Below are 55600 nucleotides of genomic sequence, written 5' to 3'. Positions count from 1 at the left end.
GCTACCAGGCCGAGCGCGACAAGGCGGCCGCGAAGGCCCGGCAGGCCGGACCGCTCGCCGAAGCCGGCGCCCGGCAGGAGGTCGTCGTCCAGGAGACGCGGGTGGCGGAGCTGGAAGCGCACCGGCGCGAGCAGCAACTCCAGGCGGACGTGCGCAAACCCGCCGACGCGGCGGCCTACGAGACGCGCACCCTGGCCGAGGCCGACCGCGACGCGCGGATCTCGTCGGCCCAGGCGCAGGCGAAGGAGACGGAACTGGCGGCGGCGGCCGAGGCGACCCGGGTCAAGACGGCCGCGGGCGCCGAGGCCGAGGCCACCAAGGCCCGGGGCGAGGCGGCCGCGCAGGCGACCCGCGCCACCGGTGAGGCCGAGGCCGCGGCGGCGCAGGCCAAGGGTCTCGCCGAAGCCGAGGCGGCCCGGGCGAAGGGCCTCGCGGAGGCTGAGGCCATCAAGGCCCGTGCCGCCGCCCTTGCGGAGAACCAGGAGGCCGTCGTCGCCCAGCAACTCGCCGAGAACTGGCCGGAGATCGTGAAGGCCGGCGCGTCCGCGTTCGGCAACGTCGACAACATGGTGCTGCTGAACGGCGCCGACGGCATGGCCGACATGTTCGCCAAGGCGCTGACCATGGGCGGCACGGGGCTGGGCCTCGCCCGTCAGCTGCTCGCGTCGATGGACCGCAACGGGCAGGCGCCGCAAGACGTCTCCGCCCTCAACGGGCACGCCCAGAAGGTGCCGGTGGACGACAAGTGAACCCGGGCTGCAGCACCTCTGCCCCGTAACGGGCAGAGCCGGAAGGTGCCGTCGGGCGCGAAGTGACCCCGGGGCGGTGCGCACACGGGGGCAGCCTCTAGGGTGCCCCCGTGACTCCGTTCAGCGATGAGAACGTCCCGGGCCGCCACGGCCCCTCCGCCACCGTCCAGGCCGACCCGCGCGAGGTGGGCCCGGTGCGCACGGAGTACTCCCCCGCGCACGACGGCGACCCGGATCCCGGGGAGATCGTCTGGACGTGGGTGCCCTACGAGGAGAACGACGGCCGAGGCAAGGACCGCCCGGTGCTGGTGGTCGCGCGTGAGGCCGGCGGCACCTTCCTGGCCGTGCAGTTGTCCAGCAAGGAGCATGACGGCGACCGGGAGTGGGTGGGGATCGGCAGCGGGCCGTGGGACCGGTCGGGGCGGTTCTCGTGGGTCTCCGTGGAGCGGGTCCTGCGCCTGCACGAGGACGGCATGCGCCGGGAGGCCTGCGCCCTGGACCGCATGCGGTTCAACCGCGTCAGGCGCCGCCTGCAGGAACGCTACGGCTGGAGCTGAACGCCCCCTCGAAGGCGCCGAGCACCGCACGGTCCCGCGTCCGGTCCAGGATCGCGAACACCACGTGTTCGAAGGCCCCCGCGAACCGGCCGCCGGGCCCCAGCAGCGCTCGGAAGGCCTCCGCCACCTGCGCGGGGTCGTTGCGGAACACCCCGCAGCCCCAGGCGCCCAGGACGAGCCGGCCGTATCCGTGGGCGGCTGCGGTCTCCAGGACGCGTTCGGCCCGGACCGCGAGGGCCCGCGGCAGTTCGTGCGCCCGTTCGGGTGCTGAGCGGAGCACCACGCCCGCATTGGGCGCCGGCGAGGTCAGGAAGCCCACGGTGTACGGCTCGGCCAGCAGGCCGCCCCGGTCGTCACGGAAGACGGGTACGGCGGGTGAGTGGATGACACGGTCCGTGTAGAACGGATCGCGGTGGGCGCGGTGGTGGTCGTAGAAGGCGCGGGCCTCCAGGAGGCAGGTGTACAGCGCGGAGGCCCGGCACAGGGCCTCTTCCTGGGCCTGGGCGCCGTTGAGATAGCCGCCGCCGGGGTTTCGGGCCGAGGCGAAGTTCAGCACGGCCAGGGGCCCGCCCAGCCGGTGGGCCGCTTCCAGGCTGCTCTCGCCCGTGACCTCCACCAGCGCGTTCCGCGCGTCCGTCACCCGATCGGCCGACACCGGCACCGGTTCCGGCCCGTACAGGCGGGTGCCCTCGCGCGCCGCCCGCACCTCCGCCGCGATCGAGACCTCGCGCCCGTCCGGCGCACGGTAGGCCCCGGCTGCGACGATCTGCTCGGTCTCCCTCGCGATACCGCGCAGACGCGCGCTCACGGCGCGACCCCCGTACGCGCCGCGAGCGCGCACCGTGCGTGTCGCCTTGTCGTGCTCACGCAGGCATCGTGCGTGATGTCCGATCCCCGCTGCAACAGAGTTTTCGCCTCGGGAGAACGTCGGGGAAAGTCCCTGGAAACGCCGGGCCGGGCCGTATGACCGCCCGGGAACGCCCCGCTCGGCCCCCTTGTGCCGAGCGGCGTGAGCGTCTTGGGTGGACGGGTGATCCCGGCCCGGGCCGCCGAAGAGCCCGGACCGGTGGCATGGTGGAATCTCAGGAGGATCCCGACATGTCCGATTCGGTAAGTGGCTGTATCCGGCCACGTACGTCGTTGTCCGAAGCCGAGGTCGAGGCTCGCGTCCGCGGCATCTGTTTCAAGACCGGCCCACCACGCCGCCTCGGTGTCGAGGTGGAATGGCTCGTCCACGAGCTGCGCGCACCGCAGCTCCCCGTCACACCCGAACGACTGGAAGCGGCCTACGCCGCACTGCGTACGGTTCCCCTGAAGTCGGCGCTCACCGTGGAACCCGGCGGCCAGCTGGAGCTGAGCTCGCTCCCCGCCGCCTCGCTGACGGAAGTCATCGGTACCGTCTCCGCCGACCTCGACGCCGTCCGCGCGGTGTTGCGCGACGACGGCCTCGCCCTCGTCGGCCTCGGCCAGGATCCCTGGCACGAACCCCGCCGCTTCCTGCGGGAACCGCGCTACGACGCCATGGAGGCGTGCCTGGACCGTACGGGTCCCGCCGGCCGCTCCATGATGTGCACGTCCGCCTCCGTGCAGGTGTGCGTGGACGCCGGCCACGAGGAGCCCGGGCCGCTCGGCCTGGTGCGGCGCTGGTGGCTGGCCCACCATCTGGGCGCGGTCCTGGTGGCCGCGTTCGCCAACTCTCCGCTCGCCGGCAACCGGCCGACCGGCTGGCTGTCGACCCGGCAGCTGACGTGGACCCGGATCGGCGCCGGCCGGGCGGGCGGACCACGGCTGGACACCGACCCGCGCGGCGCCTGGGCCCGGCACGTCCTGGACTCCCCCGTGATGTGCGTACGGCGGGAGAGCGGCCCCTGGGACGTCCCCGAGGGGCTGACCTTCCGGGACTGGATCCGCACGGGCGCGCCCCGGCCGCTCACCTGGGAGGATCTCGACTACCACGTCACGACACTGTTCCCTCCGGTCAGGCCGCGCGGCCATCTCGAGCTGCGCATGATCGACGCGCAGCCCGGGGACGACGGCTGGATCGTGCCGCTGGCCGTGACGGCGGCGCTGTTCGACGACCCGGAGGCCGCCGAGACCGCCTACCGGGCCGTGAAGCCACTGACCGAGCGGACGCTGGGGCTGCCGGCGCCGCACAATCCGCTGTGGCTCGACGCGGCCCGCGGCGGTCTGGCCGACGCGGAACTGCGCGAGGTGGCCGTCACGTGCTTCACGACCGCGCTGGACGCCCTGCCCCGGCTCGGCGCCGCCCCCGAGGTCATCGAGGCCGTCACGGCCTATCTGGACCGCTACGTCGTCCTGGGCCGCTGCCCCGCCGACGACCTGCTCGACCGACAGCGCGGCGCGGACGGTCGCGCCCACGGGAAGGACCTTCGCCCATGACCGACACCGATTCCGCTGTCGACGCCCACGCCGTCGACCCCGAGGTGCTCCGTGAGCGGGCGGTCGCCTCCCTGATCGTGGCCCGCGACCGCACCACCCTGCTGACGAGCTGCGTGGAGGATCCCGACCTGACCGCACAGCACTCGCCGCTGATGTCGCCGCTGGTGTGGGACCTCGCACACATCGGCAACCAGGAGGAGCAGTGGCTGCTGCGGGCCGTCGCCGGGCACGAGGCGATACGGCCCGAGATAGACGGCCTCTACGACGCCTTCGAGCACCCCCGCGCCGAGCGGCCCAGGCTGCCCCTGCTCTCACCGGCCGAGGCCCGCACCTACGCGGCCGACGTGCGCGCGAGGGCGCTGGACGTGCTGGAGCGGCACGCGTTCCACGGGACGCGGCTGACGGAGGCCGGGTTCGCCTTCGGGATGATCGCGCAGCACGAACAGCAGCACGACGAGACGATGCTGATCACCCATCAGCTGCGCACCGGCCCGCCGGCCCTGACGGCCCCCGACCCGGAGCCGGCGCCGTTGTTCACCGGCCCGTCCGAAGTCCTGGTTCCCGGCGGCCCGTTCACGATGGGCACCTCGGGCGAGCCGTGGGCCCTGGACAACGAACGCCCCGCGCACCGGCGCGAGGTGGCACCCTTCCACATCGACACCACGCCGGTGACCAACGGCGCCTACCAGGCGTTCATCGAGGACGGCGGCTACGACAACCGGCGGTGGTGGACGGCCGACGGCTGGGCGCACATCCGTGAGTACGGGATCCACGCGCCGCTGTTCTGGCGGCGCGACGGGAAGCAGTTCCTCAGGCGCCGGTTCGGTGTCACCGAGGTCGTACCGGCGGACGAGCCCGTGGTGCACGTGTCCTGGTACGAGGCCGACGCCTACGCCCGCTGGGCGGGACGCCGACTGCCCACGGAGGCCGAGTGGGAGAAGGCCGCCCGGCACGACCCGGCCGGCGACCGCTCGATGCGCTACCCGTGGGGCGACGCCGACCCGGGACCCGAGCACGCCAACCTCGGCCAGCGGCACCTGCGTCCGGCACCCGCCGGGAGCTACCCGGCCGGTGAGTCGCCGCTCGGCGTACGGCAGCTGATCGGCGACGTGTGGGAGTGGACGGCGAGCGACTTCCTGCCGTACCCCGGGTTCAAGGCGTTCCCGTACAAGGAGTACTCGGAGGTCTTCTTCGGGCCCGAGTACAAGGTGCTGCGCGGCGGTTCGTTCGCGGTGGACGCGGTGGCCTGCCGGGGCACCTTCCGCAACTGGGACTACCCGATCCGGCGGCAGATCTTCTCCGGGTTCCGTACCGCCAGGTCGGAGGACGCCTGATGTGCCGTCATGTGGCGTACGTGGGGCCACAGGAGGTGCTGGGCAGGATCCTGGTGGAGCCCCCGCACGGGCTGTACCGGCAGTCGTGGGCGCCGCGGCACCAGAGGTACGGGACGGTCAACGCCGACGGTTTCGGGGTGGGCTGGTACGCCGAGGGCGACCCGGTTCCGGCCCGCTACCGCCGGGCCGGGCCGATCTGGGCGGACCTGTCGTTCGCCGATCTCGCCCGGGTCGTACGGTCCACGGCGGTGCTGGCCGCGGTGCGGGACGCGACCCTGTCGGGCGCGGACGCGGAGGCCGCGGCGGCCCCCTTCGCCGCGGGAAGCTGGCTGTTCAGCCACAACGGGGCGGTACAGGGCTGGCCCGGCTCGCTGGCCGCGGTGTCCCGGACGCTGCCGCACGAGGAGCTGCTGTCCCTGGAGGCCCGCAACGACTCGGCGCTCGTGTGGGCGCTGGTCCTGGCCCGGCTGCGAGGCGGCGACGAAGAGGGCCAGGCCATGGCCGACACGGTCCTGGAGGTCGCCGCCGCAGCCCCCGGCTCCCGGCTCAACCTCCTCCTCACCAACGGCGACACCATCGCCGCGACCGCCTGGGGCGACGCCCTCTGGTACCTCGCCCGGCACGGCGGCGGCACCGTCGTGGCCTCCGAGCCCTACGACGACGATCCGCACTGGCAGGAGGTCCCCGACCGCACCCTGCTCGTGGCGAGCCGCACCGACGTGCTGCTCACGCCGCTGAAGGAGCCGGCCGACACCTCCCTGCCCGCACCCGCGAAGGAGCCCCGTACGTGAGCCCGTTCCGTCTGACCCGCACCCTCCCCGAGGACGCCACGGACGCCGCGCTGCGCGCCGACGTCCACCGGGGTCTGACCGGCCGCCCCAAGTCGCTGCCACCGAAGTGGTTCTACGACGCCCACGGCAGCGACCTGTTCGAGGAGATCACGGAACTGCCGGAGTACTACCCCACGCGCGCGGAGCGGGAGATCCTCCTGGCGCGTTCCGGCGACATCGCCGCCGCGACCCGGGCCCGCACCCTGGTCGAGCTCGGCTCCGGCTCCTCGGAGAAGACCCGGCATCTGCTCGACGCCCTCACCGACCTGCACACCTACGTCCCGGTCGACGTCAGCGAGAGTGCCCTCGACCAGGCCGGACAGGCCCTCGCCGCCGAGCGGCCGGGCCTGGACGTCCACGCGCTGATCGCCGACTTCACCGCGGAACTGACCCTGCCGGACACGCCCGGGCCCCGGCTGGTGGCGTTCCTCGGCGGCACGATCGGCAATCTGCTGCCCGCCGAGCGCGCCGCCTTCCTGGCGTCCGTACGCGCCCTGCTCGCTCCGGGCGACGCCCTGCTGCTGGGCACGGACCTGGTCAAGGACGAGGAGGTGCTGGTCAGGGCGTACGACGACGGGGCCGGGGTGACCGCCGCGTTCAACAAGAACGTCCTGACCGTGATCAACCGCGAGCTGGGCGGCGACTTCGAGCCCAACGCGTTCGACCATGTCGCGGTGTGGGACGCCGGGCACGAGTGGATCGAGATGCGGCTGCGCTCGCGTACGGCACAGACGGTGAAGGTGCCGGCGCTCGACCTCGCCGTCGACTTCGCCGCGGGTGAGGAGATGCGGACCGAGGTGTCGGCGAAGTTCCGGCAGGAGGGCGTGCGCGCCGAACTGTCGGCGGCGGGCCTGGACCTGACGCACTGGTGGACGGACGGCGCGGGCCGCTTCGCGCTGTCGCTGAGCGTGGCGCGCTGAACCGGTGAGCCCGGAGCGGCGGCGACGGCGGGAGACGACGTCTCGCGCTTCGCCGCCGCCTGGGGCACGGTGGAATGACGCGTGACATTCCCGTCACCGGCACGTCACTGGAAGAGGAGCTGCGGCATGTCGAACCACACCTACCGGGTCACGGAGATCGTCGGCACCTCACCGGACGGTGTCGACCAGGCCATCCGCAACGGCATCGACCGGGCCTCGCAGACGCTGCGCAACCTGGACTGGTTCGAGGTGACGCAGGTGCGCGGCCAGCTCGAGGACGGGAACATCGCGCACTGGCAGGTGGGCCTGAAGGTCGGCTTCCGGCTGGACGAGTCGGAGTAGAGGGGCGGGGGCGCGGGCTCTCCCCCGGCAGGCGGTCTCAGGTGCGCCCTTCGCGCTCCTGCGCCGCCTTCATCTCGGCGGACCGGGTCACCCAGTCGGCCCGTACGACGGTGAAGCCCGCGCGGCGGGCGTCGGCGCAGACCAGTTCGTCGTCGTCGACGAGGACGCGGACCTCGCGGGTGCGGGCGAGCCGCCGCAGGATCTCCAGCTTGGTGAAGCGGGCGGGCCGCCGGTCGGCGTCCCGCCGCATGTACACGCGCCCCTCGGGCAGCCCCTGGGCGGCGAGCCAGTCGAGCGTGTCGCGCCGGCAGCGCTCCGGCCGCCCGGTGAGGTAGAGGATCTCGCACTCGCGCGCATGCTCCCGGACCAGCGCCAGGCCCTCCGGGACGGGCGGGTCCTGCGGCGCCGCCGAGAAGAACCCGTCCCAGTCCTTCGGCCTGCGCTGCAGGAACCCCTGCCGGTGCGTGGTGTCGGCGAGGGTGTTGTCCAGGTCGAACACGGCCAGCGGGGCCTTGCTGCGGTCGTCGCTCACGCCGTCAGCCTAAGCGGTCCGCGAAGGGTGAGAGTGGCTGAGACCCGGAACCGTATTGTTAATGGGATCCATTTTCATGTAGCGTCTCGGTGCCTGATCACCGAGGAGGAGTCCCATGGCCGTCCCCAAGCGGAAGACGTCCCGCAGCAACACCCGTCACCGTCGCGCCCAGTGGAAGGCCGCCACGCCGACGCTGGTCCCCGTCACTGTGGACGGCGCTCGTCACCTCGTACCGCAGAACCTCGTCAGGGCCTACGAACGCGGTCTGCTACGCCTCGACGGCTGAGCACGCCCGCTCCGCCCAGAAGTGCGCCCGGACCCGGCGCAGCCAGGCCTCGACCGGCGCGTCGTCGGGCTCGTCCGGCAGTGCCGTGGGCCCCGCGTCGAAGGCGGCCTCGTAATGCCGGAGCAGGGGCAGGGCGGCGCTGGGGTCTGCGGCGACGCGCTCGCCGAAGGCGTGGTACTCGTCCGGGTTCTCGACGCGGATCGTCAACCGCCCGGTGGTGTACAGCTCCAGGCCCTGCCCGCACAGCCGCTTGAGATGCCGGGCGTGCTTGGCCGTGCGCTTACGGGTGTCGGCGGAGAACGAACCGTCACCGCGCGCCTCCAGCCGCCGGAACTGCTGGGTGGCGTAACCGAGATAGGCGTCCCGGACGCGCTTGGCGCTCAGGAACGCCGAACGGATGCCGATGAGTTCGTCGCCGAGCGGGGTGCGCACCTCGTACAGGTCGTCCGGGAGCCACACCAGCTCCATCGCGGTCGGGTTGCCGCCGAGGGCCAGCCGGCACCACTTGGCGGCCTCGTGCAGGGTCCGGTCCGGGGCTGTGCTGACGTGGGACTCCTTCGGCCGGCGCAGACCGTGCAGCTCTTCGGTCGGCGCGGCGAACAGGCCGAGGCGGTCGATGTCGGAGCCCGGGCGGGCCAGGCCGTAGGCGGTCGATCCGACGATGCCGGAGAGCAGGACGTTGGGGACGGTCACGGTCGGCCGCCTTTCGCTATGAGGTACCGGAACATTGTCCTGACGTGCCAGGACGCGGTCACCCTGTTTTCCGGCGACGGCCCACCGGCGGTCCACGCGGGACGGCGGAACACCGGCGGGGCCCGCGCGCCGTGGCCGGTCCGCCGGCGGTCCAGGCGGGACGGCGGAATACCGGCGGGGCCGCCCGGCGTAGAACCTGGTATGGATCCCGTGCGCCTGTCCGTCCTCGACCGCTCCCGCACCCGCGAGGGGCACACCCACCCCGAGGCGCTGCGCGACACCGTGCGGCTGGCACAGGAGCTCGAGCGGCTCGGCTACCACCGCGTCTGGGTCTCCGAGCACCACGGCGTGCCCGGAGTCGCCGGCTCCGCGCCGACCGTGCTGGCCGCGGCCGTCGCGGGCGCGACCCGGACGATCCGGGTCGGCACCGGCGGGGTGATGCTGCCCAACCACCGGCCGCTGGTCGTGGCCGAGCAGTTCGGCGTGCTGGAGTCCCTCTTCCCCGGGCGGATCGACATGGGGCTGGGCCGGTCGGTCGGCTTCACGGACGGGGTGCGGCGGGCCCTGGGCCGCGACAAGGGCGACGCCGACGACTTCGAGGCCCAGCTCGCGGAGCTGCTCGGCTGGTTCCGGGGCGCCTCCCCCACCGGTGTCCACGCCCGGCCCGCCGAGGGCCTGAGCGTGCCGCCGTTCGTCCTGGCCATGGGCGAGGGCGCAGGCATCGCCGCCCGCGCGGGTCTGCCCATGGTCATCGGCGACCTCAGGAACCGCGAGAAGATGCGGCGCGGCATCGACCACTACCGCGACCGCTTCCGCCCCTCCCTCTGGGCCGCGGAGCCCTACGTCGTCGTCTCGGGCACGATCGCCGTGGCCGGCACTCCCGAGGAGGCCCGGCGGCTGCTGATTCCGGAGGCCTGGTCCATGGCGCACTCCCGCACCCACGGCACCTTCCCGCCCCTGCCGCCCGCCGAGCGCGTGGCATCGCTCACCATGACCGCCAAGGAGCGCGGCTTCTACGAGTCCGGCCTGAGCGGCCACATCGCCGGCACCGAGGAGCAGGTGGTGCACGAGCTGGAGACGCTGCTGAAGGAGACGGGCGCCCAGGAGGTCCTCGTCACGACCAGCACGTACGACCGTGAGGCCCTGCTCGACTCCTACCGGCGGCTGGCCGCGATCACCTCCGGTCAGTCCGGTTAGAGTCGTCTCCCATGCACGACCGCGACCCCCATGACCCGTACGTCCGTGTCCGCGGAGCCCGGGAGCACAACCTCCGGGGTGTCGACGTCGACATCCCCCGGGACGTGCTGGCCGTGTTCACCGGCGTGTCCGGCTCGGGCAAGTCGTCGCTGGCGTTCGGCACGATCTACGCGGAGGCGCAGCGGCGCTACTTCGAGTCGGTGGCGCCGTACGCGCGCCGGCTGATCCACCAGGTCGGCGCGCCGAAGGTCGGGGAGATCACGGGCCTGCCCCCGGCGGTCTCGCTCCAGCAGCGCCGGGCGTCGCCCACCTCGCGCTCCTCCGTCGGCACCGTCACCAACCTGTCCAACTCCCTGCGCATGCTGTTCTCCCGGGCCGGCACCTATCCTCCCGGCGCCGAGCGGCTCGACTCCGACGCCTTCTCGCCCAACACGGCGGCAGGGGCCTGCCCGGAGTGCCACGGGCTCGGGCGGGTGCACCGCACGAGCGAGGAGCTGCTGGTCCCCGACCCGTCGCTGTCGATCCGGGACGGGGCGATCGCCGCGTGGCCGGGTGCCTGGCAGGGCAAGAACCTGCGGGACATCCTCGACGCGCTCGGTCACGACGTGGACCGGCCGTGGCGGGAGCTGCCCGCGGGCGAGCGGGAGTGGATCCTGTTCACGGACGAGCAGCCGGTCGTCACGGTGCACCCCGTGCGGGACGCCGACCGGATCCAACGGCCTTACCAGGGCACGTACATGAGCGCCCAGCGGTACGTGATGAAGACGTTCTCGGACTCCAGGAGCGTCACCCTGCGGGCCAAGGCGGAGCGGTTCCTCACCAGCGCTCCCTGCCCGGCGTGCGGCGGCAGCCGGCTGCGCCCCGAGGCCCTGGCAGTGACGTTCGGCGGCCGGACCGTCGCCGAGCTGGCGGCGCTGCCGCTGGTGGAACTGGCCGCCGGTCCCGACGCGAGTTCGGAGGCGGCCCGGGTGCTGACCGACGACCTGCGGTCCCGTATCGCGCCGGTCGTGGAGCTGGGCCTCGGCTACCTCAGCCTCGACCGGCCGACCCCCACCCTCTCCGCGGGCGAACTGCAGCGCCTGCGCCTGGCCACCCAGCTGCGCTCGGGCCTGTTCGGGGTCGTCTACGTCCTCGACGAACCGTCGGCAGGACTGCACCCGGCGGACACCGAGGCGCTGCTCACGGTGCTGGAGCGGCTGAAGGCGTCCGGGAACTCGGTGTTCGTGGTGGAACACCACCTGGACGTGGTGCGCGCCGCCGACTGGCTGGTCGACGTGGGTCCGGACGCGGGCGAGCACGGCGGGCGGGTGCTGCACAGCGGCCCGGTGGCCGACCTGGCGGGTGTCGAGGAGTCGGCGACCGCCCGCTACCTGTTCGACCACTCCCCCGCCCCGGCCCGGGAGGTGCGCCAGGCGGTCGGGTGGCTGAAGACCGGCCCGATCATCCGGCACAACCTGCGCGGCGTGGCGGCGGAGTTCCCGCTCGGCGTGTTCACCGCGGTCACGGGCGTGTCCGGCTCCGGCAAGTCCACGCTCATCGGCGAGATCACCGAGGACTCGGCGGGCGTGGGCCGGCTGGTCTCGGTCGACCAGAAGCCGATCGGCCGCACGCCGCGCTCCAACCTCGCCACCTACACCGGCCTCTTCGACGTCGTACGCAAGGTGTTCGCGGCCACCGAGGGGGCGCGCGAGCGCGGTTTCGGGGTCGGACGGTTCTCCTTCAACGTGGCGGGCGGGCGCTGCGAGACCTGCCAGGGCGAGGGGTTCGTCAGCGTCGAGCTGTTGTTCCTGCCGAGCACGTACGCGCCGTGCCCGGACTGCGGCGGGGCCCGCTACACCCCGGAGACACTGGAAGTGACGTACGGGGGGCGGAACATCGCGCAGGTGCTGGATCTGACGGTGGGGAGCGCGGCGGAGTTCTTCGCGGACACCCCGGCGGTGGCCCGCAGCCTCGCCACCCTGCTCGACGTCGGTCTGGGCTACCTCCGCCTCGGCCAGCCCGCGACCGAGCTCTCCGGCGGTGAGGCCCAGCGCATCAAGCTGGCGAGCGAACTGCAGCGCGGCCGGCGCGGCCACACGCTGTACCTCCTCGACGAGCCCACGACCGGGCTGCACCCGGCGGACGTCGACGTCCTGATGCGCCAGTTGCACGGCCTCGTCGACGCCGGGCACACGGTGGTCGTCGTCGAGCACGACATGTCCGTGGTCGCGGGCGCGGACTGGGTGATCGACCTCGGCCCCGGCGGCGGGGACGAGGGAGGCCGCATCGTGGCGGCGGGGCCGCCGGCCGACGTCGCGCGCTCGGCGGAGAGCCGGACTGCCCCGTATCTGGCGCGCACCCTCACGGGCTCTCGCTGAGGTCCCTACGCCACCAGCACCGTGTGCGTCCAGGCCGGTGCGGCCGTCTCCTGCTGCTGTGCCGCTCGGGCGAGGGCGCGGCGGTCGGTGCCGCCGCCCGGTGGGACGGGGTCACGGACCTCGACCTCCGCGATCAGGCCGCGGGACCTGGCCACCCGCCACAGGGAGGCCAGCAGCGTGTCCTCGCCGACGTACGCGGGGGCCGTGGTCGCCCTGCCGTCACCCAGCCGGTAGCCGAGACGGACCGGCTGGACCGGCACCCCGGCGTCCAGGGCGGCCTGGAAGACGGCCCGGTGGAAGGTGCCCTGGGCCCGGCCGCACCAGGTGCTGCCCTCGGGGAAGGCCGCGACAGCGGTGCCCTCGCGCAGTGCCGCGGCGATCCGGGCGACGGTGTCCGGGAGGGCCCGCAGCCGGTCCCGGTCGATGAACAGGGTTCCGCCGCGGGCGGCCAGCGCACCGGCGACGGGCCAGCGCCGCACCTCCGTCTTGGCCAGCATCCGGGCGGGGCGTACGGCGGCGAGCAGCGGGATGTCCAGCCAGGAGATGTGGTTGGCGACCAGCAGCAGCCCCCCGGTGGGGGCGGCGGCGCCGGTGACCCGGACCCGGACCCCTGCAGCCCGTACGATCCACCGGCACCAGCGCCGGACCAGCGACGCCGGTATCCGGGTGCCGACGGGGGTCAGCGCGATCCCCGCGAGGAGGAGCAGGACGACCGCGCCGAGCCGCAGTACGGCCCGCGGCACATCCCGCGCCCGCACGGCCGCCGGCGCCTGGACACAGGCCTCGGGCGTGCAGGGCGCGGTGGGCAGCCAGGCGCTCATCAGGCCGGTACGAGGGAGAGGAAGTGGCGCAGGTAGCGCCCGTTGACGCGGCTCATCGGAAGCAGCACGTACAGGTCGGCGACGCCGAAGTCCGGGTCGTGGGCCGGTTCGCCGCACACCCAGGCACCGAGGCGCAGGTAGCCGCGCAGCAGGGCGGGCAGTTCGACGCGGGCCGCGGGCACCGGACCCGGCGTCCACGGCAGCAGCGGCCGGACCCGGAACTCCTCCGGGGAGAGGTGCCGGCCGCTCACCCGGTCCCAGGTGGCGGACGCCAGGGTGCCGCCGTCGGCGAGCGGGACGGAGCAGCAGCCGGCCAGCCACTCGTGGCCGCGGTCGACCATGTAGCGGGCGATGCCGGCCCAGATGAGGCTGATGACCGCGCCGTCACGGTGGTCGGGGTGCACGCAGGAGCGGCCGACCTCGACGAGCTGCGACCGGATCCCGTCGAGCGCGCTCAGGTCGAACTCGCCCTCGGAGTACAGCCGTCCGGCGACCACCGCGCGCTCCGGTGGCAGCAGCCGGTAGGTGCCGACGACCTGGCCGGTCGTCTCTTCCCGTACGAGCAGGTGGTCGCAGTACGCGTCGAACGCGTCGGCGTCGAGGCCCGGCTGCGGGCCGGCCAGCAGGGCGCCCAGCTCCCCGGCGAAGACGTCGTGCCGCAGCCGCTGGGCGGCCCGCACGTCCTCCTCGTTCCGGGCGAGGGCGACGGTGTAGCGGGTGGGGGCCGTGGGCTGCGCGGGGCGGTCGACGGTCAGTACGCCGGTCATGGCTCTCTCCTGGTCACGGGCCGGTTCGCCGAGGCGGGCGGGCGCTGAGCGGTGTCGTGCGGGCCTTCGCCTCTGTTCTCCCGACACCGCCTGACCGTCGCGTGTCATGTGCAGAGAGAGTGGGTGTGAGCTTGTTGAACGGCTCGCGCCCCGGTGCGGCCGATGGCCTCGCCGGACACGCGCCCTGTCGCTGACGCGGCCGAAGTGAGCCCATGAGGGAACACGGAGGCGACGAGCGGCGAGGCGGCTCGGCCTCGTCCACCCAGCGGCGACACCCCGGGTGCGGTGCCGGGGAAGCGGCCCGGCGCACCGCCGAGGAGCTGACGGAGCTGATGGGCTCTGCGCACAGCACCGGCCTGCGGCGCGGCGAGCTGGACCTGGACCTGAACCCACTGGGGCCCCTGCTGGCCGATCCCGGCGTCTGACGACGCCCTCAGGGGCGCGCAAACTGTGCGAACAACCACCACGAACCAGCAGCTGCCGAAGCCCCGAAGCCCCCGCGGCGCTACCGAATCACCTTCCGCGCAGCCCGCAACCACTCCTTGTTCATGCTGGTGATGGACATCAGCGGGATGCCCTTCGGGCAGGCGGTGGCGCACTCACCCGCCAGCGTGCACCCCCCGAACCCTTCCTCGTCCATCTGCTCCACCATGTCCAGCACGCGGGTCTCCCGCTCGGGCGCCCCCTGCGGCAGCACGTTCAGATGGTTGATCTTGGCGGACGTGAACAGCATCGCCGCCCCGTTGGGACAAGCCGCCACACACGCACCGCACCCGATGCACTCCGCGTGCTCGAAGGCGAGGTCGGCATCCGGCTTCGGCACCGGCGTGGCATGCGCCTCGGGGGCTGCTCCGGTCGGCGCGGTGATGTACCCGCCGGCCTGGATGATCCGGTCGAACGCCGACCGGTCCACGACCAGGTCCTTGATCACCGGGAACGCCGACGCCCGCCAAGGCTCCACGTCGATGGTGTCGCCGTCCTCGAAGGAGCGCATGTGCAACTGACAGGTGGTGGTCCGCTCGGGCCCGTGCGCATCGCCGTTGATGACGAGCGAACACGCGCCGCAGATGCCCTCGCGGCAGTCGTGGTCGAAGGCGACGGGGTCCTCGCCCTTGACGATGAGCTCCTCGTTGAGCGTGTCGAGCATCTCCAGGAACGACATGTCGGGTGAGATGCCGTCCACCTCGTACGTGGACATCGTGCCGTCGGCGTCGGCGTTCTTCTGCCGCCAGACGCGCAGGGTGAGCCTCATGCGTAGCTCCGCTGGGTGGGGTGGACGTACTCGAAGACCAGGTCTTCCTTGTGCAGGACGGGGGCCTCGCCGGTGCCGGTGAACTCCCAGGCGGCGGCGTAGGAGAACTCCGCGTCCCTGCGGGCGGCCTCGCCGTCGGGTGTCTGGGACTCCTCGCGGAAGTGGCCGCCGCAGGACTCCTCGCGGTGCAGTGCGTCGAGGCACATCAGCTCGGCGAGCTCCAGGTAGTCGACGATGCGGTTGGCCTTCTCCAGCGACTGGTTGAACTCCTCGCCGGTGCCGGGCACCTTGATGCGCCGCCAGAACTCCTCGCGGATCTGCGGGATGCGCTCCAGTGCCTTGCGCAGTCCCGAGTCGGTGCGGGCCATGCCGCAGAACTCCCACATGAGCTCGCCGACTTCGCGGTGGAAGGAGTCCGGCGTCCGGTCGCCGTCCACGGACAGCAGCAGGTTGAGCCGGTCCTGTGTTTCGGCCAGCACCTCCTGGACCACGGGGTGTTCCTCGGTCACCGCCTCGTGGTGCGGGTTGCGGGCCAGGTAGTCGTTGATGGTGGAGGGGAGGACGAAGTAGCCGTCCGCGAGTCCCTGCATCAGCGCGGAGGCGCCGAGCCGGTTCGCGCCGTGGTCGGAGAAGTTGGCCTCGCCGATCGCGAACAGCCCGGGGACGGTGGTCTGCAGGTCGTAGTCGACCCACAGGCCGCCCATCGTGTAGTGCACGGCGGGGTAGATCCGCATCGGCACCTCGTACGGATCCTCGTCGGTGATCCGCTGGTACATGTCGAAGAGGTTGCCGTACCTGGCCTCGACGGCCTTGCGCCCCATCCGCTCGATGGCGTCGGCGAAGTCCAGGTACACGCCCTGGCCGCCGGGCCCGACCCCCCTGCCCTCGTCGCAGACGTTCTTCGCGGCGCGGGAGGCGATGTCGCGGGGGACGAGGTTGCCGAAGGACGGATAGATGCGCTCCAGGTAGTAGTCACGTTCGTCCTCGGGGATCTCGTCCGGGGGCCGCTGGTCACCCTTCGCCTTCGGCACCCAGATCCGCCCGTCGTTGCGCAGCGACTCGCTCATCAGCGTCAGCTTGGACTGGTGGTCGCCGGTGCGCGGGATGCACGTCGGGTGGATCTGGGTGAAGCAGGGGTTGGCGAAGTACGCGCCACGCCGGTGGGCCCGCCAGACGGCGGTGGCGTTGGAGTTCATGGCGTTCGTCGACAGGTAGAAGACGTTGCCGTAGCCGCCGGACGCCAGCACCACCGCGTCGGCGAAGTACGTGTCGACCCTGCCGGTGACCAGGTCCCGCGCCACGATCCCGCGCGCCCGCCCGTCGACCACGATCAGGTCGAGCATCTCGGTCCGCGGGTGCATCTCGACGTTCCCGGCGGCGATCTGCCGGCTGAGGGCCTGGTAGGCGCCGAGCAGCAACTGCTGGCCCGTCTGGCCGCGGGCGTAGAACGTGCGCGACACCTGCACGCCGCCGAACGAGCGGGTGTCGAGCAGCCCGCCGTACTCGCGGGCGAAGGGCACGCCCTGGGCCACGCACTGGTCGATGATCTCGACGGAGATCTGCGCGAGCCGATGGACGTTGGACTCACGGGCCCGGAAGTCGCCGCCCTTGACGGTGTCGTAGAACAGCCGGTGGACGGAGTCGCCGTCGTTGCGGTAGTTCTTCGCGGCGTTGATGCCGCCCTGCGCGGCGATGGAGTGGGCGCGGCGCGGCGAGTCCTGGTAGCAGAACTGGACGACGTGGTAGCCCTGTTCGGCGAGGGTCGCGCCGGCGGAGCCGCCCGCGAGGCCGGTGCCCACGACGATCACCGTGTGCTTGCGGCGATTGGCCGGGTTCACCAGCTTGGCCTCGAAACGGCGCTTGTCCCAGCGCTCGCCGACCGGCCCGGCGGGCGCCTTGGAGTCGACGACCGGATTGCCGGTCAGGTAGTCCGCGTAAGAGGTCATGTCAGCTCACCACTCCGGTCATGACGCCCACGGGTACGGCGATGAAGCCGGCCGTGAGCAGCAGCGCGAGGACGTTCGCGAGGGTCTTCAGGGCGCGGTCGCGGGTGCGGCTGCCGACGCCGAGGGTCTGGGCCGCGCTCCAGAAGCCGTGCCGGACGTGCAGGCCGAGCGCGAGCATCGCGACGATGTAGACGACATTGCCGTACCAGGTGGAGAAGGTGTCCACGACGTTCTGGTACGGGTGGCCCTCCTGGAAGCCGCCGGAGTGCACGGTGCCGGTCGTCAGATCGAGGATGTGCCACACGATGAACAGGCCGAGGATGATGCCACCCCAGCGCATGGTCCGCGTCGCGTAGCTCGCCCGTGGCTTCCTGTGCACGTACTTGCCGGGCCGCGCCCGGATGTCCCGGCGACTGAGCTGGTACGCCGAGGTGGCGTGGGCAACGACGGCGACGACCAGCACGATCCGGACGAGCCAGAGCGTCCACTCGTCGTGCATGAACGGCTCGCCGACGGTGCGCAGCCAGTGGGCATAGTGGTTGAACTCGCCCGCACCGAAAAAGATCTTCAGGTTTCCGATCATGTGGACGACCAGGTAAAGCAGCATGATCAGACCACTGACCGCCATCACGGTCTTCTTGCCGACGGTGGAGTCCCACACGGTGCGTGCGAAGGACGGCCGCCGGTCCGTCCGCGTTGCCAGAGCCATGGAACAGCACGCTACGGATCCGCGTCCGATCGGTCCAAGACATGGTCCGGCTTGACTCCATAGGCTGTGGCTATGGTGGGAGCATGCAGTTCCAGCAGCTCCAGTACTTCGTGGCCGTCGCCGAGACACGGCACTTCACCCGGGCCGCCGATCTGGTCCACGTCGCCCAGCCGTCGCTGTCGCAGCAGATCAAGGCGCTGGAGCGGGAGCTGGGCGCGGACCTGTTCCTGCGCGCCCGGGGCAACATCACGCTCACGGACGCCGGGGAGGCGCTCCTGCCGCTGGCCCGCCGCATCCTGGCCGACGCGGACACGGCCCGGCACGAGGTGCAGGAGCTGGTGCAGCTGCGCAGCGGCCGGGTGCGGCTGGGCGCCACGCCGAGCGTGTGCACGGGTCTGCTGCCGGACGTGCTGCGGGCCTTTCACGACCGCTACCCGGGGATCCGGCTGCTGATCGAGGAGGGCGGATCGCACGACCTGGTGCGGGAACTCGCGCGCGGTGCGCTGGATCTGGCGCTGGTGGTTCTGCCGCTGCCGACTCCGTCGCCGGCGCTGACGACGGTGGAGCTGCTGCGGGAGGACCTGGTCGTGGTCTCCTCGCCGGACGCGCCGAGGCCGGGGCAGGGACGGCGTGCCGTCAGGGTCTCCGATCTCGAGAGTGAGCGGCTGGTGATGTTCCGGCACGGGTACGACCTGCGCGAGCTGACCGTGGCGGCGTGCCGGGCCGAGGGCTTCGAACCCGACTTCGCCGTGGAGGGCGGGGAGATGGACGCGGTGCTGGGCTTCGTGCGAGCCGGGCTGGGCGTCGCCGTGGTGCCCCGGATGGTCGCGACACGGTCGGGGCGCGGCCTGCGGGTGACGCCCCTGGCCCGGCCCGGATTGCACCGGACGATCGCGCTGGCCCACCGCAGCGACGTGGCGCCGCCCCGGGCCGCTCGGGAGTTGCAGCGGATGCTGCTGGAGCGGTGAGGCGGCTTGTGCCGTGAGCGTCGTGGGGCCTGGGCGCCGTGCGGGGGTGCGGGGCCGTCGTGGTTGTTCGCGCAGTTCCCCGCGCCCCTTACCGGCGTTGCCCCTCAGCCCGTTGCATCCACCAGGGCCAGCTGGTGCAGCCGCTCCGGCGGGCCCGGCCTCGCGTAGTACCAGCCCTGGGCCGTGTCGCAGCCGAGGATGCGCAGTTGGTCGGCCTGGGCTCCGGTCTCCACACCTTCCACCGTCACCGCCAGGTCCAGGCTGTGGGCCAGGGAGACGATGCCCTCGACGATCTTCAGGTCGACGGGGTCCGCCGGGAACTGCTGCATGCTCTGGGTGAAGGACCGGTCCAGCTTCAGGACGCTGACCGGCAGCCGGCGCAGGTTGGCCAGGTTGGAGTAGCCCGTCCCGAAGTCGTCCAGGGCGATGTCGACACCCATCTCCGCAAGCCGCCGCAGCGGTTTGAGCAGATCGTCGTCCGCCCCGATCAGCGCCGACTCCGTGACCTCCAGGCACAGCGCGTCCGGCTCGACGCCCGTGCGCTCCAGGATGTCGACCGTGTCCTGCACCAGGCCGGGATGCGTCAACTGGCACGGCGACAGGTTCACGTTGATCCGCAGCGGCCCCACCGCCTCGGCGCCGCCCTGCAGTTCCCGCCACTCACGAGCCTGGCGCACCGACTGCTCCAGCACCCACCGGCCCAGCGGCACGATCAGGCCGGTGTGCTCGGCCAGCGGGATGAAGCGGTCCGGCCCCAGCACCCCGTGCTGCGGGTGCAGCCAGCGCACCAGCGCCTCGGCGCCCCGGACACTGCCGTCGCCGAGATGCACCAGCGGCTGGTACTCGATGAAGAACTCGCCCCGCTCCAGCGCCGTCGGCAGCGCCGTGGTCAGCCCGTGCCGGGTGATGGCCCGGGCGTCGGCCTCCGGATCGGCGAGTTCGAAGCGGTTGCCGCCCGCCGACTTGGCCCGGTACATGGTGATGTCCGCGCTGCGCAGCACCTCCGCCGGGCTGCGCTCCCCGGCCGGGCCCTCGACGATGCCGATGCTGCCGCGCACGGTGAGCTCCCGGCCGTCCACACTGATCGGCGCCAGCAGTGCGTTCATGATCCGCCCGGCGAGCTCGTCGACGTCCCGCTGGGTGTCGGGCCCGGTGGTCAGCGCGACGAACTCGTCACCGCCGAGCCGCGCGACCATCTCGCCCGGTGCCGTGGCGCAGGACTGCAGCCGGTCGGCGACCTCCACCAGCAGCCGGTCGCCGGCCGCGTGGCCGAGGCTGTCGTTGATGGTCTTGAAACCGTCGAGGTCCAGGTAGCACAGCCCGAACCGCTGGCCTGCCCCGGCGCCCAGGGCCTTCTCCAGGCGTTCGAAGAAGAACGTGCGGTTCGGCAGCCCGGTGAGCGCGTCGTGCGTGGCCTCGTAGCGCAGCCGCAGGTTGAGCAGCCGCCGCTCGGTGGTGTCCTCCATGAGGGCGAGCTGGTACTGCGGATCGCCGTCGGCGTCGCGCAGCAGGGAGACCGTCAGGTTGGTCCACAGGACGGTTCCGTCGGGGCGGTAGAACGCCTTCTCCAGGTGGTAGTGCTCCCGTTCGCCGCGGACGAGTTCGTCGTAGAGGCGCCAGGTCTGGGGAGCGTCGTCGGGATGGGTCCACTCCCGGACGTTGCGGCTGCGCAACGTGTGCTCGGAGACCCCGAACATGCGCAGCAGGGCGCCGTTGACCTGCAGTATGTTCCCCTCGAGGTCGGCCATGCCGATTCCTATGGCCGCGCCCTCGAAGACGGCGCGGAAACGCGCCTCGCTCGCGTGCAGGGCCTGCGCCACCACGCCCTGCGCCTGGAGGGCGGCCTGCGCGATGGCCTCCTGCTCCGCCAGCGTCCGCTCGCGCAGCGCCCTCGCGAAACCGGCCGCCATCGCGTGCTGGAGCCGCGCACACCGGGCTCGCAGGTCCTCCTGGTCGCCGTCACCCCCGCAGTACAGGACCAGGTAGGCGTCGACGCAGTCCAGGGTGCGGCTGAGCGCCTCCGGGTCGGTGCAGTGCGCGTCCACCAGGGCGGCTCCGACGGCCCTGCCCGCCTCGGAGTCGAAGGTCCGGGCCAGCAGTGCCTCGCTCAGCCGCCGCGCCTGGGGCAGCAGGTGCGCCTCGAACTCGGTCCGGGTCGACGACGTCGAGGTCACCGGGAAGACGGCCCGGCTCCAGATCGTCGCGAACCGGCGCAGTCTGTCCTCCGGCCCGTCCGGTTCCGCGGTCACGCCGTACGCCCCACGCCCGCGAATCCGGAGAACGCATACGGATCCTCGTCCTCCGGTGCGGTGTCGGGCCGCCAGCGCGGCGGCGGCACCAGTCCGGGTTCCACCATGTCGTACCCCTCGAAGAACCGCGCGATCTCCTCGCGCGAGCGCATGATCAGCGGGTTGCGGATGTCCCTGTACACGTCCACCGCGCCCCCGGCCCGCTCCGGCGGCAGCGGGACCCCCTCGTAGGAGGCGTGGGTGAGCACGAGCAGGCTGCCCGGCGCGAGCGCCTCGCCCAGTTCGGCCACGGCCCCGTACGGGTCGTCCTCGTCCTCCACGAAGTGCAGTATGGCAACGAGGAGCAGCGCCACTGGCTGATTCAGGTCGATCAGCCGCTCCACTTCCGGGCTGCGCAGGATCTCCTGGGGCTTGCGCAGGTCCGCGGCGACGACCCCCGTGTCCTCGTTGCCCTCCAGGACCGCCTGGCTGTGCGCCACGGCCACCGGGTCGTGGTCGACGTAGACCACGCGGGCGCCGGGACGGGCGGCCTGTGCCTCCTCGTGGACGTTGCCGAAGGTGGGGATGCCGGAGCCGATGTCGAGGAACTGGGAGATGCCCTGGTCGGCCGCGTAGCGCACGGCGCGGCGCATGAACGCCCTGTTCGCCTGCATGATCTTGGGGAGCCCCGGCATGAACTCCATGGCCCTGCGGGCCGCTTCCCGGTCGACCTCGAAGTTGTGCGATCCGCCCAGGTAGTAGTCGTACATCCGGGAAACGCTGGGCACCGAGATGTCGATGCTCCGTGGGGCCCAGGCGGGACGCTCCATCTATCTCTCCAAGGCGTAGGCGATCCGGTGTTCGAGCAGAGGCTACTGATCGCCCGCCAAGGGAGCGACCCGAAACGGAAATTGACCATCCGTTCCCGGTCACTGCCTGCGGCACGTGCCGAATTGATACCCCCGCGCATGCCCTTCGAACATATGACGAACAGTGTCCGGGGCATTCCGGAGCGTTCCGGTTCGGCAGGGGCAGAGTGCCGTGGAATTCGACGAGTTCAGGTGAAGCACGACAAAACGGTCCACCCCTCCGTGGGGCACGGAGGGGTGGACCGGGTCTGCGCTTGGGTGGACGAGATGATCAACCCTGGGGAGGTTTCACCACTACTCCGACGCGCCGACCAGCTTGCCGTCGGGCCGGACGGCGTACCAGGTGCCGCCCACGCCCTGGCCGTTGGTGTCACCGGGAGCCTTGTCGCCGGCGAAGGTGTAGATGGGCGAGCAGTTGATCGTCTGCTGCCGGCCCTCGCCGTCGGTCCGGTCGAAGGTCATGTAGCCCTTCTTCTGGATGCCCTTGGTGTCGGCGAAGTCGACGGGCTCCACGAGCGGCCACTTGGCCAGGCACTCACCGGTGCAGTTGGAGACCGGCTTGGGCCAGGCCTCGTCCTTCTTGAACCGGTAGACGGTCATGCCGTTCTTGTCGACGACGATCTCGCCGAGCTTGGGGTCCTTGCGCGTGGACAGCCCGGCCTGGACCGCTTCACCGCCGCCCCCCGCACCGCCCTGCGCCTTCTTGCCGTCGGGGGCGAGCGCGTACCACTTGCCGCCCACACCCTGACCCTTGACGTCACCGGCGTTGACGTCCTTGGCGTAGCGGTAGGCGGGCCAGCCGGCGACCGTGAGCTGCTTGGTGCCGTCGGCCCGGGTGACCGAGCCGAGCAGCGCCTTGTCGATGCCCTCGCCGGCCTCGGCGTCATCGGCCGGAACCGGCGGCCAGGTCTTGGCGCAGTCACCGTCGCAGTTCGACTTGGGCGGCTGCTCGGTGTCCTGGTCGAACCGGTACAGGGTGAGGCCGAGACTGTCGGTGACCACCTTGCCGACCTTCTCGGCGGTGGAGACGGACAGCTTGCCGGCGGGGTTGGACGGGCTGGAGGCGCTCGGTGCCGCCGGCTGGCCCGTCGCGGTGCCGCCCGCCGCGCCCGCGGTGCCCGAGCCGATGTTTCCGTAGTCCCCGGGCGCGGCCGTGGCGCCCACGTTCTGGCTGGCCGCCGGTGGGCTGTCCTGACCGCACGCCGTCGTCAGCGCCAGGACCGCCGCGGCGCTCGCCACGAGTGAGGCGCTCCGCCAGGAGGTCTTCATCGTCAACTCCCCATAATCGCAAGGGTGTTGCAGCGCCCTGCTGCGCCGCCGCACGGTCATGAGTACGCATGGGGACGGCGATTGTGTTCAACCGTCGGCCAAATTTCTTTCCGGAACCCGGGACGAGTGCCTCGAGACGCCGCACACGGGTGCGCCTCGAGCTCTCCACGGGCGACCGCGGATCAAACCCGCCGTGCCCGGATATCCCTCTTTCGGGGCAATCCCCTTGCATCCCGGCCCGACCGGGCGGCACAGGGCTCATGATCTTCGTCGTGCATGGACCCCTTTCGACTCAACGCGCCCTTGCGACACGAGCCTTGGCGGCGGCGACGCTGACCTGGGCGCTCGTCGGCGCACCGGCCGGAGTCGCGGTGGCCGACGCCTGCGCCTACGCCTCGACGGGGCCGGACGGCATCGAGGCAGCGGCGTACGCCGGCAGCAAGAAGACGTGGCCGTGCCCGACACCCACGCCGACCCCGTCACCGACGCCGACTCCGACCCCAACGCCACCGCCGCCACCGCCGCCGAAGCCGACGCCACCGCCGAAGCCGACGCCGGACCCGCCGCCCCCACCGAAGCCCCCGCCACCCGAGCCGACCCCCACGACCAGGCCCGAGCCGCCGGCGCCCCCGCCACCCACGCCACGCCCGGCACCACCCCCGCCGCGGCCGGCCCCGAGGCCCGTGCCGCCGACGCCCCCTCCCGCCGCACCGGAGCCCGCTCCCCCGCCGCCGGCCACCCCGGCGCCCGGCCCGTCCGCGAAGCCCGTGCACTACCCGCGCTACCGCGCCGCACCACCGCGGCCACGGCCGGCGAACGGCGCGGTGTCGCCGCTCACCTTCGTTCTGCTCGTCACGGTGCCCGCGGTGGTGGCCGTCGCCGCGCTGCGTGCGCGCTGATCCCTGAAGCCCTGGAGGTACCTCTTGCCGGAATGGCTTGTTCTCACCCTCGCGATGCTGGCCGCCTGTGCCGTGGTGGTCATCATCACCTTCGTTCGCCACCGCGCGGCGCCCGAAGACGAGGACCCCAGTGAGACCCCGGACGTCATCGAGTACATGACGATGTGGATCGGCGTGGTCTACGCCATCGTCCTCGGCCTGGCGATCGCCGGTGTCTGGGAGGGGCGCAGCGCCGCACAGGACCACGTCCAGGCCGAGGCGACCGCGCTGCACGAGATCTCGGAGCGGGTACGGGTCTATCCGGCCGAGGAACGCGACCGGATCCGGGACGACATCCGGACGTACGTGAGCCATGTCGTGACCACCGAGTGGGACACCATGGCCGACAAGGGCGAGGTCACCCCGCGCGGCGCCGAGCTGTTCGAACGGATCCGCCAGGACGTCACCGACTACGAGCCGGCGACCGACTTCGAGGCCCAGGCCTACCAGCCACTGCTGGACCAGGTGACCGCGGCGAACCAGGCCCGGATCGCCCGGGCGGAGTCGACCGGGGAGACCATGCCGGGGGTGGTGTGGTTCGGGCTGATCGCCGGGGCCGTCATCACCATCGGGATGATCTTCGCGCTGCAGATCCGCAGAACCACCCGCGAACTGGTCCTCGCCGGGTTGTTCTCGGCGCTGATCGCCTTTCTGCTGTTCCTGATCTGGGACTTCGACTCCCCCTACAGCAGGGGCGTGACCGCCTCGGCGGACCCGTTCCTGAACCTCTTCCCGGGCGTCGGGGACTGACCGCGCCACACAGCACGGATCCGGGCCGGGGGACGCGCGACACACCGTCGCCGTCCCCCGGCCGCCTGGGCGGTGTTCCCCCGGGTGGCGCACACCCGTGCCCCATTCGCGCTACTGCGATCGCGCCGCCGCGCGCGTCTTCCTAGCGTTTCGGGCATCGAGGTGCATGTGTGACGTGCGCGGAAGAGATCCGCGGCTGCTCCTCGGGGACCCGGAGGATTCCATGCGCGCGATACGCCTCGCCTCGGCCGTACTGCTGGGTGCCGGCGCCCTCACCTCGTGTGTGCCCGCCGCCGACGCGGCGATCCGGACCGACTTCGGCTTCAACATCCTGCCCTCCACCGTGAGGGCGGGGGGTGAGGTGACCCTGCACGTCACGCGCAACCGGGCATGCCGGGGGGAGGCGACGGTCGACTCGCCCGCCTTCGACCCGGTCACCATCCCGCGGGACGAGTCCTGGACGACGGTGGTCGTCGACTGGGACGCCAGAGCCGGTGCCGTCTACGAGGTCGAGTTCGCGTGCGACAGGTCGATCGGCATCGCGCGCCTGACGATCGCGGGTGGCCGGCCGCCGCACCACCCCACCCGGCACCCGACGCGCCACCCCGACAAGGGTGTGCGCGCCGGTGAGGGCGGCACCCTCGCCGGGTTCGACCTCAAGGAGATCGGTCTGGGCGCCGCACTGATCGCCGGGTCGCTCGGCGTCGCCTACCACTTCTCACGCCGCCGCACCGACGGGGACGCGAACTGACCCGTTCCGCGGCAGGCCTTCGCCCCGGCTCCCGAGAGGGAGCCGGGGCGAAACGCGTTCACGTGCGAGGCGGCGACTCGTCGAAGAAACGGCACGACGAGAGCGTCCGTGTCAGCCTCGAAGCAGTGTCCCCACGAGGCGTCCGTGTCAGTCAGATGCGCCGCTCGGCCCGGCGGCGCATCCAGAAGACACCGCCGCCGACCAGGGCCGCGGCCACGAGACCACCGCCGATGGCCATGTCCGTCGGGGTCGCACCGGTGGTGCTGCTGCCGCCGATGCCGCCGCGGACACCGCCGATGACGGTGAAGGCGTGCGGCTTGGTCATCCGCCTGCCGTTGCAGTCGACCGTGATGTCGTACGAGCCCGGGCGGGCGTTGCTGTTGACGATGGCGGTGCCCCGCGCGGTCCCGTTGCCGGCGCCGCCCCGGTCGCCCTCGTTGCCCTTGCCGCCGCCGACCGGCGAGAGTCGCGTCGGCGAGAACGCGTTCGAGGTCGCCGTGCCGCCGCCCCGGCAGCCGTCGACCGTGATGGTCAGCTGACCGCCGGGGGCGATCACGCTGGGCAGGGCGGTGATGTTGCTCGGCGTGTCCCACGCGACGGCCGCGGGGGCGGAGAGACCGAGGGCGGCGACCGCTGCGCCGGCGACCGCCAGGGCACGAGTGTTACGCATGTGAACCTCCGCGGAAGACGCCCCGGGACCCGTCCCCGGTCGATCGGCGAGAAAGCGCCTCCCAGAAAGACAGTCAGTTGCCGTGCCGCAAGCCGCATTTCGGGAATGGTCCGTACCGGTGAGAGAGGGCGGTGCGGGAAAAGCGTCCTTTCGGATATCGCCGCAGGTCACAGACCGTCAGAAATTTCCTCGCGGCGGCAACTCGGATGGCTCACCTCCTGTCGGGCGAACTGCTCCCGCCCTGGTGCGCGTCCTGCGCGCGGCTGCGCCCGGAAACCCCGGAAATCGGCCCGTGCCCGGCGCCGCACCAGCCCTCGCGGCCCCCGGCCACCCGTTCGCCGCCGCCCCGTCGCCGGTTTCCCGCACGCCACTTAGCGTGTCGCTATGCGCGATGGACACGGCGACGGCCGCGTCGAGAGGGGATGGCGAATGTCTGCGTCCGAGCTTTCCCAGGCGGAAGAGGAGGCGCGGCCCAGGAAGCGCGCCCCGTGGGGCGTGATAGCGCTGGTTCTGCTGACCGGCCTCGCTCTCATCCGGAACGGTTCGGGAGAGTTCGACGAGGGCCCGCCACAGCCGGCGAGTGCGGCCGCGGCGGACAGCAGGGTGCCCGGCGGCACCTTCGCGGGAAACGTCCGGCCCTTGCCCTACTCCCTCCCCGACCGTGTCAGGATCCCGGCGATCCAGGTCGACGCGCCGATCATCCCCGTGGGCCTGGACGCGGACGGCTGGGTCGGCGCGCCGCCGCCGGAGGACCCCAACCTGGCCGGCTGGTTCACCGGGGGCGTCACCCCCGGCGAGAAGGGCACCGCGATCGTGGTCGGCCATGTCGACAACCAGCAGGGCCCCGCCGTGTTCTACGGCCTCGGGGCCCTGAGGCAGGGACATCGCGTCGAGGTCGCCCGGCAGGACGGAAAGACCGCCGAGTTCGAGATCTACGGTGTCGAGGTGTTCGAGAAGGACAACTTCCCCGGCGACCGTGTCTACGCCTCCAAGGGCGCGCCGGAGCTGCGGGTCATCACCTGCGGCGGCGGTTTCTCCAAGCAGGAGGGCTACGCGGGGAACGTCGTCGCCTTCGCCCGCCTGGTCGCGGTGCGCTGAGCGCTCGCGGCACGGCGGGCGAAAGCCCGGAGGCGCCCCTTCACGCGTAGTTCCGGCGGGGCACGGTGACGTGGTAGCCGGAGTCCAGCAGTTCGGGCAGGTAGCGCCGCAGGGCCCGCACGCTCTGCGAGCGGTCGCCGCCGGCGTCGTGCGAGAGCACCACGACGCCGGGTGCGGCGCCGTGTTCGACCCGGTTCGCGATGGACCGGACCCCGGGGGTGGTCCAGTCGAGGGTGTCGACCGTCCAGCCGAGGGGTTCCATGCCGAGTTCGGCGCCGAGCCGGAAGGCGGTGCGGTTCCAGGCACCGTAGGGTGCGCGGAACCACTCGGGGCGCTCCCCGTAGGCGTCCTCGATGACGTCGCTGGTGCGTTCCATCTCGGAGCGGATCTGCCGTCGGGTGAGGCGGGTGAGCAGGGGGTGGGACCAGGTGTGGTTCCCCACGACATGGCCCTCGTCGGCCATCCGGGCCAGCAGGTTCTTGCCGCCGGCGACCATCTCGCCGCACACGAAGAACATCGCCCGCACGTCGTACTCAGCCAGGGTGTCCAGGATGTGCGGGGTGTAGCGGGGGTCCGGGCCGTCGTCGAAGGTGAGCACCATGGTGCGGCCACGGCCGGACACGCGCAGCGGGGCCTCGCGGTACACCAGGGTCCGGCGGGGTGCGGCGCGCGGGGGGCCGTAGCCGGTCAGGGGCTGCAGCCGGTACGCGGAGGACTTGACGAGGCGGCGGGCCTGGGGGCCCGCGGCGGGGGTCGAGGTGCCGGGTCCGTCCCCGGTGACAGCCGTGACCACTCCGGCCGTCGCGGCCGCGCTCACGGCGCCGGCGCAGGCGATCAAGGCCTGGCGCCTGGTGAACAGCCGGGTCGGCAACTGATCCTTCTTCATGACTCATGAGTCGCCCGGCGGGAGGCCGACGCACACGAGCAACACCGGTGCGGCGGCACACATTCACCCGTTCGGCCCACGCGGGTGGGTCAGCGGTTGCGGACCAGCGGGAAGGGCAGGGTCTCGCGGATGGTGAGTCCGGTGAGGAACATGACCAGCCGGTCGACGCCGATGCCGAGGCCACCGGTGGGGGGCATGGCGTATTCGAGGGCGTCGAGGAAGTCCTCGTCGAGTTCCATCGCCTCCAGGTCGCCTCCGGCGGCGAGCAGGGACTGGGCGGTGAGGCGGCGGCGCTGCTCGACGGGGTCGGTGAGTTCCGAATAGGCGGTGCCGAGTTCGGTGCCGAAGGCGACGAGGTCCCAGCGTTCGGCGAGGCGCGGATCGGTGCGGTGCTGCCGGGTGAGCGGGGAGACCTCGGTCGGGAAGTCCTTGTAGAAGGTGGGCAGGCCGGTCCGCTCCTCCACCAGCCGCTCGTACATCTCCAGGACGATGTCGCCGTGGCCGTCGTCGGCGACGTACGGCACGCCGGCACCGTCGCACAGCCGCTTGAGGGTCTCGGTGCCGGTGCCGGGGTGGATCTCCTCGCCGAGGGCCTCGCTGACCGCGCCGTAGACGGTCTTGACGGGCCACGGCCCGGAGATGTCGTACTCCTTGCCGTCCTTGTGGGCGACGGGCCTGCCGAAGGCGGCGGTGGCGGCGCCCTGGATCAGTTCGCGCACGAGGTCGAGCATCACGTCGTAGTCGGCGTACGCCTGGTAGGCCTCCAGGATCGTGAACTCGGGGTTGTGCTTGTAGTCCGTGCCCTCGTTGCGGAAGGTGCGGCCCATCTCGAAGACCTTCTCCACGCCGCCCACGCACAGCCGCTTGAGGTACAGCTCGGGGGCGATGCGCAGGTAGAGGTCGAGGTCGTAGGCGTTGATGTGGGTGGTGAAGGGCCGGGCGTTGGCGCCGCCGTGGATCTGCTGGAGCACCGGCGTCTCGACCTCCAGGTAGCCGCGTGCCAGCAGGCCCTGGCGGACGGCCTGGACGGCGGTGGAGCGGGCGCGGACCACGTCACGGGCGGCGGGGCTGGCGACGAGGTCGAGGTAGCGCATGCGGACCTTGGCCTCGGGGTCGGCCAGGCCGCGGCGCTTGTCGGGCAGCGGACGCAGACACTTGCCGGTGAGCTGCCAGGAGGTGACGAAGACGGTCGGTTCACCCTTGTCGCTGACGCCGGCGTGTCCGGTGGCGGTGATGTGGTCGCCGATGTCGGTGTCGGCGGTGAAGCGGTCCAGGGCGGGGCCGGAGCGGTCGCGGGTGAGGGCGAGTTGGTGGTCGCCGGACCAGTCGCGCAGGACGATGAAGACGATGCCGCCGAAGTCGCGGACCAGCATGATCCGGCCGGCGACGGTGACCTCCTCGCCCCGTGGGACCTCGGCGAGGGTGTGGGTGCGGGCCGGGACGCCCACCGGGTAGGGGTCGGTGCCGTCGGCGCGCAGCCGGTCGAGCTTGCGGTGCCGGACGCGGACCTGGTCGGACAGGCCGGAGAGGGGGTCGGCGGGCTCGGTCCCGTCCCCTCCGGCGAGGCCGAGCGCCGCCAACGACGGCAGCCCCTCCGTGGTGGCGGGCCGCTGCCCGCCCTTCGGGTGCCCTTTTCCCCTGCCCCACAACGTGCGCATCGACGGTACGGAGACGAAGCCCTCGGCGATGCCGGAGGCGAGGCCGACGCGGGCGAGGGAGGCGGCCTCCGCGTAGCAGAGGAAGCGGGGGTACCACTCGGGGTGGTACTTGGCGTTGGAGCGGTACAGGGCCTCCAGTTGCCACCACTTGGAGAAGAACAGCAGCAGGCGGCGCCAGAGGCGGAGCACCGGCCCGGCGCCGATGCGGGCGCCCTCCTCGAACACGGAGCGGAACACGGCGAAGTTCAGCGAGACCTTCCGCACGCCCAGCTTCGGCGCGGCGGCGCACAGTTCGGCGACCATGAACTCCATGACGCCGTTGGGAGCGGTGCGGTCACGGCGCATCAGGTCCAGGGAGACGCCGTCCCCGCCCCAGGGCACGAAGGACTGGATGGCGAGGAGCCGGCCGTCCTGGTCGAGTGCCTCGGCGAGGAGGCAGTCGCCGTCGGCCGGGTCGCCGAGACGGTCCAGGGCCATGGAGAAGCCGCGCTCGGTCTCGGTGTCGCGCCAGGCGTCGGCACGCTCGACGAGCTGGCGCATCTCGTCCTCGGAGAGCGTGGAGTGGCGGCGGACGCGGCACGTGACACCGGTGCGTCGGACCCGGTTGACGGCCTGGCGGGTGACGCGCATGTCGCGGCCGTCCAGGTCGAAGTCGAGGACGTGCAGGATCGCCTCGTCGCCGAGCTGGAGCGCGCCGAGCCCGGCGCGGACGTAGGCCCGGGCGCCCTCCTCGGAGGCGCCCATCACGGCCGGGACCCAGGCGTAGCGGCGGGCCACCTCCTGCCAGGCGGCGATCGCGTGCGGCCAGGCCTCCCGGTCGCCCACCGGGTCGCCGCTGGCCAGGCACACCCCGGCCTCGACGCGGTAGGTGACGGCGGCCTTGCCGCTGGGTGAGAAGACGGCGGCCTTGTCGCGGCGGGTGGCGAAGTAGCCGAGGGAGTCCTGGTCGCCGTAGCGGCCGAGGAGGGCGCGGATACGGGCCTCCTCGTCGTCGTGCAGGGCGGCCTCCAGGCGCTGGGAACGGAACAGGGTGGCGGCGGCGTTCAGCAGGGCGAGCGCGCCGAAGAGGCCGAGCAGGAAGTACAGGGCGTGCGGCGGGCGGCCGTCGAAGGAGCCGGCGGGCACCAGGCCGCCGCAGACCCGGTTCGCGGCCCAGGCGAGCCGCTCGCCACGCGGCAGACTGCCCGGGAACGCCTCGACCAGGGCCCAGCCGACCAGGATCGCCACGACCACACCGCCCACCAGGACGGCCAGGGCCCGGCGTACGGCGGCGCGGCGGGAGGCGGCGTAGAACTCCCCGCGGGAGTGGATCAGCAGGATCAGGGCGAGGCCGCACACCACGAAGGAGGGGACGGACTCGGCGAACTCGCCGACGGCCATGCCGAGGATGTCGGTGAGGACCAGCAGGCCGAGGTAGACGACGACCAGCCACCAGGCGATCTTCTTGCGGGCGCCGGTCGCGGCGGCGAGCAGGAACAGGAAGACCGCGTAGGCGAGGTTGGCGCTGACCGGGACGAGCAGCAGGTCCAGGAAGTGGACCAAGGGGCGCAGCCCGGTGCGCAGCGGCGGGATCAGCGCCAGCAGGGCGCAGAGCAGACCGAGGGCGCCGAAGAAGACAGCGAAGCCCTGGGGTACCCGGCTCGGCAAGCCGTGCGCCCGGTGGGGCGGCCGTATCGCTGCTGAGGTGTCCTCGGCCGTCCCGGTGTCCGCGCTGACGCTCATGCTCTCGACTCTAGGAACACCGGCGCCTGCTCGCCCGTCGAGCGCTCGCGCCCCGTGCGGCACAGGAAGCCCCGGGCGTCGCCCTCCGGTCCCGGTCCCGCCCGGCAGGCGGACCTGGGGGTTCCGATAGCCTCGCGGCTGTGACGGAACAGCACTCCCATCGGTTCGAGCGGGGCACGGACGGGCCGAAGGTGATCGTGGCCGGGGTGGACGGCTCCGACTCCTCCTTGCGGGCAGCGGCCTACGCGGCCGGCCTGGCCCGCCGGCAGCACGCACTGCTCGCCGTGGTGTACGTGCAGCCCGTGCTGGCGGCGGGTGCGGCGCTCGGGGCTCCGGTGGCCGGGACGACGGACGAGATCGCCGAGGACCTGGTGGCGCAGATCCGGGACGCGGCCGAGCGGCTCAAGGGGACGTTCGAGGTCCGCTGGGAGTTCCACACGTTCCGCGGCGACCCGTACAACGGCCTCGTGACGGCCGCCGACGAACTCAAGGCGGACGCAGTGGTCGTGGGTGCCTCGGAGCAGGCGGGCCACCGCATCGTCGGCTCGGTGGCGATACGCCTGGTGAAGGCGGGGCGGTGGCCGGTGACGGTGGTGCCGTAGGGGGCCGGGGCACCGTGCCGTCGGCGGCGCTACTCCCCCATCACCAGTCCGTCCTCCGCCGCGCCCCGGCTGAGGACGACCTCGCGGATGCGGTCGCGGACGGCTCGGACGTCGGCGCCCTGGGCGAGCGCCCGGTTGAGGTTCACGACCCGGCCGGCGTCGACGTCGAAGAGCTGGGGGACGAACTCCGCCTTCGTCACCTTCCAGCGCTCCCCCGGCCGTGCGGGCGGGGCGAAGGTGAAGCGGCCGAGGGTGGACTGGTTGCCCCGCGGGTCCTTGGCGCCTTCATGGTTGGTCATCTCGCCGGCGATCTGGTCGCCCATGCCGTAGATCACCCAGGTGCCGTTGACCTTCTCGTAGGCCTGCGGGACGTGCGCGTGGGTGCCGAGGATCAGGTCGATGTCGGGGCGGCCACCGGTGCGTGTGGCGGTGAGGCTCCTGGCCAGGGTCAGCTGCCGGTCGTCGGGGGCGTCCTGCCATTCGGTGCCCCAGTGCAGGGAGACCACGACCACGTCGGCGCCGGCCCGGCGCGCGGCCCGGGCGTCCTCGACGATCCTCGCCTCGTCGGTGAGGTTGACGGCCCAGGGCCGTCCGTCCGGGAACGGCAGGCCGTTGGTGTCGTAGGTGTAGGCGAGGTGGGCGACCTTCGCCGGGCCGGCCTCGAGGATCGTCACCGTGCGTGCCTCCTCCTCGGTGCGTGCCGACCCCGCGTGCCGGACGCCCGCGCGGTCGAGGGCGTCGAGCGTGCGGCGGATACCGTCGGCGCCGTCGTCGAGGGTGTGGTTGGAGGCGGTGGAGCAGCCGTCGTAGCCGGTGAAGGCGAGGGCCGCGGCCACCTCGGGCGGGGACTTGAAGGTGGGGTAGCCGGTGTAGACGCCGTTCGCGCCGTACACGGTCTCCATGTGGCACAGGGCGATGTCGGCGCGGGAGACGACGGAGCGGATCCCGGCGAGCATGGGCCGGAAGTCGTAGCCGGTGCCGCCGGCGTCGAAGCGGGCCCGGTCGATGATCGTGGTGTGCGGGAGGACGTCACCGGAGGCGACCAGTGTGAACCCGCGTGACCCGGCGGCGGGCGCCGGGCGTCCGCGGTCGGGCTCGTCGTGACCGCGGGCCTGGCAGGCGGCGCCTGCGGTGAGGACGACGGTCAGGGCCAGGGCGATCTGTCGACTGCGCGTGAGCATGCATTCACCCCACTGTGGGCGTTGTGGTCATATTTACGCACCATCAGGAAAGAAGGCTCCTGGTGTCCCACGCGTCTCCGACACGCTCATCAGCCCGTCCGGCACCCACATGGCCGGGTGCCGCGACCGTTCGTCGAACCGTTCGTCGACGCGATCGACCGTCCGTCGCACAGCCGGGTACGTGCCCTGTGCCCGGGCCACGCCCTGCGGTGACATACGGCCATGACGGCCGGATCCACTCTCACGAACGGAACGACCGCCGAGCACGAGCTCGCCGCACTGCAGCGGGAGCACGGCCGGCCCCTCTTCGCGCTGCTGCTGCGGCTCTGCGACGGCGACCGGCAGCGTGCCGAGGACCTGGTCCAGGAGACGCTGGTGCGTGCCTGGCAACACCCCGAGGCCCTGCGTGCCGACGACTTCGACTCGGTGCGGCCCTGGCTGATGACCGTCGCCCGGCGGCTCGCGATCGACGCCCGGCGGGCCCGCCAGGCCCGTCCGCCCGAGGTCGGCGACGCGGTGCTGGAGAACGCCCGGGTCATCTCCGACCACGCCGAGCGGGCGGCGGCGATGCTGGATGTCCGCGAGGCTGTGAAGACACTCACTCCGCAGCACCGTGAAGTCCTGGTGCTCGTGTACTTCCAGGGGGCGAGTGTGGCGGAAGCCGCGACGGCCCTCGGGATTCCGCCCGGTACCGTGAAGTCCCGCGCGTACTACGCGCTGCGTGCCCTGCGCAGGGTGCTTCCGGGATACGCCACCGACCTGCGATGAAACCAATGGGTGGGTCAAGCCTCCGTAAAGCGCCTTGCCGATGACCCCGGTTGAGTAATCGGCTGTTCCCATCCGTGTTCCGGAGAGGGCCGTCAGCGCCCTCGGGGCCCGGTGTCGGGCGACGCGCACGTACCGGAGGAAGGCAGGAAGGGATGCTGGACGAAGAGCAGGGGAGCACGGACGGTTCCGACGGCGAACTGACCGTCCCCATGGCGTGGTTGTACGCCGAGTACATCGCCGACGAGCTGCTGCGGACCGGCGATCTGATGCCGCCGACGTCTTTCGAGTTCCGTGCCGGGCGGGATGCCCTGGCGCTGACCGTCTTCCTGTCCGACACCGACGGGGAGCTGTCCGGCATCCGGGTCGTCACGCAGCTGGAGACGTGGCTGTCACTGACGGCGTACGACCAGCCGTGGCAGGAGTGGGTGCGCGGGCGGCTGGCCGAGCTCGCCGCCGGCGCCGCGACGTCGGGCCGGTCCGCGCCGGACCTGGACCTCGCGGAGGAGGCCTGGCGCTGGCTGCAGGAGACGGAACTGCTCGCGCCCGATCTCAACGCGGTCCCGGGCGGCGCTCCGGTGGTCGGGGAGGACGAGGGACCGAAGGTCTGGACGCCCGCCTGGCAGCTCGGACTGCCGCTCGGACACCTCGCGATCCATCTTTTTTAGATTTCCGCGGCCCCGGACCAATCCGGGAGCCGGAGGGCTCCGAATCCTTTGGTTGCGATTGTGTCACCGGCTTGAGTGATTCAGCTGCCTGGTCCGTACCGGTGGGAGCAAGGAGTAACCCCACCCGCACCCAACGGCACGAGGATTCGGCATGAGGTCCCTGGAGAGGCATCGCGACGTCGCGGCCTACGCGCTCGGCGTGCTGGACGAGGCGGAGGCCTTCCGCTTCGAGGACCACCTCATGGAGTGCCCTCGGTGCGCTGCAGAGGTGACGGAATTCGGCCCGACCACACGGCAGTTGATGCTGTACCGGCGGTCGACGCCCCGGTTCGTGCACCCCATGGCACAGCCCGGGCCGCGCATGCTGGACGCGCTGCTGGCCGAGGTGGCGACCCGGCGCCGGGCCGGACGCAGGCGCCTGCTGTTCGCCCTGGCCGCCTCGGTCGTCTTCGCCGCGTCGGTCCCCGGCATCGCGATGATGGCCGAGGGCAGCGCCGGGGAGCAGCACCGGACCGTCGCGGCGACCGACACCCGGACGGGGGTGTGGGCGCAGGTCATGACGGAGGACAAGGCCTCGGGCAGCCAGGTCGAGCTGAAGGTCAAGGACGGCTCGGGCCCGCGCGCCTGCCACCTGGTGATCATCGGTCACGACGGCACCGAGGAGACCGCGACCAGCTGGCACGGCCCTGGCCACGACGACCGCCCCCACACGATGATGGCCAGCTCCTCCCTGCACCCGGAGGACATCGCCCGCTACGAGATCCGCTCGGCGGCCGGCGAGGTCCTGTGGAGGATCCAGCCGAGCTGACCATCCGTCCGCCCCTGCCGCCGGGCGCCTGGCGCGCCCCGGTGTGAGACTGCTGGACGACGCACCCGCAAGTCCGCCCGGGTGCCCGCGGTCCCGGTGAGGGGAGACGAGGTGACGGCAGAGCCCGGGGACGGCCGGCTGGAGGAGTTCCTCGCCGACCCCGAGAACGCGACCCTGGACCTGCCCACGGCGGCGGCCCGCTGCACCAAGGCCCTCGGGCTGCAGAGTTCCGTGGTCTACCTCTCCGACATCCAGCAGCGCCGGCTGGTACCGCTCACCGACGTGGCCTCCCCCCTGCTCATCGACGGCTCCCTCGCGGGCTGGACCTACCGCACCCAGTCCCTGCGCGTGGCGGTGTCCGAGACGGGCGGCATGACGGCCTGGATCCCGCTCGTGGACGGCGCCGAACGCCTCGGCGTCATCGCGGTGAACTCCCCGGCGCTGACACCCGACGTACTGCGCCGCGGCCGCGCCCTGGCCCAGCTGCTCGCCATGATGATCACGTCCGCGCGGGCCTACCAGGACTCCTTCGTACGGCGTCTGCGCACCCGCCCCATGCGCCTGCCCGCCGAGATGCTGCGGGCCTTCCTCCCGCCCCGGACGATCGGCACCTCACACGTCGTGTCGACGGCCGTGCTGGAGCCGGCCTACGAACTCGGCGGCGACGCGTTCGACCACTCCCTGACGGAGACGACCCTGCACGTCGCGGTCCTCGACGCCATGGGGCACAACCTGGCGTCCGGGCTCACCACGGCGGTGTCGCTGGCCGCGTGCCGCAACGCCCGGCGCACCGGGGCGGATATGCCCGAGCTGGTGGAGAGCGTCGACGACGCGCTGGCGCGATGGCTCCCGGACCAGTTCTGCACCGGGGTCCTGGCCCAGCTGGACCTGGCCTCGGGGATGCTGCGGTGGGTCAACTGCGGGCACCCCACCCCGCTGCTCATCCGTGACCGGCGGCCGCTGGTCGACGCCATGCGGCGCGAGCCGGACCTGCCGATGGGGATGCCGTCCCTGCTGACCGACCGGCGGCGGGAGACGCACGAGATCGCACTGAAGCCCGGCGACCGGGTGCTGATGTACACCGACGGGGTCACCGAGGCCAGGGCCGTCGACGGCGCGGAGTTCGGGCTCGAGCAGTTCGCCGACTACATCATCGGGGCGACGGCCGCGGGCGAGCTGCCGTCCGAGACGCTGCGCCGGCTCATCCACTCCATCCTGGACTCGCCGACGAGCCGGCTGCGGGACGACGCGACCATCCTGATGTTCGAGTGGTCACCGCCGTCCCGGTAGTCGCGAGACCCGGGCCCGGGTCACTTCAGCAGCCGGGACATCCTGCGGTCCGCCAGCGGCTTGCCGCCCGTCTGGCAGGTCGGGCAGTACTGGAGCGAGGAGTCGCTGAAGGACACCTCTCGGACGGTGTCGCCGCACACCGGGCAGGACTCCCCGGTGCGGCCGTGGACGCGCAGCCCGCTCTTCTTCTCGGCCTTGAGCCGCCCGGCCGCCACGCCCCGGGAGCGCTCGACCGCTTCGGTGAGCGTGTCCCGCAGAGCCGCGTACAGCCGTGCGGTCTCCTCTTCGCTCAGGGACGCCGCCAGTTTGAAGGGCGACATCTTCGCCACGTGCAGGATCTCGTCGCTGTAGGCGTTGCCCACGCCCGCGATCAGGCCCTGGTCGCGCAACGCGCCCTTGAGCTGCCGCCGTTCACCGGCCAGGAGTTCCGCGAGGCGCCGCTCGTCGAAGTCGTCGGCGAGCGGGTCGGGGCCGAGCCGGGCGACGCCCGGGACCTCCTGCGGGTCGCCCACCACGTGCACCGCGAGCCGCTTCTGGGTGCCTGCCTCGGTCAGGTCGAATCCGGCGCCGGTCTCCAGGGCCACGCGCAGCGCGAGGGGGCCCTTGCCCGGGCGGGGCGGGCCGTCGGGGAGGCGGTCCTTCCAGTGCAGCCAGCCCGCGCGGGCCAGGTGCGTCACGAAGTGCGGGCCGCCCTCGGTCGCGAGGTCGAGGAACTTGCCGTACCGGCGTACGGCGGCCACCTCGTGACCCTCCAGTGCGGACAGGGGAGGTTCGTACGTCTTCAGCACGCTGATCGCCACGGGCAGCACCCGGACGATCTCGTGGCCGACGAGGTGCTCGGTCAGGAAGTCCTTGAGCGCCTCGACCTCGGGGAGTTCCGGCATAGGTCCAGAGTGCCACGTGGGGTCAGTCCGGGCCCGGCACCACGAACTCGCACCACACGGCCTTGCCGCCGCCCCGGGCCTCCACGCCCCACACGTCGGTGAGCAGCTCGACCAGGAGCAGGCCCCGCCCGGAGACGCCCGACTCGCCCGCCTCGCGCCGGCGCGGCAAGGCACTGGAGGAGTCCGCGACCTCGACGCGCAGCCGGCACTCGGAGCCGGTGAAGGCCCGCAGGGTGACGACCGCCGGGCCCTCCGTGTGCATCAGGGCGTTGGTGATCAGCTCGTCGGCGACCAGTTCGATCTCGTCGGCGCGCTCGCCCGCTCCCCAGGCGGCGACCGCGGTGCGGATCATGTGCCGGGCCTCTGCGAGGGCCCCGGGGTCGCCGGGGGCCACGCGCCGCTGGAGCCGGCGGCCGGACTGCGGTCCCTCGGGCCCGCGCCGGCGCAGCAGGAGCAACGCCACGTCGTCGTCGCCGCCGCGCTCGGCGGCCACGTCGATGAGCCGCTCGGCGAGCTCCCGTACGTCGTCGGGGCCGGTGGCGACGAGCGCGCTCAGGGTGCGCATGCCGTCGTCGAGATCGGCGCCGGGCTGCTCCACCAGACCGTCGGTGCACAGCAGCAGGGTGTCGCCGGGGTCGAGCTCCATGGTGGTCACGGGGTACTCCAGGCGGCCGAACTCGGCGGACAGACCGAGCGGCAGCCCGCCGGGGACGGGGACGCGGCGGCAGGATCCGTCGGGGTGCCGCACCAGCGGATCGATGTGACCGGCCCGGACCATCTGGAGCACGCCGGTGGACAGGTCGGCCTCGGCGTAGAGGCAGGTCGCGGAGCGGTCGGTGTCGAGTTCGTGCAGGAAGACGGAGGCCCTGGCCATGACGGTGGCCGGGGGGTGTCCCTCGGCGGCGTAGGCGCGCAGCACGATGCGCAACTGTCCCATGACGGCGGCGGCGTGCGTGTCGTGCCCCTGGACGTCGCCGATGACGGCGCCGACCCGGCCGCCGGGCAGCGGGATCAGGTCGTACCAGTCGCCTCCGATGTCCCGGCCGACGGAACCGCCGAAGGTGGCGGCGCGGTAGCGCACGGCGACGTCGGCACCGGGCACGCTCGGGATGGTCCGGGGCAGCATGGCCTGCTGGAGGCCCTGCGCGAGGTCCATCTCCTGTTCGTAGAACATGGCCCGCTGCAGGCTCTGCGCGATGCTGCTGCCGAGGGCGACGAGGATGTTGCGCTCCTCGGACGTGAAGCCGTGGCGGTCGCTGTAGAGCAGGCCCATGGCACCGATCGGCCGGGCCTGGACGATGAGCGGCAGATAGGCGGCCGAGGTGATGTCCAGGCCGGTGATGTGCGGCCACAGGATCGGATAGCGCTCGGCGAACTCCTCCGGCGACTCGATGAAGCACGGGCCGAGGGTGCGGACGACCTCGCTCATCGGGTAGGGCTCGTCGATCCGGGTGACTCGGGTACCGGGTACGAAGCTGTCCACGGGGCCCTCGGCGACCAGGCGGATGCGGCCGGCCTCGACCAGGCCCATGACGAGACTGGTGGCGCCCAGGTGGACCAGGCCGTGGGTGTCCTTGAGGACGTCGATGACGTCCTGGACGGTGCGGGCGTGGGCGAGGGCGGCCGTGGTCAGTTCGACGACGCTGGTCTGCTGCCGGCGGGCCTGGTCCTGGGCGGCCTGGTCGCGGCGGGCGTCGATCTCGCCGAGTTCCTGGGTGGCGTCCCGGACGATGCCGATGATGCGGCGCGGGCGGCCGATGTCGTCGCGCCGGATGTAGCCCTGGGTGTGGGTCCAGCGCAGGCTGCCGTCACGGCGGCGGATGCGGAAGTAGGCGCCGTAGTTCTCGCTGCCGTCCTTCAGCGCCTGCGAGACCGCGGTGTCCAGGCGGCGGGACTCGTCGGGCGGCACGCGTTTGGCGAGGGTCCCGGGGTGGTCGTCGTACTCGTCGGAGCGCACGTCGAAGATCTCGTGGGCCTGGGCGTCCATCTGCATCAGGCCGGTGTCCAGATCCCAGTCGAAGCTGCCCATCCGGTTGAGCGCGAGGATCGGGTCCGGGTGGGCGGGCCAGTCGTCCGGGAGGGACAGGGCGCTCGCTCCCCGATCAGCCATGGGCCCACCTTGCCAGGATTCGTCCGATTCTTCGACTGGATGTGCCGAGTCTACGAGCCGCCGCGCCGAATCGGCCCTCGGTTACCGAAGACGCCCGAGGGGCCACCGGGGATGCGGTCGGCTGCCCCGTCGCCGGAATCCGGCCCCGTCGGGCGGATCGGGGCCGTCCGGTACGAGCTGTACGCGCGCGACCCGGGCCGTGCGAAGGAACCGGCGGCCGAGTTCTCCGGAGCGGCGGGGTCTTCGGGCCCGGCACTATCGTTGGCTTCGGTCACTTCGGTCACGCAACCGCAGCCACGGGGCACCCAGCGTGACGACCGGACGACCGGGGCCCGGCGCCGCACGGGAAGGAGGCCCCACGGCCGTGGAATGGTTCGCCGCATCCCAGTACTGGCTGACCCGGCTGGTCTTTCAGCGGGCACTGGCGGCCATGTACCTGGTGGCGTTCCTGACGGCGGCGCTCCAGTTCCGCGCGCTGATCGGCCGGCGCGGCATGCTGCCGGTGCCGCGGTTCGTCGAGCGAGTGCCGTTCAAACGGGCGCCGAGCCTGTTCCAGTGGCACTACTCGGACCGCTTCTTCGCGCTCTGCGCCTGGGCGGGGTGCGCGGTGTCGGCGGCGCTGCTGGCCGGCCTGGACTCGCTGCTGCCGCTGTGGGCCGGCATGCTGCTGTGGCTGGTGCCGTGGGGGCTGTACCTGTCGATCGTCAACGTCGGGCAGACCTGGTACGCGTTCGGCTGGGAGTCGCTGCTGCTGGAGGTCGGCTTCCTCGCGGTGCTCCTCGGCAACGACGAGGTGGCGCCGCCGGTCGTCGTGCTGTTCCTGCTGCGGTGGGTCCTGTTCCGGGTGGAGTTCGGCGCGGGGCTGATCAAGATGCGCGGCGACGCCTGCTGGCGCGAGCTCACCTGCCTGGACCACCACCACGAGACCCAGCCGATGCCGGGCCCGCTGAGCTGGTTCTTCCACCGTCTGCCCAAGCCCTTGCACCGCGTCGAGGTGGCGGCGAACCATGTCACCCAGCTCGTGGTGCCCTTCCTGCTGTTCACCCCGCAGCCCGTCGCGACGGCCGCCGCGTCGCTGATGATCGTCACCCAGCTGTGGCTGGTGCTGTCGGGCAACTTCTCCTGGCTGAACTGGATCACGATCGTGCTGGCGCTGTCGGCGGTGCGGTTCCCGGCCGATCCGCCGGAGGTGCCCGGCGCCCCGCTGTGGTACGTCGTCGTGGTGCTCGCGGTGTCGGCACTGCTGCTCGGCCTCGGCTACCGGCCGGTGCGCAACATGCTCTCCCGCCGCCAGGTCATGAACCGTTCCTTCGACCCGCTCCATCTGGTCAACACCTACGGGGCGTTCGGCAGCGTGAGCCGGGTGCGGTACGAGGTGGTGGTGGAGGGCACCGCGGACGACGTGCCGCACCCGGACTCGGGCTGGCGGGAGTACGAGTTCAAGGGCAAGCCGGGCGATCCGCGGCGCTGGCCGCGCCAGTTCGCGCCCTACCATCTGCGGCTCGACTGGCTGATGTGGTTCGCGGCCCTCTCCCCCGCCTACGCGGACTCCTGGTTCGGGACGCTGGTGGAACGACTGCTGGAGAACGACCGCGCCACCCTGAAGCTGCTGCGCCGCTCCCCGTTCCCGCCGGACGAACCCCCTCGGTACGTGCGCGCCCGCCTGTTCCGCTACCGCTACACGACCTGGCGCGAGCTGCGGGAGACGGGCGCGTGCTGGGAGCGGACGTACGTACGGGAGTACCTGCCGCCGACGCGGCTCGCGGGGCCGGGGCAGCGTCCGTAGCCGCTGCCCCTCCCGGCCCGGCGCGGGGCGGAAACCGTAGCCACGGCCCCTACCGGCCCGGTGCTCCGCGGTTACGCGAACCGGCCGGGCTCGTAGTCACCCGCCGGCTGCTCGAGCATGACGTTCAGCCGGTTGGCGGTGTTCATGAAGGCGATCAGGGTCACCAGCGCCATGAGCTGTTCCTCGTCGTAGTGCTCGGCGGCCCGCCGCCACACGGCGTCCGGCACACCGCCGGCTCCGTCCGCGATCCTGGTGCCCTGCTCGGCCAGCTCCAGCGCGGCTCGCTCGGCCTCGGTGAAGACCGTGGCCTCCCGCCACACAGCCACGAGATGGAGACGTACGGAGCTCTCGCCCGCGGCGGCGGCCTCCTTGGTGTGCATGTCGACGCAGACCGCGCATCCGTTGATCTGGCTCGTGCGGAGCGAGACCAGCTCCCGGGTCGCGGCAGGCAGCGGCGACTCCACCACCAGCCGCCCCAGGGAGTGGAACTGCTTGACGACCTTGCTCGCGCTCGGGATGGCGAAGACGTCCAGTCGTGCGCTCATGGTGAGCTCCTCTGCCGTTGTCGGTGCGTACACCCCTATGAGGCAGCGGCACCCTCCCTCTGTGACACGGGCGCATGTGACCTGCGCCATAATCCGCTGGGCCCGGGGAGGGCCGGCCCTGTCCTGCGGCGCCGACGGGGGCCACACTGGACCGTATGCGGCCCCGGGGCACCGCCTGCGCGGCCGCCGGACTGCTGCTGGCCGTCGCGCTGGGCTGCACCGGCGGCGCGGGCGACGGCGCACCCGTGGCCTCCACGGCGCCGACCCGGGCCGCCGGGGACAGCCCCCGCACCGGCCCCTCCCCCACCCCGGCCGATCCCGTCTCCCTCCAGGCCTTGATGCAGCGCGAGCACACCGGCTCCGGCCTGCGTCTGGGCGCGGTGCTCGACCGTAGCTCCGCCTACACCCGCTACGCCGTCACGTACGAGGCGAACGGTCTGACGATCTCGGGGATCATGAACATTCCCGAAGGTGAGGGCCCCTTCCCGGCGCTGGTGCTCGCGCACGGCCACATCGACCCGGACGCGTACGTCAGCGGCCAGGGCATGCCACGCGAGCAGGACCGCCTGGCCCGCGGCGGCTACGTCGTCCTGCACACCGACTACCGCAATCACGCCGGCTCCGACAAGGACCCCGACAACGACGTGAACCTGCGCCTCGGCTACACCGAGGACGTCATCGGAGCCGCCCTGGCCCTGCGCGACTCCGGGCGCCCGGAGATCGACGGCGACCGCATCGGGCTGTTCGGGCGGTCCATGGGCGGCGGTGTCGTGTACAACACGCTGGTCGTGGCGCCGGGGCTGTTCGACGCGGCGGTGGCGTACGCCCCGGTCAGCGCGCGACCGGAGCAGAACATCGACCACTTCCAGCGGCCCGACGGCGATCCCCTCGTCGCCGAGATCGAGGAGGAGCACGGCACGCCCGAGGAGAACCCCGGGTTCTGGCGGGGCGTCTCCCCGCTCACCCACGCCGACCGCGTGACAGAGCCCCTGCTGATCCAGCACGGCACCGCGGACGACACCTGCCCGCTGACCTGGTCGCGCGAGGCCGCCGCCACGTTCCACAAGGCGGGCAAGGACGTCGAACTGCGCACGGTCCCCGGCGAGGGGCACACGTTCGGGCCGAAGTGGGCCGCCTCGATGGACGTCACCGAGGCCTTCTTCGCACGTCACCTGCGCTGAGCCGGTGGCCCCACGGCATCGGTTCGGCCCCCGCACGGTCGGCGGCCTCGACGCGCGGTCCTCGACGGGTGCACAGTTCTCCCTACGTACTCGTCAGTAAGTCCGCCCTCTGCCCTCCGAGGAGCCGTTGTGACCACGTGGGCCGGCCGCACCGCCGCCGAGATAGCCGCCGCCGTACGCGACAAGCGGGTCACGCCCCGCGAGGTCGTCGCCGAGCACCTCGCCCGGATCGAGCGGCTCGACGGCCGGGTCGGCGCCTTCCGCGCGGTGCGCGCCGAGGCGGCCCTGGCCGAGGCCGACGAGGTGGCGGCGCGCGGCGACTTCGCCGAACTGCCCCTGGCCGGGGTGCCGGTGGCCGTCAAGGACAACCTCGCCGTGCGTGGTGAGTCGAGGCGGATCGGCTCGGCCGCGACGCCGGACACGCCGAGCGCGCGGGACCATGTGACGGTGGCCCGGCTGCGGGCGGCGGGCGCGGTGGTCGTGGGGGTGACGAACGTCCCCGAACTGTGTGTCTTCGGCACGACGGACGGCGTGCTGGGCATCGCCCGCAACCCCTGGGACCCCAGCCGTTCGGCCGGCGGTTCGTCGGGCGGCAGCGCGGCGGCCGTGTCCGCCGGGATGGTGCCGATCGCCCTCGGCAACGACGGGATGGGCTCCCTGCGCATACCGGCCGCCAACTGCGGCCTCGTCACCATCAAGCCGGGGCAGGGGGTGGTGCCGACCGGCGAAGGGGACAGCACCTGGTTCGGCATGGCGGAGAACGGGCCACTCGCCACGACCGTCGAGGACGCGCGTCTGATGTTCTCGGTCCTCGCCGGTGTCGAGCCCGGCCCGGTGCCTGCGCCCGGCGCCCTCAGGATCGCCGTGTCGCTGCGCAGCCCGCTGGCCGGCGTCACCATCAGCCGTCCGTACGCTGCGGCCGCCCGGGACGCGGCGGGGCTGCTGATGAGGGCGGGCCATCAGGTCCGGCGCGCCGACCCGCCCTACCCGATGTCACTCGCCACGACCTCCCTGGCCCACTGGACGGCGGGCACCGCCGCGGACGCCCGGCCGCTCGACCCCCGGCTGCTGACGCGACGCACCCGCGTGCACGCCCGGCTCGGCCGGCCCTTCCTGAACACCGTGAGCTCCGGAGCGGGCCGCGAGCGGCTGCGCCGGCGGCTGGAGCCGTTCTTCGCCGAGCACGACGTGCTGCTGACGCCCGCGCTCGCCCGCCGCTCCCCGAAAGCCGGGCCCTGGCACGAGCGGGGCTGGCTGAGCAACGTGCTGGCGAACACGAACTACTCGCCCCTGACGCCCGCGTGGAACCTCACCGGCTGGCCCGCCATGTCCGTCCCCTGCGGCTCGCTTCCGTCGGGCGCCCCGTGCGCCGTGCAGCTCGTGGGCCGCCCCGGGACCGAGCACCGACTCCTGGCGCTCGCCGCCCAGTTGGAGGAGCGAAACCCTTGGCGGCGTACGGCGCCGATGGGCTAGGGTCGGCCGGGTGACTGCCGGGTCGGCCGTAGGCCATGCACGAGTGAGGCGCCCGGCCTCGGAGTGAGCGCGGCGGGGGCGACCCCGCCCGGGCCCGCCCGAGAGCCGGACAGGGCACGCGCCCCGCCTCTCGTCTTCGTGTCCTCGTCCCCGCGCCCCTGGGCGCTTCCTCACGGATCCCGAGACTCGGAGAAGAACCCGCGCATGTCCCACACCCCGCACGCCACCGAACCGCCGAGGGCCGTCGCCCGCCTCGATCACACCGTCGTCTACGCCTCCCACCGCCAACTGTCCGCGGACTTCCTGGCGGCCGTCCTGGGTCTGGAGGTCGGCGCCCCCTTCGGCCCGTTCCTGCCCGTCGACCTGGGCAACGGCGTGACCCTCGACTACTACGAGAAGACCGACGAGCCGATCCAGTCACAGCACTACGCGTTCCTCGTGCCCGAGGAGCGGTTCGACGGCATGATCGACCGCCTGGAGGCGCTCGGCGTCACCTACTACGCCGACCCGGGCCACACCCGGCCCGGCCGGGTGAACGACCTCTTCGGCGGTCGCGGCGCCTACTTCGACGACCCGGACGGCCACAACATGGAGATCATGACCCGGCCGTACGTCCGGCCCTGAGAGCGGCGGGCTCCCGGTCGCCTACAACGCCCGGTGCATGATGTGCAGTCCCACCCGGCCGTGCCGGGGGTGGTCGAACGCGTCGGGCACCGTGCCGAGGATCGTGAAGCCGAGGGAGGTCCACAGTGACACGGCCGGGTTGGTCTCGACGACGGCGTTGAACACCATGCCCCGGTAGCCGGCGGCCCGGGCTTCGGTCAGGAGGTGTTCGGCGAGAGCCCGTCCGTAGCCCCGGCCGCCCCGGCCGGGGTCGACCATGAAGCCGGCGTTGGCGATCCGGGCGGCGGGGCCACCGTAGTTGGGGGTGAGGTAGGCGGAGGCGACGAGGTCGCCGCTGTCGTCCTCGACGACGTAGACGCGTTTCGCCGGGTTCATCCACAGGACCCGGGCCTCCTCCTCGGAGGTGCCCGGGTCCCATGCGTAGGTCTCGCCCGCGGCGACGATGCGGTGCCAGAACGGCCAGATGCGAGGCCAGTCGTCAGCCGTTGCTTCCCTGATCAGCATGGTCGTGAGTCTGGCACGGCCATGCGCTCGGAGGTCGCGGAGGGGTGCGCCCGATGTCAGTCGACGCTGGGCAGGATGTGGGGCTCTGCGAGGTCGTCCTCGTAGCCCGCGAGGCGGATCGGGGCCGAACGGGCCCACACGTCGAGGCTGCCGAGCTCGTCGGCCCGTCGGCCGGCGCGCTCGCCGCGTTCCTTGGGGCGCTGATCGCGATTCGTCTTCTCCGGTGTCACCGCGCACTCCTTATGTGTCGGTCACCCTCGGGACGTACGCGCCGGTCCAGCTGCGCCTGACGCCCGCTCGGGCCTCTATGCCAATTGCAGTTCGGACGCGGTGGCGCCGGTCGACTCACGGGAGAGCAGGCCGTGGTGAACCGGCTGGTCCCATGACGGACCGTGGGTGTGGGTAGGACCCCTTACTGCTGTCCGTCCGCATCAGACTAACCAAATGAGCAGGGCCCCGCTCGATGGGGCTGAAAACAACCGGTAACGATCGCGCGTCATCCCGTGTTCAACTCCGGTTTACGTACCGATTTGTAGGTATATAGGCGTTTCGTCAATCACTCGAACGGCGTACGTCGACGACGGCGCTTTTCGGACGGTGCGCAGTTCAGGTGTCGTTGGCCGAGTCGAAAGCTCGCCATGCTCTGCTGCCGTACGGCAACTGCCGTCCCGCGGGGAGGACTGACGCATGGAGCTGCGCAGCGTCGAGGAGCTGATGGACCTGCTGTACGCCTGCCGGGGCACCTGGGGCGCCCCGGGCCACGCCCGCCCGTCGGGCGACCTGCACGACCACGCGCTGCGGACGGCGGCGCTGCTGCGCCGCGGGCGCCCGGCCGACAAGGAGCTCCAGGTCGCGGGTCTCGTGCAGCCCCTCGGCGGGCTGCTGTGGCCCGGCGACCCGGCCGGGCGCGCGGATCACACGGCCGACGCGGTGCGCGCCCTGCTGGGTGAGCGGGTGGCCCGTCTCGTGCGTCACCGCCCCCGTCGGGACCTCCCGGCCGACGACGACCTCCTCGCCCTCCGCCAGGCATCCGAAGAGGGCCGCTCGGCGGGCTTCGACGCCGGGGTGCTGGAGGACTGGCGCACGGTTGTGGAACTGCTGGCGGCCCGCAAGTCCCGCCTCGAAGCGGTGGACTGACGGGCCGTCACCGTCCGTGCGGCCCTGAGGGCGCGCCCGGCTCAAGGGTGCGGGGAGCCGGCCCCGCCTACCACTTGCCCGGCGCGTAGTCCTTCAGGAAGACCCCGTACAGGTCCTCCCCCGCCTCGCCCCGCACGATCGGGTCGTAGACCCGCGCCGCACCGTCGACCAGGTCGAGCGGCGCGTGGAACCCGGCCTCGGCGAGCCGCAGCTTGTCGTAGTGCGGCCGCTCGTCCGTGATCCAGCCCGTGTCGACCGAGGTCATCAGGATGCCGTCGGTCTGGAACATCTCCTGCGCGCTGGTCCGGGTCACCATGTTCATCGCGGCCTTCGCCGCGTTGGTGTTCGGGTGCCCGGCGCCCTTGTAGCCGCGCCCGAAGACACCCTCCATCGCGGACACGTTGACCACGTACGCGCGTCCGCTCTCCGCCTTCTTCGCGGCCTCCGCCATGGCCGGCCGCAGCGCGCTGATCAGGATGAACGGCGCCGTGTAGTTGCACAGCTGGGTCTCCAGCAGCTCGACGGGCGAGATCTGCTCGATCGTCTGCACCCAGGTGTTGGAGTCGACCACGTCGGGCACGAGGCCGCCCGCGTCGATCGCCGTGCCGTCCAGGTGCCGTTCGACGCTGGCGTTGCCCGCGACCAGGGCGAGGTCGGCGACCTTCTGGGCGTCGAGGCCGCTGGCCCCCAGGGGCAGTGCGGCGATGCCGTCGACGGCGCCGGAGTTGAAGGCGCCGATGACGTGGTGGGCGGGCAGCTCACCGGCGGGCAGCGGGGCGCTCTCGCCCTCGACCAGCGCGGCGTAGGCGGAGGGCAGGCGGCGCACGGTCTGCGTCGCGTTGTTGACGAGGATGTCGAGCGGGCCCGCCTCGGCGACCTGCTCCGCGAGGGCCACGGCCTGGGCCGGGTCGCGCAGGTCGATCCCGACGACCTCCAGGCGGTGCAGCCAGTCCGCGGAGTCGTCCATGGCCTTGAAGCGGCGGATGGCGTCCTTGGGGAAGCGCGTGGTGATCGTGGTGTGCGCGCCGTCGCGCAGCAGTCGCAGCGCGATGTACATGCCGATCTTGGCCCGTCCGCCGGTGAGCAGGGCCCGCTTGCCGGTGAGGTCGGCGCGGACGTCGCGCTTCTCGCGGTTCACGCGGGCGCAGTCCGGACAGAGCTGGTGGTAGAAGTAGTCGACTTCCACGTACCGGGTCTTGCAGGTGTAGCAGGAGCGGGGGCGCTGGAGTATGCCCGCGATCCTGCCCTCCTCGGTGGCCGACGACGGCAGCAGGCCCTCGGTCTCGTCGTCGATGCGCTGGGCGGAGCCGGTCGCCGTGGCCTCCGTGACCGCCTTGTCGTGGGCGGTCTTGGCGGCCCGGCGCTCCTGGCGGCGGCGCTGCTTGACCGTGCGGTAGACCCCGGCGGTGGCCCGGCGCACCGCGATGGCGTCCGGGTGGTCGACCTCCAGCTTGTCGAGTTCCTCGAGCACGCTGAGGCAGACGGCCAGGCGCTCCGGGTCGATGCCGGGTCCGTACGAGGGCCCGCCGGCCTCGTCCATGGCCTGCGGGCCGTCCTGTGTCACCGTCATCGCCGCTGTCGTTCCCTGCTCTGCCCTCGCGGCGCGCCGGTCGCGCCCGCTTTCGAAGGGCGGATTTTACTTCAGTGCCGGGCCACACCGCCAAACTCGCCCGATCACGACCGGCAGACCTTGATCAGCGCCGCCACCTCCTTGGACACGGCCGTGGCGAACAGGTCGAGGTCAGGGACCGCCTCCGCGTCGGCGACGAGGCCGTAGTGGACGCTTCCGCGGTACGTGGAGACCGCGACCGCCAGGGAGTGCCCGGGGGCCAGCGGGGCGAAGGGGAAGACGGCGGTGAGGGGGTGGCCGCCGAGCTTCAGGCCCAGGCTGGGCAGGGGCACGCTGGTGACCAGGACGTCGAACCAGAGCCGGGCCGCCTGGCCGACCAGGGGCCCGCCCAGCCGGTGGGCCAGGGCGGGGACGTGGTCGGCGAGCAGGGCGACGGCGCCCGCGCCCCGGTTGGGGCCGGTCTCCTTGTTGCGATCCATGGCGTCCCGGACCGAGGCCAGGCGGGCCAGCGGGTCCGGATCGTCGACCGGAAGCCGTATCAAGTACCCGGACAGCCGGTTGCCCTGCGGGTACGCGGTACGAGGGCGGCGCTTGGAGACGGGGATCAGCGCGCGGGGCGCCACGCCCTCGCTGCCGTCGCCGCGCTCGTCGAGCCAGCGGCGCAGGGCGCCCGCGACGACCGCGATGAGGACGTCGTTGACGGTGCCGCCCGCGGTCTTGCGGACCCGGTGGACGTCGTCCAGGTCGAGCACCACGCCGGCGGTGCGGCGGGTGCCGCTCGACTCACAGGTGAGCGCGGGGGTCGAGCGCACATCGAGGGAGGAACGGGCGACGGCGGCGCCGATGTCCAGGGCGCGGCTCACGTCGGACAGGGCCCCGCGCATCATCGCGGGCAGATCGCGCACGTCCGGCACGAGAGCGCGCGGGGCCGGGGCGGGGCGGGGCCGGGGCGGGGGCATGTCCATGGGGTCCATGACGCCCGCGGCGAGGGTCAGCGCCCGCAGCCCGTCGGCCAGGGCGTGGTGGAACTTGAACAGCACCGCGAAGCAGACGCCGTCCTCGCCCGGCAGCACATGGGCCTCCCAGGGCGGCCGGTCGCGCTCCAGGGGGCGCCCCATGAGCCCGCCCGCCACCGCGTGGAAGTCGGCGGTGGGGGCGTGCAGCCGTACGTGGTTCAGGGGGTCGAAGTCCGGGTCCGCCTCGCGGGCCGCGCCACCGAAGGCGAGCGGCCGGCGCAGGGCGGAGGGCAGTGGCTGCCACACGTCGCGGATGCGCATCCGCAGTCCGGGGACACCGGCGGCCCGGGCCGCGAGCAGGTCCGCCGCGTGGGCGCCCGCGGCGGGCGAGTGGGCCGAGAAGATCCCGAGCGCGCCGAGGTGCATCGGGTGCTCGGCGGACTCGAGGTTCCAGAACGCCAGGTCGAGAGGAGCGAGCAGATCAGCAGTCAAGGCCTTGCCTCGCGTCGACGACGGGTGGGCCAGCAGTCAAGCGCCCCCAGCCGATTACGGTCAAGTACGATCAAACTACGTACAGTTAACAGCAGATTAAGTCCCGCCCCGGCGGAAGGGGCGGGACTTATGGTGCATGTGCCGTCAGTTCAGCACAGGTTGCGTCGCCGGGCACCCCGTGGGAGTCACCCGGGAGGCGTCACGGATCGACGCGATTCACTGAAGGGCACCGCATGACGACCGACGGGCCGACGATGCGCCCGCCGGTTCTCTTCGGTTTCGCCGCCGCCCGGTCATGTCAGGACAAAGCGGCCGGGTCACCCGATGTCAGGTGACCAACTGCCCCTTGCCGAGGGCGATGACCCCGCCCTTGGACACGGTGTACAGCTCCGCGTCCCGCTCCGGGTTGACGCCGATCGTCGCGCCCGGCGGCACCTCGACGTTCTTGTCGAGTACGGCACCGCGCACCACCGCGCCCCGGCCGATGTGCACGTTGTCGTGCAGCACCGAACCCTGCACCACGGCCCCCGGGTCGACCACCACACCCGGCGACAGCACGGACCGGGTGACCTGCCCGCGCACCAGGCAGCCGGCGCTGATGATGGACTCGCTGGCGATGCCGCCCGCGTTGAAGCGGGCCGGCGAGAGCTGGTACGAGTGCGTGTAGATGGGCCAGCTGCGGTTGTACAGATTGAAGGCGGGGCGCTCGGCGATCAGGTCCATGTGCGCGTCGTAGTAGGCGTCCAGCGTCCCGACGTCCCGCCAGTAGCCCTGGTCGCGGGTGGTCTCGCCGGGCACGTGGTTGGCGCTGAAGTCGTACAGCGCGGCCTCGCCCCGGTCGGTGAGCTGGGGCAGGATCGAGCCGCCCATGTCGTGCACGGACGACTCGTCCTCCGCGTCCCGCTTGAGCGCCTCGATGAGGGCCTTGGTGGTGAAGATGTAGTTGCCCATCGAGGCGAAGACGCAGGTCGGGTCGTCCGCGAGACCCGGCGGGTCGGTCGGCTTCTCCAGGAAGCGCTCCACCGTCTGGCCGTCCGAGCCCGGCGTGATCACCCCGAAGGACGAGGACTCGGTGCGCGGCACCCGGATGCCGGCGACCGTCACACCCGCGCCGCTCTCGATGTGCTGGGCGAGCATCTGGCGCGGGTCCATGCGGTAGACGTGGTCGGCGCCGAAGACGGCGACGTACTCGGGCTGCTCGTCGTAGACGAGGTTCAGGGACTGCAGGATCGCGTCGGCGCTGCCCAGGTACCAGCGCGGGCCGAGGCGCTGCTGGGCGGGCACGGGCGTGACGTAGTTGCCCAGCAGGTTGGACATCCGCCAGGTGGTCGTGATGTGCCGGTCGAGCGAATGCGACTTGTACTGCGTCAGGACGCAGATGCGCAGGATGTCGCCGTTGACGAGGTTGGACAGGACGAAGTCGACCAGGCGGTACGTGCCGCCGAAGGTCACCGCCGGTTTGGCACGGTCGGCGGTCAGGGGCATCAGCCGTTTGCCCTCGCCGCCCGCCAGCACGATCCCCAGGACCGAAGGACCACCACCTCGCATGGCCGCTCCCCTCACGCCGATTTCCCGATGCCTGCCCCTGAGCAGTACCCGCTAAGCCTGTTTGACGATCTCCTCGTAGAGCCGGACCGTGCGCCGCGCCACCGCGTCCCAGCCGAACTCGCCGACCGCGCGTTCCCGCCCGGCCTCGCCCATCCGCCGGGCGGCCACCGGATCGCCCAGCACGGTGTCCATGGCCCGGGCGAGACCCGCCTCGAAGTCGTCGCCGGGCGGGACGAGCAGGCCGGTGGTGCCGTCGTCCACGACCTCGGGGATGCCGCCGACCGCCGAGGCCACCACCGGTGTGCCGCAGGCCATGGCCTCCAGGTTCACGATGCCGAGCGGCTCGTACACCGACGGGCAGACGAAGAGGGCGGCGTGCGTGAGGAGCTGGATCACCTCCGGACGGGGCAGCATCTTCGGGATCCAGAACACCCCGTCCCGGACCCCGCTCAGCTCCCCGAACAGTTCGCGGAACTCCTGGTCGATCTCCGGCGTGTCCGGGGCGCCCGCACACAGGACGACCTGCGCGGCCGGGTCGATGTCGCGCACCGCGCGCAGCAGGTGGGGCACGCCCTTCTGGCGGGTGATCCGGCCGACGAACAGCACGTACGGGCGGGAGCGGTCGAGGCCGACGCGGTCCAGGGCGTCCGTGCCGTGGGCGGGCCGGTAGAGCGTGGTGTCGATGCCGTTGTGCACGACGTGGACCCGCTCGGGGTCCAGCGCCGGGTAGCAGCCGAGGATGTCCTCGCGCATGGCGCCGGACACGGCGATCACGGCGTCCGCTGCCTCGATCGCCGTGCGTTCGGCCCAGCTGGACAGCTCGTAGCCGCCGCCGAGCTGCTCGGCCTTCCAGGGGCGCAGTGGCTCCAGGGAGTGCGCGGTCATCACGTGCGGGATGCCGTAGAGCATCTTCGCGAGGTGGCCGCCGAGGTTGGCGTACCAGGTGTGGGAGTGGACCAGTTCGCGGCCCTCCAGGGCGGCTGCCATGGCGAGGTCGACGGAGAACGTGCGCAGCGCGTCGTTGGCGCCGTCGAGCGCGGACCAGGGCCGGTGCCGGCGCACACCGTCGGCGCGGCCCTCGCCCCAGCAGTGCACGTCCAGGTCGACGAGCGGACGGAGCTCACGGGCGAGGAACTCCACATGGACACCTGCACCGCCGTACACGTCCGGCGGGTACTCCCGGGTCAGCAGTCCGACGCGCACCCGCAACTCCCTGCTCTCAGCGGCCGTTCCCCTTCATGGTCACCCAGATGGGGCGCGTGGGGAAGAGCGGGGCGGTCGTGGGAAGCAACAGTCGCCACACACGCCCCCTCCGGGCACCCGGTAGTACAGGCAGCAGCTGCGGCGCCGGAAGGCGGTGCCGGTGAGGGTTCCGGCGCCGGTGAGCAGGGGGTGGGCGAGGAGTTCCGCGGTCAGGGAGCGGGCCCGGGCGGCGACATCCGTACGGCCGTGCCGCCGGGCCCAGCGGTCCAGTTCCCGGGCGGCGCCGGCCAGCGCGGAGGCGGCGTTGCCCCGCAGCAGGCCGGAAGCGAGGCCGTGCCGGGCACGCAGGGCCGCCGCCAGGGGGACGAGGTGGCCGTTCAGCACGACGTCCGCGACCGTCGGCGCGTCGTCGGGGAGGGGGGTCACATGCGTGAGCCACAGGTCGTCGGGGGCGCTGCCGCCCGCGTCCCAGTGCAGCAGCCGGGCGTCCAGGTCGGGGACGCTGCCGTACAGCGCGGCGCAACCGAGGGCGATCGACCAGAGCCGGGCGGCGAGGCCCAGATGGGTCACGGACGCGGCGACACGCGCCTCCGGGGCACGCAGGGCGGTCGCGACCTTGTCCACACGAAAAATCAGGGGATTTGCTGACAGTTCCGGTGCCGTTGTGGCATACGCCTGTGCGAGAGTGGGAAGGGACCGGGCCGGTGCTCCATCCGTGCGCAGCACGAAGAAGCCGGCGAGCGGACGGAGCGCGGCGAGGTCGGGGTCGAGGTCCACGAAGAGCAGTAGTACCAAGACCCTCAAGGGACGCGACCCGGTGGCCCCGACCGGACCCGCCCACCCTGGGGATGACGGTGCTCTCCTCGTACTCCATCGGCAGTAGGACCCAATGAGTGCTCAGGGACGACGACGGGAAGACCTGGACACGGCAGGGTGTTGGTCATGAAAGCCCACCTTTCGCCGCGCCGGGCCGAGCGCCCCCGCCTCACGCAGAGGAGCGGCCGATGAGCGCCCTCGCGTTGTCCGTCCTGCTGTCCCTCGTCTCCGCGTTCGCCTACGCGGGCGGGGCGATCGTGCAGGAGCGGGTGGCGGAGTCCTCGCCGGGCGAACCGTACGCGCCGCTGCGCCGGCCGGGCTGGTGGGCGGCGGTCGGGCTGAACGGCCTCGGTGGAGTGCTGCACGTGGTGGCTCTGGCCTACGGCCCGCTGAGTCTCGTGCAGCCGCTCGGTGCGCTGACCATCGTGGTGGCCCTGCCCATGGCGGCCCTGTTCGTCGGCCGCAAGGCCGGCGCCACGGCCTGGCGGGGCGCGATCATGGCGACGGTGGGGCTCGCCGGTCTGCTCTCCCTGGTCGCCGCGTCCGACGCGAGGTCGCTGGACACGGCACAGCGGGTGGCCGTTGCCGTGGCCACCGCCGGTGTGGTCGTCGCGCTGATGATCGCCGCCCGGGCTACGCACCGGCACCCGGCGGTGCGCAGCATGCTGCTGGCGACGGCCTCGGGGGTCGCGTTCGGCATGTCCTCGGTGTTCACCAAGACCGTCGCGGTCGACTGGACCGGCGGTGTGTCGGCGGCGGACGTGCCCTCCCTCGCCGTGATCGGCGTCCTCGCCACGGCGGGCATGCTGCTGTCGCAGGCCTCCTACCGGGGCGCGGGCCTCGCCGCCCCACTGGCCACGCTGACGGTCGTGAACCCGGTGGTGGCGGCCGCGGTGGGCATCACGATGTTCGGAGAGAACTTCCGCTACGGCACGACGGGGACGGCGCTGGCGCTGAGCTGTGGTGTGGTGGCGGCGGGTGGCCTGATCCTGCTGACGACGGAGCGGCTCACACACGGGCAGCCGGCGGATGCCGCACCCGAGCCGGTCGCCGCACCGCAGCCGGTGGTCGTACCCGGGCCGGACGCATCATCACCCGCTGGGACTGCACCCCGGCCGGTGGTCGTGCGGGAGCCGGTCGCTGCCGTGGCCGCCGGTGGGCGGCCGGATGTGGAGGATGTGTTCGTGCCCGGTCCCGCACGGCGGCCGGGGTCGGGGCCGGCGGCGGTGCGCGTACCCGGGCCGGACACGCCGCTCGCCGTGCTCGTGCCCGAGCCGGACGTACCGGTCGCGCTGCTCGCGCCGGGGCCGGCAGCAGCGGCGCCCGGTGCGGATACCGCGAACGAGAGCGGGGAGCCCTCGGCGGTGGCCACCGAGGACGTACGCCCGCTCTCCTACATCACCTTCTACGGCATCCCGTACGTCCCGCTCCCCACGGTCGACCGGCACCGCATACGCGTCAGATCCTGACGCCGCCGGCCCGCAGGTACGCCACCGGGTCGACGTCCGAACCGAAACCGGGCCCCGTCCGCACCTCGAAGTGCAGATGCGGGCCCGAGCTGTTGCCGGTGGAGCCGGAGCGGCCGATGCGCTGGCCGACGCTCACCGACTGCCCGTCCCGCACCGAGATCGCGGACAGGTGAGCGTACTGGCTGTACCGCCCGTCGGCGTGCCGGACCACGACCTGGTAGCCGAACGAGCCGCCCCACCCCGCGCTGACGACGCTGCCCGCCGCGACCGACTTGACCGAGGTGCCTGTGGGCACGGGGAAGTCGATGCCGGTGTGGTAGCCCTTCGACCAGGAGGAGCCCGCCTTGCGGTAGGGCGTCCCGAGCGAGGCGCCGACGGGGGCGACGAGCCCCTGCCGGGTGGCCGTGGACCGGCCGGCCCGCTCCGTGCTCTGCCCTTCGGACCGCTCCTTGGGCCTTTCTTTCGATCGCTGTTTCGATCGCTCGTCCG

General features: G+C 72.4%; 54 protein-coding genes (2 of these 54 cut by a window edge). 27 read left to right on the top strand and 27 right to left on the bottom strand.

Features of this window, described 5'->3' with window-relative positions; all coding sequences use genetic code 11:
- Together AB0B29_RS13885 and AB0B29_RS13880 are read left to right on the top strand one after the other, a co-directional pair.
- Positions 1–749, top strand: the 3' portion of a protein-coding gene (locus tag AB0B29_RS13885; RefSeq protein ID WP_362238324.1) for an SPFH domain-containing protein. 721 nt of this gene lie to the left of the window's left edge; the window shows 749 of its 1470 coding nt (coding positions 722–1470); its start codon lies off the left edge, out of view; it ends in the stop codon at positions 747–749.
- 110 nt (positions 750–859) lie between these two features.
- On the top strand, positions 860–1306 hold the full coding sequence (locus tag AB0B29_RS13880) for a type II toxin-antitoxin system PemK/MazF family toxin (RefSeq protein WP_362238321.1): 447 nt from the start codon (positions 860–862) through the stop codon (positions 1304–1306).
- Here the strand turns inward: AB0B29_RS13880 and AB0B29_RS13875 are convergent.
- Positions 1269–2114 (bottom strand): TIGR02452 family protein, encoded by an 846-nt coding sequence (locus AB0B29_RS13875; RefSeq protein ID WP_362238318.1) that lies wholly within the window; start codon positions 2112–2114, stop codon positions 1269–1271. The genes AB0B29_RS13880 and AB0B29_RS13875 overlap by 38 nt on opposite strands.
- A gap of 290 nt (positions 2115–2404) precedes the next feature.
- On the opposite strand from AB0B29_RS13875, the gene egtA reads away from it, so the two are divergent.
- The 5 genes from egtA (at position 2405) to AB0B29_RS13850 (ending at position 7132) form a co-directional block, all read left to right on the top strand.
- Positions 2405–3706 carry an ergothioneine biosynthesis glutamate--cysteine ligase EgtA gene (gene egtA / locus AB0B29_RS13870; protein WP_362238315.1) on the top strand — a complete coding sequence of 434 codons (1302 nt, stop codon included), beginning with the start codon at positions 2405–2407 and terminating at the stop codon, positions 3704–3706.
- Positions 3703–5040 carry an ergothioneine biosynthesis protein EgtB gene (egtB, locus tag AB0B29_RS13865; protein WP_362238312.1) on the top strand — a complete coding sequence of 446 codons (1338 nt, stop codon included), beginning with the start codon at positions 3703–3705 and terminating at the stop codon, positions 5038–5040. Before egtA ends, egtB begins: the two co-directional genes overlap by 4 nt.
- Positions 5040–5831 (top strand): ergothioneine biosynthesis protein EgtC, encoded by a 792-nt coding sequence (egtC, locus tag AB0B29_RS13860; RefSeq protein WP_362238309.1) that lies wholly within the window; start codon positions 5040–5042, stop codon positions 5829–5831. The genes egtB and egtC overlap by 1 nt, the downstream gene beginning before the upstream one ends.
- On the top strand, positions 5828–6790 hold the full coding sequence (gene egtD / locus AB0B29_RS13855) for an L-histidine N(alpha)-methyltransferase (RefSeq protein WP_362238306.1): 963 nt from the start codon (positions 5828–5830) through the stop codon (positions 6788–6790). The genes egtC and egtD overlap by 4 nt, the downstream gene beginning before the upstream one ends.
- A 126-nt stretch (positions 6791–6916) precedes the next feature.
- Positions 6917–7132 (top strand): dodecin, encoded by a 216-nt coding sequence (locus AB0B29_RS13850; RefSeq protein WP_362238303.1) that lies wholly within the window; start codon positions 6917–6919, stop codon positions 7130–7132.
- Positions 7133–7169: 37 nt separating this feature from the next.
- On the opposite strand, the gene AB0B29_RS13845 is transcribed toward AB0B29_RS13850, so the two are convergent.
- Positions 7170–7664 (bottom strand): LNS2 domain-containing protein, encoded by a 495-nt coding sequence (locus AB0B29_RS13845; protein WP_362238300.1) that lies wholly within the window; start codon positions 7662–7664, stop codon positions 7170–7172.
- A 115-nt stretch (positions 7665–7779) separates the two neighbouring features.
- Between AB0B29_RS13845 and rpmF the strand changes: the two genes are divergently transcribed.
- The gene (rpmF, locus tag AB0B29_RS13840; RefSeq protein ID WP_362238298.1) at positions 7780–7950 is read left to right on the top strand and encodes a 50S ribosomal protein L32; all 171 of its coding nucleotides are present in this window, start codon (positions 7780–7782) and stop codon (positions 7948–7950) included.
- Here the strand turns inward: rpmF and AB0B29_RS13835 are convergent.
- Complete coding sequence (locus AB0B29_RS13835) at positions 7933–8643, bottom strand: nucleotidyltransferase domain-containing protein (RefSeq protein ID WP_362238295.1); 711 nt, start codon at positions 8641–8643, stop codon at positions 7933–7935. The genes rpmF and AB0B29_RS13835 overlap by 18 nt on opposite strands.
- Before the next feature lie 201 nt (positions 8644–8844).
- Between AB0B29_RS13835 and AB0B29_RS13830 the strand changes: the two genes are divergently transcribed.
- Positions 8845–9840, top strand: coding sequence for an LLM class flavin-dependent oxidoreductase (locus tag AB0B29_RS13830; RefSeq protein WP_362238292.1), 996 nt, complete (start codon positions 8845–8847; stop codon positions 9838–9840).
- Positions 9841–9851: 11 nt separating this feature from the next.
- A complete protein-coding gene (locus AB0B29_RS13825; RefSeq protein ID WP_362238289.1) occupies positions 9852–12197 on the top strand; it encodes an excinuclease ABC subunit UvrA in 2346 nt (781 codons plus the stop codon).
- Positions 12198–12202: 5 nt separating this feature from the next.
- On the opposite strand, the gene AB0B29_RS13820 is transcribed toward AB0B29_RS13825, so the two are convergent.
- Together AB0B29_RS13820 and AB0B29_RS13815 are read right to left on the bottom strand one after the other, a co-directional pair.
- Positions 12203–13018, bottom strand: a complete 816-nt coding sequence (locus AB0B29_RS13820) for a lysophospholipid acyltransferase family protein (protein WP_362238286.1) — start codon at positions 13016–13018, stop codon at positions 12203–12205.
- Positions 13018–13785, bottom strand: coding sequence for a GNAT family N-acetyltransferase (locus tag AB0B29_RS13815; protein WP_362238284.1), 768 nt, complete (start codon positions 13783–13785; stop codon positions 13018–13020). Before AB0B29_RS13815 ends, AB0B29_RS13820 begins: the two co-directional genes overlap by 1 nt.
- 212 nt (positions 13786–13997) lie before the next feature.
- Between AB0B29_RS13815 and AB0B29_RS13810 the strand changes: the two genes are divergently transcribed.
- On the top strand, positions 13998–14210 hold the full coding sequence (locus tag AB0B29_RS13810; RefSeq protein WP_362238281.1) for a hypothetical protein: 213 nt from the start codon (positions 13998–14000) through the stop codon (positions 14208–14210).
- A gap of 80 nt (positions 14211–14290) precedes the next feature.
- On the opposite strand, the gene AB0B29_RS13805 is transcribed toward AB0B29_RS13810, so the two are convergent.
- From AB0B29_RS13805 to AB0B29_RS13795, 3 genes are read right to left on the bottom strand one after another with little or no spacing between them, the layout of a single operon-like run.
- The gene (locus AB0B29_RS13805) at positions 14291–15037 is read right to left on the bottom strand and encodes a succinate dehydrogenase/fumarate reductase iron-sulfur subunit (protein WP_362238278.1); all 747 of its coding nucleotides are present in this window, start codon (positions 15035–15037) and stop codon (positions 14291–14293) included.
- On the bottom strand, positions 15034–16983 hold the full coding sequence (locus AB0B29_RS13800) for a fumarate reductase/succinate dehydrogenase flavoprotein subunit (RefSeq protein WP_362238275.1): 1950 nt from the start codon (positions 16981–16983) through the stop codon (positions 15034–15036). Before AB0B29_RS13800 ends, AB0B29_RS13805 begins: the two co-directional genes overlap by 4 nt.
- Before the next feature lies 1 nt (position 16984).
- Positions 16985–17692 carry a succinate dehydrogenase gene (locus AB0B29_RS13795; RefSeq protein ID WP_362238273.1) on the bottom strand — a complete coding sequence of 236 codons (708 nt, stop codon included), beginning with the start codon at positions 17690–17692 and terminating at the stop codon, positions 16985–16987.
- Positions 17693–17775: 83 nt separating this feature from the next.
- Here AB0B29_RS13795 and AB0B29_RS13790 point away from each other — a divergent pair, with 83 nt between their 5' ends.
- A complete protein-coding gene (locus AB0B29_RS13790) occupies positions 17776–18660 on the top strand; it encodes a LysR family transcriptional regulator (protein ID WP_362238270.1) in 885 nt (294 codons plus the stop codon).
- Positions 18661–18764: 104 nt separating this feature from the next.
- Here AB0B29_RS13790 and AB0B29_RS13785 read toward each other — a convergent pair whose 3' ends face one another.
- The 4 genes from AB0B29_RS13785 to AB0B29_RS13770 all read right to left on the bottom strand — a co-directional run bounded on the left by AB0B29_RS13785 (position 18765) and on the right by AB0B29_RS13770 (position 23666).
- Positions 18765–20909 (bottom strand): putative bifunctional diguanylate cyclase/phosphodiesterase, encoded by a 2145-nt coding sequence (locus AB0B29_RS13785; RefSeq protein ID WP_362238268.1) that lies wholly within the window; start codon positions 20907–20909, stop codon positions 18765–18767.
- Positions 20906–21718 (bottom strand): SAM-dependent methyltransferase, encoded by an 813-nt coding sequence (locus tag AB0B29_RS13780; RefSeq protein ID WP_362238265.1) that lies wholly within the window; start codon positions 21716–21718, stop codon positions 20906–20908. Before AB0B29_RS13780 ends, AB0B29_RS13785 begins: the two co-directional genes overlap by 4 nt.
- Positions 21719–22051: 333 nt before the next feature.
- On the bottom strand, positions 22052–23026 hold the full coding sequence (locus tag AB0B29_RS13775; protein ID WP_362238262.1) for an SCO0930 family lipoprotein: 975 nt from the start codon (positions 23024–23026) through the stop codon (positions 22052–22054).
- Positions 23027–23414: 388 nt separating this feature from the next.
- A complete protein-coding gene (locus AB0B29_RS13770) occupies positions 23415–23666 on the bottom strand; it encodes a hypothetical protein (protein ID WP_362238260.1) in 252 nt (83 codons plus the stop codon).
- Positions 23667–23793: 127 nt separating this feature from the next.
- Here AB0B29_RS13770 and AB0B29_RS13765 point away from each other — a divergent pair, with 127 nt between their 5' ends.
- The 3 genes from AB0B29_RS13765 to AB0B29_RS13755 all read left to right on the top strand — a co-directional run bounded on the left by AB0B29_RS13765 (position 23794) and on the right by AB0B29_RS13755 (position 25465).
- Entirely contained in the window at positions 23794–23925 is a 132-nt protein-coding gene (locus tag AB0B29_RS13765) for a hypothetical protein (RefSeq protein ID WP_362238257.1), read from the top strand.
- Positions 23926–23979: 54 nt separating this feature from the next.
- Positions 23980–24714 (top strand): DUF4239 domain-containing protein, encoded by a 735-nt coding sequence (locus tag AB0B29_RS13760; RefSeq protein ID WP_031110465.1) that lies wholly within the window; start codon positions 23980–23982, stop codon positions 24712–24714.
- Positions 24715–24937: 223 nt separating this feature from the next.
- Positions 24938–25465, top strand: coding sequence for a hypothetical protein (locus tag AB0B29_RS13755; RefSeq protein ID WP_362238254.1), 528 nt, complete (start codon positions 24938–24940; stop codon positions 25463–25465).
- A gap of 151 nt (positions 25466–25616) precedes the next feature.
- On the opposite strand, the gene AB0B29_RS13750 is transcribed toward AB0B29_RS13755, so the two are convergent.
- Positions 25617–26135, bottom strand: a complete 519-nt coding sequence (locus AB0B29_RS13750) for a hypothetical protein (RefSeq protein WP_362238252.1) — start codon at positions 26133–26135, stop codon at positions 25617–25619.
- Positions 26136–26564: 429 nt separating this feature from the next.
- Between AB0B29_RS13750 and AB0B29_RS13745 the strand changes: the two genes are divergently transcribed.
- A complete protein-coding gene (locus tag AB0B29_RS13745) occupies positions 26565–27233 on the top strand; it encodes a class F sortase (RefSeq protein ID WP_362238249.1) in 669 nt (222 codons plus the stop codon).
- A 40-nt stretch (positions 27234–27273) separates the two neighbouring features.
- Here AB0B29_RS13745 and AB0B29_RS13740 read toward each other — a convergent pair whose 3' ends face one another.
- Together AB0B29_RS13740 and lysX are read right to left on the bottom strand one after the other, a co-directional pair.
- Positions 27274–28119, bottom strand: a complete 846-nt coding sequence (locus AB0B29_RS13740; RefSeq protein WP_362238246.1) for a polysaccharide deacetylase family protein — start codon at positions 28117–28119, stop codon at positions 27274–27276.
- 89 nt (positions 28120–28208) lie between these two features.
- Positions 28209–31499, bottom strand: a complete 3291-nt coding sequence (gene lysX, locus AB0B29_RS13735) for a bifunctional lysylphosphatidylglycerol synthetase/lysine--tRNA ligase LysX (RefSeq protein ID WP_362238243.1) — start codon at positions 31497–31499, stop codon at positions 28209–28211.
- Positions 31500–31639: 140 nt separating this feature from the next.
- Here lysX and AB0B29_RS13730 point away from each other — a divergent pair, with 140 nt between their 5' ends.
- Positions 31640–32101 carry a universal stress protein gene (locus AB0B29_RS13730; protein WP_362238240.1) on the top strand — a complete coding sequence of 154 codons (462 nt, stop codon included), beginning with the start codon at positions 31640–31642 and terminating at the stop codon, positions 32099–32101.
- 29 nt (positions 32102–32130) lie between these two features.
- Here the strand turns inward: AB0B29_RS13730 and AB0B29_RS13725 are convergent, their stop codons facing one another.
- A complete protein-coding gene (locus AB0B29_RS13725; protein ID WP_362238237.1) occupies positions 32131–33282 on the bottom strand; it encodes a CapA family protein in 1152 nt (383 codons plus the stop codon).
- A gap of 222 nt (positions 33283–33504) precedes the next feature.
- Between AB0B29_RS13725 and AB0B29_RS13720 the strand changes: the two genes are divergently transcribed.
- From AB0B29_RS13720 to AB0B29_RS13705, 4 genes are all read left to right on the top strand, one after another.
- Positions 33505–34050, top strand: a complete 546-nt coding sequence (locus tag AB0B29_RS13720) for a sigma-70 family RNA polymerase sigma factor (RefSeq protein WP_362238235.1) — start codon at positions 33505–33507, stop codon at positions 34048–34050.
- A gap of 152 nt (positions 34051–34202) precedes the next feature.
- On the top strand, positions 34203–34715 hold the full coding sequence (locus tag AB0B29_RS13715) for a hypothetical protein (protein WP_362238232.1): 513 nt from the start codon (positions 34203–34205) through the stop codon (positions 34713–34715).
- A 151-nt stretch (positions 34716–34866) separates the two neighbouring features.
- Complete coding sequence (locus tag AB0B29_RS13710; protein WP_362238229.1) at positions 34867–35523, top strand: zf-HC2 domain-containing protein; 657 nt, start codon at positions 34867–34869, stop codon at positions 35521–35523.
- Between the two features lie 111 nt (positions 35524–35634).
- A complete protein-coding gene (locus tag AB0B29_RS13705) occupies positions 35635–36813 on the top strand; it encodes a PP2C family protein-serine/threonine phosphatase (RefSeq protein WP_436845840.1) in 1179 nt (392 codons plus the stop codon).
- A 20-nt stretch (positions 36814–36833) separates the two neighbouring features.
- On the opposite strand, the gene AB0B29_RS13700 is transcribed toward AB0B29_RS13705, so the two are convergent.
- Entirely contained in the window at positions 36834–37697 is an 864-nt protein-coding gene (locus AB0B29_RS13700; protein ID WP_362238226.1) for an Fpg/Nei family DNA glycosylase, read from the bottom strand.
- Between the two features lie 22 nt (positions 37698–37719).
- On the bottom strand, positions 37720–39807 hold the full coding sequence (locus tag AB0B29_RS13695) for a SpoIIE family protein phosphatase (protein WP_362238224.1): 2088 nt from the start codon (positions 39805–39807) through the stop codon (positions 37720–37722).
- Between the two features lie 364 nt (positions 39808–40171).
- Between AB0B29_RS13695 and AB0B29_RS13690 the strand changes: the two genes are divergently transcribed.
- The gene (locus tag AB0B29_RS13690) at positions 40172–41593 is read left to right on the top strand and encodes a lipase maturation factor family protein (protein WP_362238221.1); all 1422 of its coding nucleotides are present in this window, start codon (positions 40172–40174) and stop codon (positions 41591–41593) included.
- A 71-nt stretch (positions 41594–41664) separates the two neighbouring features.
- Here AB0B29_RS13690 and AB0B29_RS13685 read toward each other — a convergent pair whose 3' ends face one another.
- Complete coding sequence (locus AB0B29_RS13685; RefSeq protein WP_362238218.1) at positions 41665–42138, bottom strand: carboxymuconolactone decarboxylase family protein; 474 nt, start codon at positions 42136–42138, stop codon at positions 41665–41667.
- Positions 42139–42293: 155 nt separating this feature from the next.
- Here AB0B29_RS13685 and AB0B29_RS13680 point away from each other — a divergent pair, with 155 nt between their 5' ends.
- From AB0B29_RS13680 to AB0B29_RS13670, 3 genes are all read left to right on the top strand, one after another.
- The gene (locus AB0B29_RS13680; RefSeq protein ID WP_362238215.1) at positions 42294–43319 is read left to right on the top strand and encodes an alpha/beta hydrolase family protein; all 1026 of its coding nucleotides are present in this window, start codon (positions 42294–42296) and stop codon (positions 43317–43319) included.
- Between the two features lie 129 nt (positions 43320–43448).
- Positions 43449–44792, top strand: a complete 1344-nt coding sequence (locus AB0B29_RS13675) for an amidase (protein ID WP_362238212.1) — start codon at positions 43449–43451, stop codon at positions 44790–44792.
- 204 nt (positions 44793–44996) lie between these two features.
- Complete coding sequence (locus AB0B29_RS13670) at positions 44997–45416, top strand: VOC family protein (RefSeq protein WP_362238210.1); 420 nt, start codon at positions 44997–44999, stop codon at positions 45414–45416.
- 21 nt (positions 45417–45437) lie between these two features.
- Here AB0B29_RS13670 and AB0B29_RS13665 read toward each other — a convergent pair whose 3' ends face one another.
- Positions 45438–45920, bottom strand: a complete 483-nt coding sequence (locus AB0B29_RS13665) for a GNAT family N-acetyltransferase (RefSeq protein WP_362238207.1) — start codon at positions 45918–45920, stop codon at positions 45438–45440.
- Between the two features lie 56 nt (positions 45921–45976).
- Positions 45977–46150: a hypothetical protein gene (locus AB0B29_RS13660; RefSeq protein WP_167526749.1), complete on the bottom strand. Its 174-nt coding sequence runs from the start codon at positions 46148–46150 to the stop codon at positions 45977–45979.
- 457 nt (positions 46151–46607) lie between these two features.
- Here AB0B29_RS13660 and AB0B29_RS13655 point away from each other — a divergent pair, with 457 nt between their 5' ends.
- The gene (locus AB0B29_RS13655; protein WP_362238204.1) at positions 46608–47057 is read left to right on the top strand and encodes a hypothetical protein; all 450 of its coding nucleotides are present in this window, start codon (positions 46608–46610) and stop codon (positions 47055–47057) included.
- A gap of 67 nt (positions 47058–47124) precedes the next feature.
- Here AB0B29_RS13655 and AB0B29_RS13650 read toward each other — a convergent pair whose 3' ends face one another.
- From AB0B29_RS13650 to AB0B29_RS13630, 5 genes are all read right to left on the bottom strand, one after another.
- A complete protein-coding gene (locus AB0B29_RS13650) occupies positions 47125–48627 on the bottom strand; it encodes an SDR family NAD(P)-dependent oxidoreductase (RefSeq protein WP_362238202.1) in 1503 nt (500 codons plus the stop codon).
- A 104-nt stretch (positions 48628–48731) separates the two neighbouring features.
- Positions 48732–50075, bottom strand: a complete 1344-nt coding sequence (locus AB0B29_RS13645; RefSeq protein WP_362238200.1) for a wax ester/triacylglycerol synthase family O-acyltransferase — start codon at positions 50073–50075, stop codon at positions 48732–48734.
- Positions 50076–50402: 327 nt separating this feature from the next.
- A complete protein-coding gene (glgC, locus tag AB0B29_RS13640) occupies positions 50403–51623 on the bottom strand; it encodes a glucose-1-phosphate adenylyltransferase (protein WP_362238197.1) in 1221 nt (406 codons plus the stop codon).
- Positions 51624–51674: 51 nt separating this feature from the next.
- Positions 51675–52826, bottom strand: coding sequence for a glycogen synthase (gene glgA / locus AB0B29_RS13635; RefSeq protein WP_362238194.1), 1152 nt, complete (start codon positions 52824–52826; stop codon positions 51675–51677).
- A gap of 39 nt (positions 52827–52865) precedes the next feature.
- A complete protein-coding gene (locus AB0B29_RS13630) occupies positions 52866–53603 on the bottom strand; it encodes a (2Fe-2S)-binding protein (RefSeq protein ID WP_362238710.1) in 738 nt (245 codons plus the stop codon).
- A 227-nt stretch (positions 53604–53830) separates the two neighbouring features.
- On the opposite strand from AB0B29_RS13630, the gene AB0B29_RS13625 reads away from it, so the two are divergent.
- Entirely contained in the window at positions 53831–55111 is a 1281-nt protein-coding gene (locus AB0B29_RS13625) for a DMT family transporter (protein ID WP_362238192.1), read from the top strand.
- Here AB0B29_RS13625 and AB0B29_RS13620 read toward each other — a convergent pair.
- Positions 55101–55600 carry the 3' end of a transglycosylase family protein gene (locus AB0B29_RS13620; RefSeq protein ID WP_362238189.1) on the bottom strand. It continues 724 nt past the right edge of the window, so the window shows 500 of its 1224 coding nt (coding positions 725–1224); its start codon lies off the right edge, out of view; it ends in the stop codon at positions 55101–55103. The two genes, AB0B29_RS13625 and AB0B29_RS13620, sit on opposite strands and share 11 nt — an antisense overlap.

This window comes from Streptomyces tibetensis, from assembly GCF_040647715.1.
GTDB classification, from domain to species: Bacteria; Actinomycetota; Actinomycetes; order Streptomycetales; family Streptomycetaceae; genus Streptomyces; species Streptomyces tibetensis_A.
This window is presented reverse-complemented; position numbering and strand designations above follow the sequence as displayed.

Coding starts and splice junctions, on each gene's coding strand:
- egtA (WP_362238315.1), top strand. CDS start 2,405: ATGTCCGATTCGGTAAGTGGCTGTATCCGGCCACGTACGTCGTTGTCC.
- egtB (WP_362238312.1), top strand. CDS start 3,703: ATGACCGACACCGATTCCGCTGTCGACGCCCACGCCGTCGACCCCGAG.
- egtC (WP_362238309.1), top strand. CDS start 5,040: ATGTGCCGTCATGTGGCGTACGTGGGGCCACAGGAGGTGCTGGGCAGG.
- AB0B29_RS13850 (WP_362238303.1), top strand. CDS start 6,917: ATGTCGAACCACACCTACCGGGTCACGGAGATCGTCGGCACCTCACCG.
- rpmF (WP_362238298.1), top strand. CDS start 7,780: ATGGCCGTCCCCAAGCGGAAGACGTCCCGCAGCAACACCCGTCACCGT.
- AB0B29_RS13830 (WP_362238292.1), top strand. CDS start 8,845: ATGGATCCCGTGCGCCTGTCCGTCCTCGACCGCTCCCGCACCCGCGAG.
- AB0B29_RS13825 (WP_362238289.1), top strand. CDS start 9,852: ATGCACGACCGCGACCCCCATGACCCGTACGTCCGTGTCCGCGGAGCC.
- AB0B29_RS13820 (WP_362238286.1), bottom strand. CDS start 13,018: ATGAGCGCCTGGCTGCCCACCGCGCCCTGCACGCCCGAGGCCTGTGTC.
- AB0B29_RS13815 (WP_362238284.1), bottom strand. CDS start 13,785: ATGACCGGCGTACTGACCGTCGACCGCCCCGCGCAGCCCACGGCCCCC.
- AB0B29_RS13810 (WP_362238281.1), top strand. CDS start 13,998: ATGAGGGAACACGGAGGCGACGAGCGGCGAGGCGGCTCGGCCTCGTCC.
- AB0B29_RS13805 (WP_362238278.1), bottom strand. CDS start 15,037: ATGAGGCTCACCCTGCGCGTCTGGCGGCAGAAGAACGCCGACGCCGAC.
- AB0B29_RS13800 (WP_362238275.1), bottom strand. CDS start 16,983: ATGACCTCTTACGCGGACTACCTGACCGGCAATCCGGTCGTCGACTCC.
- AB0B29_RS13795 (WP_362238273.1), bottom strand. CDS start 17,692: ATGGCTCTGGCAACGCGGACGGACCGGCGGCCGTCCTTCGCACGCACC.
- AB0B29_RS13790 (WP_362238270.1), top strand. CDS start 17,776: ATGCAGTTCCAGCAGCTCCAGTACTTCGTGGCCGTCGCCGAGACACGG.
- AB0B29_RS13780 (WP_362238265.1), bottom strand. CDS start 21,718: ATGGAGCGTCCCGCCTGGGCCCCACGGAGCATCGACATCTCGGTGCCC.
- AB0B29_RS13775 (WP_362238262.1), bottom strand. CDS start 23,026: ATGAAGACCTCCTGGCGGAGCGCCTCACTCGTGGCGAGCGCCGCGGCG.
- AB0B29_RS13760 (WP_031110465.1), top strand. CDS start 23,980: ATGCTGGCCGCCTGTGCCGTGGTGGTCATCATCACCTTCGTTCGCCAC.
- AB0B29_RS13755 (WP_362238254.1), top strand. CDS start 24,938: ATGCGCGCGATACGCCTCGCCTCGGCCGTACTGCTGGGTGCCGGCGCC.
- AB0B29_RS13750 (WP_362238252.1), bottom strand. CDS start 26,135: ATGCGTAACACTCGTGCCCTGGCGGTCGCCGGCGCAGCGGTCGCCGCC.
- AB0B29_RS13745 (WP_362238249.1), top strand. CDS start 26,565: ATGTCTGCGTCCGAGCTTTCCCAGGCGGAAGAGGAGGCGCGGCCCAGG.
- AB0B29_RS13740 (WP_362238246.1), bottom strand. CDS start 28,119: ATGAAGAAGGATCAGTTGCCGACCCGGCTGTTCACCAGGCGCCAGGCC.
- lysX (WP_362238243.1), bottom strand. CDS start 31,499: ATGAGCGTCAGCGCGGACACCGGGACGGCCGAGGACACCTCAGCAGCG.
- AB0B29_RS13725 (WP_362238237.1), bottom strand. CDS start 33,282: ATGCTCACGCGCAGTCGACAGATCGCCCTGGCCCTGACCGTCGTCCTC.
- AB0B29_RS13720 (WP_362238235.1), top strand. CDS start 33,505: ATGACGGCCGGATCCACTCTCACGAACGGAACGACCGCCGAGCACGAG.
- AB0B29_RS13715 (WP_362238232.1), top strand. CDS start 34,203: ATGCTGGACGAAGAGCAGGGGAGCACGGACGGTTCCGACGGCGAACTG.
- AB0B29_RS13710 (WP_362238229.1), top strand. CDS start 34,867: ATGAGGTCCCTGGAGAGGCATCGCGACGTCGCGGCCTACGCGCTCGGC.
- AB0B29_RS13700 (WP_362238226.1), bottom strand. CDS start 37,697: ATGCCGGAACTCCCCGAGGTCGAGGCGCTCAAGGACTTCCTGACCGAG.
- AB0B29_RS13695 (WP_362238224.1), bottom strand. CDS start 39,807: ATGGCTGATCGGGGAGCGAGCGCCCTGTCCCTCCCGGACGACTGGCCC.
- AB0B29_RS13685 (WP_362238218.1), bottom strand. CDS start 42,138: ATGAGCGCACGACTGGACGTCTTCGCCATCCCGAGCGCGAGCAAGGTC.
- AB0B29_RS13680 (WP_362238215.1), top strand. CDS start 42,294: ATGCGGCCCCGGGGCACCGCCTGCGCGGCCGCCGGACTGCTGCTGGCC.
- AB0B29_RS13670 (WP_362238210.1), top strand. CDS start 44,997: ATGTCCCACACCCCGCACGCCACCGAACCGCCGAGGGCCGTCGCCCGC.
- AB0B29_RS13665 (WP_362238207.1), bottom strand. CDS start 45,920: ATGCTGATCAGGGAAGCAACGGCTGACGACTGGCCTCGCATCTGGCCG.
- AB0B29_RS13655 (WP_362238204.1), top strand. CDS start 46,608: ATGGAGCTGCGCAGCGTCGAGGAGCTGATGGACCTGCTGTACGCCTGC.
- AB0B29_RS13650 (WP_362238202.1), bottom strand. CDS start 48,627: ATGACGGTGACACAGGACGGCCCGCAGGCCATGGACGAGGCCGGCGGG.
- glgC (WP_362238197.1), bottom strand. CDS start 51,623: ATGCGAGGTGGTGGTCCTTCGGTCCTGGGGATCGTGCTGGCGGGCGGC.
- AB0B29_RS13625 (WP_362238192.1), top strand. CDS start 53,831: ATGAGCGCCCTCGCGTTGTCCGTCCTGCTGTCCCTCGTCTCCGCGTTC.